Raw genomic sequence first — 53370 nt, 5'->3', positions numbered from 1 at the left:
CGACATTGGTATAGCCGAACTGCGAGGGGTCGAAGGTGGTGCAGCAGGGCGTCAGATAGCCCTGCACCGAGATGGCTGGACGGAACCACGGTGCGGTGCAGATGTCGCCCTTGGGGCGGGTGAAGTTCGGCAGGATGACCGGCAGGCCGGCGAAGGTATGTGCCGAGGCGCGCAGCAGGATGATGAACTCCGCGCGCTGTTCGCCGGTCATCAGGCCGTAGGGCTCGCCGTAGTCCTGGAATTCCTGCATGTGGACCGGCGGAGCGCCCAGTTCGCGCAGTTGCCGCAGCGTGTCGGGGATGTCGCGGTAATTCACCGCGCTGACCACCATCGAGATATGCAGCGGCAGTTTCTTCTGCAGGCAGGCGGCGATGTTGGATTTCAGCTTCTCGGTCTTGGTGCCGGCGCGCATGCGCTCGGCAATGCCGGGCTCGAAGCTGTCGACCGAAATCCAGAATTCGTCGAGGCCTGCCGCCACCGCCTCGGCATAATAGTCGGCCGAGCGCGTGATGCCGTTCGAGGTGACCTTCATGCGCTTGAACTTGCCGCTTTGGCGGGCCATGGCGACCAGTTCGACGAACTGCGGGTGCAAGGTCGGCTCGCCGATGCCGTGCAGGGTGACGAAGCCGGTGGGCGGCCAGCCGCCCAGGATACGCTGGAACAGCTGCAGATCCATATGCTGGTCGACCCAGCTGTCATTCGCGATGCCCATGGTGCGCGGACAGCCGGCGCACTTGAGATTGCACAGCGTGGTGATCTCGATGGTCAGCTTCTGGATCGCGCTTGGGGCAGCGAAGAGATTCATCATGCGGCTCCTGGACCGGCTATTCTGGCGCGGCCCGCTGGAAGTAGGCGGTCTGTATCGGCACTGGCGGAGCGGCCGGTATTCTACCGGGCGGCATCCGCAGAGGACCAGACTATACGATGCCTGAGGGGGCTTACCAAAAGCTTAATGGCGGCGTCCTGCGCCACGACAGCCGGCGGGAAATATTATTTATTATATCAATGGTTTAGAATAATCTGGCGAGTCTATTTCGCCTCCAGCGTCGCCTTCAGATAGCTGAGCAGCGGATACAGCCCGGCCATCAGGGCGATCAGGAAGCCATACGGCCCCTCGCGATAGCCCTTGCGGGTAACGTAGCATTTGTAGAAGCGGGTAAACAGGCGGCGTACATTGGCGCGGAAGCTGCCGATATCCTCGCCGGCGGCGGCCCGCGCCCGCAGATCGGCGCCGCGCGCGGTGGTATACCGGTCGAGCCGGCGGATCATGTCCGAGATGTCGCGGTCGACATAATGGATCATGCGGGATTTCAGGAAGCGCCGTTCGCCTTGCAGCTCCAGCGCCGGATGCACGCGCTGGCCGCCCCAGTGCTTGGCGCCTTTGGCGAACAGCCGCGGCGCCATCATCACGCCGAAGGCTCCGCCCCAGCCATAGCGCACGAGACGCGCGCCGACATAGTTGTCGAAGGGGATCAGGTAATGGGCGAAGGGCGCCGTGGCGATCTCGGCGCGGATCTCGGCCGCCATCTCCGGCGGCACGCGCTCGTCGGCATCGACCTCGACGATCCAGTCGCCGCTGCAGGCGGCGATGCCGGTGTTGCGGCGCTCGCCCTCCAGCGGCCAGCCACCCTCGACCAGTTTCGCGCCGAAGCCGGCGGCGATGGCGCGCGAATTGTCGGTGCAGCGATCGAGCACCACGACGATCTCGTCGGCGAAGTGCAGCCGCTCCAGGCAATCGGCGAGCTGGGCTTCCTCGTTGTGGGCCACGACGAGGGCGGAGAGTTTCGGCGGGGATGCAGGTGCCGTCATTAGTCAGTCGTCGCTGTCGTCATCCTGGGCATAGCGCCACAGATGCTCGGCCGCGGCCTGTGCCTTGTCGACGCTGAGGCTGAGCATATGGCTGTCCTGCCGGCGGTAATCGTAGCCCGGCTGCTGCACGATCTCATCGTAACTGAGATCAGTGCGCACGCTGGCAGTTTTTTCGCCCCAGGGGCCGTAGACCCGCTCGCGGCTCGGCCCGAACAGGCCGAGCGTCGGCGTGCCGGAGGCGGCGGCCAGATGCATCAGGCCGCTGTCGTTGCCGATGTAGAAGGCGCAGCGCCGCAGGGCGGCGGCCAGCACCGGCAGCTCCACCTTGCCGATCAGGTCGAGGGTGCGGTCGGCCGGCAGGCCGGCCAGGGTCGCGGTGGCCAGAGCCTCTTCGCCGGGGCCGCCGAATACCACGATGCGCGCATTGGGCAGGATGCCGCCGGGCGCGGTCAGCCGTGTCGCCAGTTCGGCGAAGCGGTCGCCCGGCCAGATCTTGCCGCCCCAGTTGGCGGTGGGGCCCAGTGCCAGGGTCGGCGTGCCGTCCTCGGGCCACAGCCGCGCCGCGGTCGCCGCATGTTCGGCGGTGGTCCAGACCACAGGATGCGCCGGCGCATTGAGCTTCAGCACATTCGACAGCGCGATCACCTTGTGCATATGCGGCGCCGAGCCGCTGTAGCCGCGCCGGCGATGCGCCATCAGGAACTGGCCGATGCCGGAGCCGCGCAGGTCGAGCACGAGACTCCAGCGCGTCGCCGCGACCTGCTTCCACAGGTCCCACCAGTGCCGCGCCCAGGGCTTCTTGCGCATGACGATGATGCGTTCGAGATTGGGGGCGGCCGTGAACACGCCGGCGGCGGCCGGGCCGCAGACCACGGTGAAGCGCGCCTTCGGACGCTGGCGGTGCAGCTCGTCGAGCAGGCCGGTCGACAGGATGGCGTCGCCGAGGCGATTGGCCGTGATAAACAGGATGCGCATGCCGGACGGGTTCGGAATGATGCCCGATCAAGGGCTTGGCCCGGGTTATAGGGGGCATGGCTGCCCTTGCCAAGCCGCCCGTCCTCCCATAGGTCAGGGGGCAGGGGAAAACCGGAGGTCCGCCCACATCATGCCCGATCTGTTCTGTACCGCCCTGCCGGCCGCCGGCGCAACCGGCCGGGCCCTGCTGCGGCTGTCGGGGCCGGAAGCGGTCGATTTCCTCGATGCCCTGGTCTCCAACAGCGTCGCCGGCCTGGCACCGGGCCGGGCGGCCTATGCCGCGCTGCTGACCCCACAGGGCAAGTTCCTGCACGATTTTTTCGTCACGGCCGCGGGTGACGGCGGCCTGCTGCTGGATGTGGCGGCCGAGCGCCGGGCCGACCTGAAGCGGCGTCTGACCCTCTATAAGCTGCGCGCCAAGGTCGAAATCGCCGACTCCGACTGGCAAGGCTTTGTCCTGTTCGGCAGCGAAGCGCGACCCGACCTGCCGAAGCTGCTGCAGGAGGCCGGCGCGCTGCTGTTCGCCGATCCGCGGCTGGCGGCGCTCGGCTGGCATCTGTGGCTGCCGCCGGGCATGGCGCCGGCGGCCAGGGAACTTGGCATGCCGGTGCCCTTCGATGCCTGGGAGCGCCACCGCCTGATCCTCGGCGTGCCTGACGGCATGCGCGACATCGAGCCCGAGAAGGGCATCCTGCTGGAAAACCATTTCGAGGCGCTGCACGGCGTCGATTTCACCAAGGGCTGCTACATCGGCCAGGAGCTGACGGCGCGCACCAAATACCGCGGTCTGATCAAGAAACAGCTCTGCAAGGTGAAAAGCACCAGCGGCGACTTCCTGCCGCTGCCCGGCACGATCGTCAGCCTCGATGGCCGCGAGGCCGGCGAGATGCGCTCCAGCCTCGGCGGGCTGGGGCTGGCGCTGCTGCGCCTCGATGCGCTGGCGGCGGCGGAACGGGACGGCAAGACCCTGGAGGCCGCGGGTGTTGCCATCACGGCGCGCCGCCCCGATTATGCCGCTGCGCTGCCGTAGGACGGCGACCGCGAATAACAGGGACGAGGCATGACGAAGAACAAGGCCCCCGATGGCCATGACGACGGCAAGCCGCGCTGCGGCTGGTGCGGCACCGATCCGCTCTATGTGCATTATCACGACACCGAATGGGGCGTGCCCGAACGCGACGACCGCGCGCTGTTCGAAAAGCTGATCCTCGACGGCTTCCAGGCCGGCCTGTCGTGGATCACCATCCTGCGCAAGCGCGACAATTTCCGCCGTGCCTTCGACGGCTTCCAGCCCGAGAAGATCGCCCGCTACACGCCGAAGAAGCTTGACGCGCTGATGCAGGATGCCGGCATCGTGCGCAACCGAGCCAAGATCGAGGGTACCGTGCTGAACGCGCGCGGCTGGCTCGAGATCATGGAGAAGGAAGACGGCTTCTCGAATTACCTGTGGAATTACCTCGACGGCAAGCCGAAGCAGAACGGCTGGGCCAGCCTGAAGCAGGTGCCGGCGGAAACCCCGGTCAGCCAGGCGATCTCCAAGGATCTGCGCAAGCGCGGCTTCACTTTCGTCGGCCCGACCATCGTCTATGCCTTCATGCAGGCGGTCGGCATGGTCAACGACCACCTGACCGACTGCCATCGTCACGACATTGTGAAGAAGCTGAAGCGCCGCTGATGTAGCGGCAGGAAGATGGCGCCGACCGGTATTTGGCGTCAGGGTCGCCGCCGGCCGGCGCCGCCGCTGGGGGGCAGCGGCTACTCGGGAAGAGCTTCGCCGGAGCCGCCGAGCTCGGCCGGAAAGTCCTTCATCTTGGGCAGGCCGTCCTTCATCCGCAGCACCGTCTCGGTGTAGTTCACGTGCACGCCGGGCGTGAATGGCAGGCTCGGAATCGTCGCCGCATAGACGTCGACCAGACCGAAGGTCGGATGGTCGGTCATGATATGGCCACCGCATTTTTTGCAGAACTGGCGGCCACTTGTCGGATTTTTCATGAACCGGCCGACATGCTCGGCGCCCTTGGTGACCTGCACGTTTTGCGGCTGCCACAGGGTGAAGGCATTCACCGGTCCGGCCGACCACGAGCGGCAGGAACTGCAGTGGCAATAGCCCATCGCTTCGGGAGCACCGCTCACCTCGACTTCGACGGAACCGCAGAAACAGCGGCCGGTATGCTTGTCGGTCATTTCATCCTCGTCTTGTGTGAATAGAGCCGGAATCGCTCCGGAGACGCGGACGATGCGGGGCGGCCCGCCGATTGTACTAGTGCAAAAAAGGTACTTGGCAGCGCTTTGCAACCCGCGATAAGCAAACCGCATGGAGCTGCGATACGGACTCTTCTGTCCGGTGGCGAAAGCCGCCGAGGTGATCATGGGGCGCTGGACGCCCCTGATCCTGTGCGAAATGATGATGGGCAGCGAACGCTTCGGCGACATCCAGAGCGGTGTGCCGCTGATGTCGCGCAGCCTGCTGTCGCGCCGGCTGAAGGAGATGGAGCTCAGCGGCCTGATCCAGCGGGTGCCGCAGCCGGGCGGTCGCGGTTACCTCTATCGCCTGACCGAGAGCGGCAATGCGCTGCGCCCCCTGATCGACCAGCTCGCCGCCTGGGGCAGCACCTGGCGTCTGCCCGGCCTCGACGAGCAGGACAACAATGTTGCCTACATGATGTGGATCCTGCGCCGCCGCTTCGCCGGCCGGCTGTCGTCCGCGTCGCGCGCCGTGCTGCATTTCGATTTCCGCAACGTGTCGCCGCGCGAGCACAAGCTGCGCAGCTGGTGGATGCTGCTGCGCGATGATGCCGCGGAACTGTGCAACACCGATATGGGCTTCGAGGCCGACCTCACCGTGCGCGCCGATCTGGCGGTTTTCACCCGGGTGATCTGCGGCATCGACAGCCTGCGGCAGGCGCGGCTGGCCGGCGACATCGGCTTTGCTGGCAATGCGGCCCTGCAGGCGGAAGTGATCGACTGGCTCGAGGTCAGCGAGCCGCCGCAGCTGCGCATCCCGGTCGTGCCGGTGGCGCCAAAGCCGGCTAGAACGATGATCCCGGCTGCCTGAGGAATTCGGTTTCCTCGGGCGTGCTGTCGCGGCCGAGCGCCGCATTGCGATGCGGGAAGCGACCGAACTGCGCGATGATCACCCGGTGCCGCTCGGCAAATTCGAATGTCTTCTGCCCGGGCAGGTCCTTTTCCAGGGCAGCGAACAGCAGCATGCCGAACTCCTGGTCGGCGAGATCCTCGCTGTGCTGGAACGGCATGTAGAAGAACTGCCGCTGCACCGGCGCCACCACGATATCGAAGCCGCGGTCGATGGCGCCACGTGCAACGCTGCGGGCCTGTGCGTCGCCGGCAAAGGCGCGCGCCGTGTCGCGGAAGATGTTGCGCGGGAACTGGTCGAGCAGGATCAGCAGCGCCAGAGTCCCATCGGCATCGTCGGCCCAGCCGGCAAAGCCACCCTGCAGCGCCGTCTCGACGGCGGCGCCGAACCGCGTCCGGATCTCGGCATCGAAGGCATCGTCCTTCCGCCACCAGCATTGGCGCGGGGTGAGCGGCTCGCCGCGGGCGGCAGAGCCCGGCCGGTCGAACCAGAAATCGAGAATGTCGGCGGCAGTGGTCGTCACGGCGGCAGGGCCTCCCTTGTGCTGGCTATCCGGTTGAGATGGGGATGACGGCCGGCTCCGTCCAGTGCCCCGTCCAGTAGCGGCAGGCCCGGATATGCTGTATTCGGGACGCGGGACGGAAACGAGGTGCACATCATGAACACAATCGACCTGAAGGGCCGCCATGGCGTGGTCACCGGCGGCGCGCAGGGCATCGGCCGGGCGGTCACCGAACGGCTGCTGCGCTCCGGTGCGGCGGTGGCGATCTGGGATCGTGACCTCGACCTGGCGCGCAGGGTGGCGGGCGAACTGTCCGGCGCGGGCCGCGCCATCGCGGTGGCCGCCGATGTTGCCGACTGGAACTCTGTGGCGGGAGCGGCCGAGGCGACGCTGAAGGAGTTCGGCGCCATCGAGCTGCTGGTGTGCAACGCCGGCATCGCCGGGCCGAATGCCCCGGTGGCCGATTATCCGCTGGCCGACTGGCAGCAGGTGATCGATATCGACCTGACCGGCGTGTTCCACTGTTGTCGCGCGGTGGTGCCGGCGATGCAGCATCAGGGCTATGGCCGCATCGTCAACGTCGCCTCGGTCGCCGGCAAGGAAGGCAACCCCAATGCGGCGGCCTACAGCGCTGCCAAGGCGGGGGTGATCGCGCTGACCAAGTCGCTCGGCAAGGAGCTGGCCGGGCAGGATATCGCCGTCAACTGCATCACCCCGGCGGCGGCGAAGACGGCGATCTTCGAACAGATGACGCAGACCCATATCGACTATATGCTGTCGAAAATCCCCCGCGGCCGGTTCGTCGGGGTGGACGAGATCGCCGCCATGGTGGCCTGGCTGCTGTCGGCGGAGAATTCCTTCACCACCGGCGCGGTCTTCGACCTCAGCGGCGGTCGCGCCACCTACTGAGCGACCACCCGACGCGTATCCCGATTGCACCTCTAGTCCTGTTCCGAACCAGCGCAGACCGATCACCATGCCGCAGAGCCGCGAGGCGAAATTCAGTATCGGCGATGTCGTCCGGCATCGCCTGTTCCCGTTCCGCGGCGTCGTCTACGACGTCGATCCGGTATTCAACAATACCGAGGAATGGTGGCAGTCGATTCCGCCCGACCTGCGGCCGTCAAAGGACCAGCCGTTCTATCACCTGCTGGCCGAGAACGCGCAGACCACCTATGTCGCCTATGTCTCGGAGCAGAACCTGCTGCCCGATGCGGCGGCCGGGCCGGTCAATCATCCCGATATCAAAAAGTATTTCGCCGGCTTCAGCGGCGGCCACTACGTCTGGCGCAGCAGCACCCGCATGTAAGCCTGCCGGCGGCCGTCTAGAGCAGGCGGCCGATCAGCGACACGATGGCGGGGATGTTGATCGCCACCAGCGTGATGCCGACCGCGCCGGCGATCAGCCGGCCGGGCAGCTTGTTGACCAGGAAGGCCGCCACCGGGGCGGCGACCAGCGCACCGGCCATGATGGCGAGTGCGGTGCTGCCGATGGTGGTCAGCGTGCCGGTGCCGAGCCAGAAGGCGAAGACGGCGGCCTGCACCGCGGCGATGATCGGTTCGGCGGCATTGGCCGAACCGATGGCGATGCGCGGCTCGCGACCCTGCATGATCAGGGTGGTGGTGACGATCGGCCCCCAGCCGCCGCCGAAGGAATCGAACAGGCCGCCGAACAGGCCCACCACCGCGGGCCGGCCGCGCGGTGCGCCGAAGCCCTCGCGCGTCTTCCAGCGCAGGGTGCGCAGGATCACGACGACACCCATGATGCCGAGATAGAGTGCCGCCAGCGGCCGGATCAGATTGATCGGCATCAGCGCGATGGTGCTGGCGCCGATCACGCCGCCAAAGATGGCCGGCAGGATCAGCCGGCGCGCCAGCGACCAGTCGACATTGCCGAACTTCCAGTGCGACAGGCCCGACGCGATGCCGGTCGGCATCTTGGTGACATGCACGGCAGCGCTGGCCACGGCGGGCGGCATGCCGGTCGCCACCAGAACGCTGGTGGAGATCACGCCATAGCCCATGCCGATGGCGCCATCGATCAGCTGGGCACCGAAGCCGACCAGAACGTAAAGCGCGAGGGACAGTTCCATGCGCGCGTCTCCTGACTGGGGTAACGAAAGCCGGTGACGGAAACTGCTCAGGCCGCGAAGTATCGCGTGGCGTAGTCTAGCAGAGTTTCGCCGGCGTCACTCACGGAAAGCCGTGTCGTGTCGATGGTGAGTTGTGCTGCGACCGGTGCCTCATAGGGCGCCGAAATGCCGGTAAACGCGGCAATTTCACCGGCCCTTGCGCGCTTATACAAGCCCTTGGGGTCACGGCTTTCGCAAGACGCAAGATCGGCCCGCACATGCACTTCGTGGAAACCGGCGCCGATGATCTGGCGCGCGGTATCGCGATGCGCCTGCAGCGGCGAGATCGCCGACACGATCACGATCATGCCGGTGTCCGCCATCAGCTTCGCCACTTCGGCCAGCCGGCGGATATTCTCGGCGCGGTCGGCTTCGCTGAAGCCGAGGTCGCGGTTCAGCCCGCGGCGCAGGTTGTCGCCGTCCAGCACGGTGATCTGCTTCCCTTGCGCGAACAGCGCGCGCTGGGTCGCCATCGCCAGGGTCGACTTGCCGGCGCCGGACAGGCCGGTCAGCCACAGCACGCCGCCGCGATGACCGTTCAGCCGCGCGCGGTCGGCGGCCGTCACCGAGGAATCGACGGCGACGATATCATGGGCGACGCGGTCGGCCGCCTCGATCACCAGGCCACCGACGATTTGCGGCCCGCGGATCAGCACGCCGCGTCCGGTGCGCGCCTGTGCGTCATAGGTATCGAGCGCCACCGGCCGGCGGGTCCGCAGGATGACGCGGGCGACGCCGTTGCGGTCGACCTGGGTTGCCGTGGCGACGTCCAGCGTCTCGACATCCAGCGATTCGGTGATCGCCTCGACCTCGGCCTCGCGTTCGGCGGTGCCGATCTTGAGCGTCAGCCGGTCGCCGGGTTTCAATACCTCGCGGTCAAGCCAGAACAGCCGCGCGGTGATGCGGTTGGCGTCGATCGGGCGCCGGTCGGGCGTGCTGGCCAGCGCGCCGCGTTCGACGAAGACTTCCTCGTCCAGCGTAAACGCCACGCTTTCGCCGGCAAAGGCCTCCGCGCGCGGCACATGGGCGCCGCCATCGCCGCGCCAGGCCTCCAGCGTCGCCACGGTGGCTTCGCGGCCCAGAGGGGCGAAGCGGATGCGGTCGCCGACCGCCAGCCGGCCGCTTTCGATGCGGCCGACCACGATGCGGCGGTCGTCGAAGCGATAGAGGTCCTGCACCGGCAGGCGCAAAGGCTGGTCGACGGCATGGGCGCGCGGCACGAAGGCATCCAGCGCGCCGATCAGGGTCGGGCCCTGGTACCACGGCGTTGCCGCGCTGTGCACGGCGATGTTGTCGCCGGCGCGCGCCGAGACCGGCACCAGCGCCGAGACCTCGATGCCGATATCGGCGAGATAGCCGCGAACGGCCTCGGCGACTTCGCTGAAGCGCGCCGCGTCATGGCCGATCAGGTCGATCTTGTTGATCGCCACCGCCACCTGGCGGATGCCGAGCAGATGCAGCAGATAGGCATGGCGCTTGGTCTGTTCGGCCAGGCCCTGGGCCGCGTCGACCACCAGGATGGCGGCATCGGCCTGGGCCGCGCCGGTCACCATGTTCTTCAGGAATTCCTTATGCCCCGGCGCGTCGATGATGACATAGCGGCGCTGTTCGGTGGTGAACCAGATCTGTGTGGTATCCACCGTGATGCCCTGGTCGCGCTCGACCTGCAGGGCGTCGAGCAGGAAGGACCATTCGAATTCAAGACCGCGTTTGGCCGAGACGGCTTTCAGCTGTTCCAGCTTGCCGTCGGGCAGGCTGTCCGTGTCATGCAGCAGGCGACCGACCAGGGTCGACTTGCCGTGGTCGACATGGCCGACGATGACGATGGGGAAGGCGCGGCCCTTCTGGCTGCCGGCGCGGGCCAACATGGTTTTCGCCTGCGCGGCCTTCGGGTGGATGGCGAGATCGACAACGCTCATGATGGCGGTCCTTACATGTAGCCGGCGACGCGCAGGCGCTCGAAAGCGTCTTCGGAATCGTGATCCATGGCGCGGCCGGCGCGTTCCGGCTCGCGGGTGATTTCCAGCTCGTCGATGATGGCTTCGATGCTGCCGGCATGGCTGTCGATCGGAAACGTAATGCCGATCTCGCCGAGCGAGCGGAAGCGCTTGCCCTCGCCATTGGCGAAATACAGCGGCACGACCGGGATGCCCTCGCGCTGGATGTAGCGCCAGATGTCGATCTCGGTCCAGTGCAGCAGCGGATGGACGCGCATGTGCACGCCGGGCGGCAGATCGGCGGCGAAATGGTCCCACAGCTCGGGCGGCTGGTCGCGGAAATCCCAGGCGCCGTCGCCGCCGCGCGGGCTGAACACGCGCTCCTTGGCGCGGGTCGCCTGCTCGTCGCGGCGGATGCCGGCGATCACGCCCTTCAGGTCGTATTTCGCGATGGCTTCCTTCAGACCCAGCGTCTTGCGCGCAGCGATGCGCGAGTTGTGCGGCAGGGTCGGGTCGGTCGCCTCGATCGGCGGGCAGGCATCCTTGATCAGGTCGAGGCCCCATTCCGGGCCGTAGCGGTCGCGGAAGGCATAGGTTTCGGGGAATTCCAGCCCGGTATCGAGATGCAGCACCGGGAACGGCACCCGGCCGAGGAAGGCCTTCTTGGCCAGCCAGATCATCACGTTGGAATCCTTGCCCAGCGACCACAGCATGGCCAGCGGGCGAATGCGACTGTAGGCCTCGCGGAGGATGTAGATGCTCTGGGCTTCGAGCGCGTCGAGATCATCGTGCTGCATGGCGCGTTTACTCGTCCTGTGTGCTGATCTGCCCGGGCAGGGGCAGCGGGGAAACATGGATGCCGCATTCGGTTTTGTCTTGGCCGCGCCAGCGCCCGGCGCGCGTATCCTCGCCTTCGGCCACCGGCTGGGTGCAGGGCGCGCAGCCGATTGACGGATAGCCCTGCGCCACCAGCGGATGGCGCGGCAGGTCGTGGGTGCGGAAATAATCCTCGATCTGTTGTGGCGACCAGTCGGCGAGCGGATTGAACTTCAGCCGTTCGCCATCGGCCTCGACCAGCGGGATGCTGCCGCGGGTGGCGGCCTGGAAACGCTTGCGGCCGTTGATCGAGGCGGCGAAACCCTTGAGGCCGCGTTCCAGCGGCTCGACCTTGCGCAGGTAGCAGCAGGCATTGGCATCGCGGAACCACAAGGTGCCGCCGTCATCCCGGGCGGCCAGCGCGGCGGGGTCGGGACGCAGCACGCGCAGATCGGTCAGGCCGAGCCGGGCGGCCAGTGCATCGCGATAGGCCAGGGTCTCGTCGAACAGCTTGCCGGTATCGAGGAACAGCACCGGGGTCGCCGGATCGATCCCGGCCACCATATGCAGCAGGACGGCCGCTTCGGCGCCGAAGGAGGACACCAGCGCGATGCGGCCGGGGAACAGGTCGCGGATCGCGGCTGCGAGAATCTGCTGCGGCGTGCGGTCACGCAGCTGCAGGTCGAGCAGGCCGGCATGGTCGCGGGCGGCGAGCGGCGCGGTAACGGGAACGGCAGGGGCGAGTGCGGTCATTCGGCGGCCTCCGGCTTACGCAGGCGGCGCAGCCGCAGCTCCAGCGCGGTGGCGGTGCCGTCGGTCGCCGGCTGGTAGGCGGCGCTGAAATCCTGCAGGGCCCCGGCGAAGATGCGGGCGGCGTCCGGCCGGTCGAATTCATAGGCATCGAAGCCACAGCGGTGCATCAGACGCAGCTGGTCGCGCAGCACCTGACCGGTGGCGCGCAGTTCGCCGCGATAGCCGAAGCGTTCGCGCAGCAGCCGGGCCTGGCTGTAGGCGCGGCCGTCGGAGAATTTCGGAAACTCCAGCACGATCAGGTCGAAGCGACCGGCCTCGGGGCCGAATGCCAGCACATCGAGGCTGTTCGGCAGGCGGATGCCGAGCGGTGCCTTGCGCGCCGCCAGGGTATTGCGCTCAGCCAGCCAGCGCGCATGGCTGACCAGCACCGGGCGGCCCTCGGGCAGCGGCGCCTCGTCCTCGATGGCAATCCAGTGATCGGCGGCAACCAGCCCGTTCTTAAGCAGCGGCATAGACGGCCTCCTTGAACGGCGCCAGGCCGGTGCGGCGATAGGTATCGAGGAAGCGCTCGCCGGCCTGGCGGATGCGCAGGTAGGTCTCGACCAGGGTGTCGATGGCATCGACCGCATCGGTGGCGTTCAGCGCCGGGCCGAGGATGTCGCCAAGCGCGGCATTCTCGTCGGCCGAACCGCCGAGCGTCAGCTGGTAGAATTCCTCGCCGTTCTTGTCGACGCCGAGGATGCCGATATGACCCACATGGTGATGCCCGCAGGCATTGATGCAGCCCGAGATCTTGATCTTCAGTTCGCCGATGTCATGGGCGCGTTCCCAGTTTCTGAAGCGCAGCGCGATCTGCTGGGCGACCGGGATCGAGCGGGCATTGGCCAGCGCGCAGTAATCCAGCCCCGGGCAGGCGATGATGTCGGAGACCAGGCCGACATTCGGCGTGGCGAGGTCATAGGCCTTCAGCGCCGCGTAGACCGCCGGCAGGTCGGCCTGGCGGACATGCGGCAGCACCAGGTTCTGCTCGTGGGTGACGCGCACTTCGCCGAAGCTGTAGCGGTCGGCGATATCGGCAACCGCCGCCATCTGCTCGGCCGAGGCGTCGCCCGGCGCGGCGCCTTCCTTTTTCAGCGACACGGTGACGATGCTGTAGCCGGGTTGCTTGTGCTTGGCCGTGTTGCGGCGCGCCCACAGGCCGAATTCAAAATCGGTGCGGAAGGCCTCGGCGTATTCCCGGGCGATGCCGCCCGGCAGCGCCTCGAAGGCCGGCGGGGCGAAATGCGCGGCGATCTGGTCGATCGCCGCCTGCGGCAGCTTCAGCGCGCCGTCGCGGCTGGTCAGCCACTCAGCCTCGACCTTCTCGCGCATCGTCTCGATTCCGATCTCATGCACCAGGATCTTGATGCGCGCCTTGTAGAGATTGTCGCGGCGGCCGAACTCGTTGTAGACGCGCAGGATGGCTTCCAGATAGCTCAGCAGGTCCTGCTTGGGCAGGAAGTCGCGGATCGTCTTGCCGATGAAGGGCGTACGGCCGAGGCCACCGCCGACAATCACCTCGAAGCCCACTTCGCCGGCGGCATTCTTGTGCATGCGCAGGCCGATGTCGTGCACGCGCACGGCGGCGCGGTCGTTCGGCGAGCCGGTCACCGCGATCTTGAACTTGCGTGGCAGGAAGCTGAATTCCGGATGGAAGGTCGACCACTGCCGGATGATCTCGCACCACAGGCGCGGATCCTCGATCTCGTCATGGGCGGCGCCGGCGAACTGGTCGGTGGTGGTGTTGCGGATGGTGTTGCCGCTGGTCTGGATCGCGTGCATCTGCACTTTCGCCAGGTCGGCCAGCGCATCGGCGGCCTCCTCCAGCTTGATCCAGTTGAACTGGATGTTCTGTCGGGTGGTGAAATGGCCCCGGCCGCGGTCGTATTTGCAGGCGATCTGGCTCAAACCGCGCAGCTGGCGCGACGACAGCACGCCATAGGGCACGGCGACGCGCAGCATGTAGGCATGCAGCTGCAGGTACAGGCCGTTCTGCAGGCGCAGCGGCTTGAACTCGTCCTCGCTCAGGGCGCCGGACAGGCGGCGGGTGACCTGGCCGCGGAACTGGGCGACGCGTTCGTCCACCAGGGTCTGGTCGATCTCGTCATACTTATACATGGGGCGGCCTCGTTCTTACTCAGGCGGCGGGTTTGGCTTCGGTCGTCGGGCCGTCGGCGCGGATGCGCTCGCGGAACTGCACCGGACGCGGCGGGGCGACAGCGGTATCGACCGGGATCAGATACGGCGCGATGACGATGTTCATTTTTGCCTGCGCCTCGGCGACGGCCAGCAGGGCGGCGCCGGCTTCGGCATTGGGCACGATGCTGGCGTCGTCGATGCGGCGGCTCCAGCCGGCGGACTGGGTGAGATACACCACGTCGCCGGTCTTGAGGTCGTTGGCGGTGACCAGCTGCGGCTGGCTGTTGAGCTTGGGGGCCTTGGCCATGATCCTGTTTCCCTTACGCGCGGCGCCGCTGCTGCGACTGCACGACAACATCGGCTTTCGCCCTGGCGGCCACCTTGCCGATCACCAGCAGCACCGGCCCGCCACCGTGCTGCGCGGCGAGCGCCGGCAGGTCGGCGAGGCGGCCGGCGCTGACGCGCTGGTCGGGCCGGGTGCCGTTCTCGATCAGGGCGACCGGCAGCGACGGCGCGATGCCATCGGCCAGCAGGCGGTCGCGAATCGCGGCGGCCTGGGTCAGGCCCATGTAGACGACGACGGTCTCGCCGGCTCGGGCGCGCTCGGCCCAGGGCAGGCTTTCCGCGCCGGCCTTGAGATGGCCGCTGACCAGGGTGACGCCATGGCTGAGGTCGCGGTGGGTGAGCGGAATGCCGGCGCTGGCCGCGCAGCCGAGCGCCGCGGTAATGCCGGGGATCACCTGCACGGCGATGCCGCGGGCTTCCAGATAGTCGACTTCCTCGCCGCCGCGGCCGAACACGAAGGGATCGCCGGCCTTCAGCCGCACCACGCGGCGGCCCAAGGTCGCCTGCGCCGCCATCAGGGCGTTGATCTCGGCCTGGGCCATGCTGTGGCGGCCCTTGCGCTTGCCGACCGGAATGCGTTCGGCATCGCGGCGGGCGAGATCGAGGATCGCCGGCGCCACCAGGTCGTCGACCAGGATGACATCGGCATCATTGAGTGCGCGCTGGGCGGCGATGGTCAGCAGTTCGGGGTTGCCGGGACCGGCACCGACGAGCTGCACCAGGCCCGCGAAAGGCGCGTCCTGCGGACTGTTCAGTTCAGCGAGCAGGGCACTGCGGGCACCGGCGCGGTCGCCGGCCAGCGCCTTCGCCGCCACGGCGCCGTCGAACACGCGGGTCCAGAAGCGCTTGCGGGCGGCCGCCTCGGGGATGACGCGGGACACCGTGTCGCGGGCCTCGCCGGCCAGCGTCGCCAGCTCGCCGAGGCGCGCCGGCAGCAGGCGTTCGATCTGGGCGCGGATGCGGCCCAAAAGCAGCGGCGCGGTGCCATTCGACGCAATGCCGATGGTGATGTCGCCGCGGTCGACGATGGCCGGCACGATGAAATCGGACAGTTCGGCGCGGTCGACCACATTGACCAGCACGCGCCGGGCGCGGGTGGCTTGCGCCACTGTCTCGTCAAGGGGACCGCCGGCCGCGCTGATCGCCAGATGCACGTCATCGAGCTGGGAGGGGGAGAAGGGAACAGCCAGATGGGTGACCTGTCCGGCATCAGCGAGGCCGGCGATTTCGGGGATGACGTCGGGGGCAACTACGGTGACGGCAGCGCCGGCCTTCAGCAGCAGGCGGATCTTGCGGGCGGCATTTTCGCCGCCGCCGACAACGAGGACGGCGCGGTCGCGCAGGATCAGGAAGCTCGGAAAGGTCTGCATGGCTGGCTCTCGCCGGTTGGGGCACACCGTTTGTGTGATGGGATTTATTTAACAGTAAGAATTTACAGTCAATCCATTTATACGTGAAAATGTGATTAAATAACTTATAATACTAACATAAAATGTTAAATAGACCGGCCAGTCATTACCTCCCCGGTAATCGCCGATCAGTTGTTTCGGTACGATTTTCCGGCAAACCTCGCCGTTCCGGAGGACAGCGCCATGGGTAGTTTCGCCACCGATCCGACCACTACCTTCCAGGACCGGGATTTCGGCCTGCTGATGCGTCAGTGGCGCCGCCGCCGCGGGCTCAGCCAGCTCGACCTCGCCGTCACCGGCGGGGTGTCGCAGCGCCATGTCAGCTTTCTCGAATCCGGCCGTGCCCGGCCGAGCCGGCAGATGGTGCTGCACCTGAGCGAACTGCTCGATCTGCCGTTGCGCGACCGCAACCGCCTGCTGACGGTGGCGGGCTTTGCCGCCGCCTATCGCGAAAGCCGGCTCGATGCGCCGCAGCTGGGGCCCGCGCGGATGGCGCTCGACCTGCTGCTGCGCCAGCAGGAGCCGTTCCCTGCCATGGTGGTCGACGGCACCTGGACCCTGCAGATGGGCAATGCGGCGGCGCATCGCATGATCGGCTTCCTGCTCGGGCCGGACCGCGCGGCCGGCGATGCCGCGCCCGTCAACCTGATCCGCCTGCCGCTGCACCCGAAACAGGGCCGGCCGTTCATCACCAACTGGGCCGAGGTGGCATCGGCGATGCTGCACCAGCTGCAGCGCGAGGCCCTCGACAATCCGGCCGCCGCCGCTCTGCTGGCCGAGGTGCGGCGCTACCCCGATGTCGACGCCCTGTGGCGCAGCCTCGACTGGGATGCGCAGCCCGGCCCGGTGCTGACCTTCCGGGTCGAGAAGGACGGGCTGGCGTTCAGTCTGGTGACCATGATCGCCACCTTCGGCACGCCGCAGGATGTCACCCTGCAGGATCTGCGCATCGAAAGCTTCTTTCCCGCCGATGCCGCCACCGAGGCGCTGCTGCGCCGGCTGGCGGCCGGCTGAGCGGACCGCGCAGGCGGAAAACATCTCAAATTTTGACCGTGATCAACGCTTTGCGCGGCCGGGACCCTAATCTGGTCACTGACAGTTTTCGTCAGAGGTCCGGTCAGGAGAAAACGACCATGAAGGTTTCCGATATCATGACGCCGCGGGTGGAGACGGTTTCCACCGAAGCGACGGTCGGCCAGGCGATCCGCCTGATGCTGCAGAAACACATCAGCGGCCTGCCGGTGGTCGATGCCGGGGGCGCGCTTGCCGGCATCGTCACCGAAGGCGATTTTCTGCGCCGCCAGGAACTCGGCACCGCGCCGCACGCCCACTGGCTGCAGGCAATCCTGTCGCCCGGCGGCACCGCGGAGGATTACACCCGCAGCCACACCCGCAAAGTCGCCGACGTGATGACCGCCGATGTGGTCAGCGTCACCGAGGACCAGCCGGTCGCGGTGGTGGTCAAGCTGATGGAAAAGCACCGCATCAAGCGTGTGCCGGTGGTGCGTGGCGGCAAGGTGATCGGTCTGGTTAGCCGCGCCGACCTGCTGCGCGCGTTTGCCGGCGCACTGGCGGAGGTGAAGCCGGTGCAAACCAGCGACAAGGCCATCCGCGACAGCATTATCGCCGAGATGAACAAGGAAAGCTGGGCGCCGACCGCTTCGGTGAATGTCATCGTGCGCGACGGCGCCGTGCATCTCTGGGGCAGCATCTTCCAGGAGAGCCAGCGCGCCGCCCTGAAGGCGATGGCGGCGGCCACCCCGGGCGTGAAGGACGTGCAGGACCACCTGATCTGGCTGGAACCGATGTCGGGCCTGGCGCTGGAGGCCCCCAAGGCGGAATAGCCGGCGGAAGTGATCCGCAGGCGGAGTTTTTATCGGTTGACGGGGCATCGGCATCGTTGTTGTATTCTGTATACAAACAGCGGAGCCGGCCCTCATGCAGCGTCTGGCGTTACATCCCGATCTCGCCCAGCAGGCCTATGACGCGATCCTCGATGCGATCTGCGGCGGCCAGCTGGCGCCGGGCAGCCGCATCATCCAGGAAGATCTCGCCGCCCGGCTCGCCGTCTCGCGCCAGCCGGTGATCCAGGCCCTGCTGCTGCTGCGCAAGCAGGGCTTCCTGCGCGAGAACGGCCGCCGCGGCCTGATCGTCGCGCCGCTCGAAGCCGCCGACGTGCGCCGTGTCTATGCCGTGCGCGGCGTGCTGGACGGTCTTGCCGCCCGCTGTGCCGCCGAAACCAATGCCGCGCGTGCCGCCACCGAAGGACCGGCGCTGATCGCTGCCGGCCGGCAGGCTGCCGCCGGATCGGACGTGGCAGCGATGATCGCCGCCGACATGGCCTTCCACCGTTTCCTCTATGACCTCGCCGGCAATCCGCTGATCGAGGAATCCGCCGGGCTGCACTGGCAGCATATCCGCCGCGCCATGGGCGGCGTGCTGCGTCGCGGCGACCGCCCGGCGCAGGTCTGGGACGAACATGCCGCCATCCTGGCCGCCGTCGCCAGTGGCGATGGGGCAGCGGCCGAGGCGCTGTCGCGCCTGCATGCCGAACACGCCGCCGCCGATCTCGCGGCCCATCTCGAGGCTGCCGCAGAGCAGCCCGCCGTCACCGATAAAAAGACCACCGGAGGAAACCGCCATGAAACTGACCGAGCAACAGATCGCCGAATTTCATGACCTCGGCTATCTGATCATCCCTGATTGCTTCTCGCCCGAGGAGGTCGCGCTGCTGCGCGACGAGGCCGAGGCCGTCTACCGGCTCGACCGCCAGGAGGTCTGGCGCGAGAAGTCCGGCGCCCCGCGCACGGCGTTTGCCGCCCATACCTACAACGAGGCCTTCCGTCGTCTCGGCCGCCATCCGCGGCTGATCCAGCCGGTCGAGCAGGTGTTCGGCGAACAGCTCTACATGCATCAGTACAAGGTGAACGCCAAGGCCGCCTTCGACGGCGAGGTCTGGCAGTGGCACCAGGATTACGGCACCTGGGCGCGCGATGACGGCATGCCCGAGCCGCGCGCGATGAACATCTCGGTCTTTCTCGACGAGGTGATGCCGATCAACGGCCCGCTGATGTTCATCCCGAAAAGCCATCGCCACGGCGTGCTCGATGCCGGCCACGACCTCGAGACCACCTCCTATCCGCTGTGGACACTGGACAAGGACAAGGTCTCGACGCTGGTCGACCAGGGTGGCATCGTCGCGCCGACCGGCAGGCCCGGCACCGTGCTGCTGTTCCATGGCAACCTGGTGCATGGTTCGGCCGGCAACATCACGCCCTACCCGCGCAAGATCGTGTACCTCACGCTCTGCGCCGTCTCGAATTACATCCGCAAGCCGACGCGTGCGGAGTGGATCGCGCATCAGGATTTCACCCCGATCACGCCACTGGATGACGGCTGCCTGCGCGAGCTGGCGGCGCAGCAGAAGGCGGCGGCGGAATGAATCTCTACGCCCTGCTGCAGAAACGCGCCGCCGCGGGCAAGCCGGTCCGCGTCGGCCTGATCGGTGCCGGCAAGTTCGGCACCATGTTCCTCGCTCAGGCCCGCCGGCTGAACGGCCTGCACCTGCTCGGCGTTGCCGACCTGTCGCCCGAGCGCGCGAAAGCTTCGCTCGGCCGCGCTGGCTGGGATGCCGCGCGCATCGTAGCACCCGACTTCGCCACTGCGCTGAAGACCGGCGCCACCCATATCACCGAAGACGCCATGGCGCTGATCGCCGCCGATGGCCTCGATGTGGTGGTGGATGCCACCGGCAGCCCGGCGGCCGGCATCCGCCATGTGCTGCAGGCCTGCAAACACGGCAAGCATATCGTCATGGTCAATGTCGAGGCCGATGCGCTGGCCGGGCCGCTGCTGGCGCGCAAGGCGGCCGAGGCCGGCATCGTCTATTCGCTGGCCTATGGTGACCAGCCGGCCCTGATCGCCGAGATGGTCGACTGGGCGCGCGCGGCCGGCTTCGACGTGATCGCCGCCGGCAAGGGCACCAAGTATCTGCCGGTTTATCATGGCGCGACGCCGCAGACGGTGTGGCAGCATTACGGCTTCAGCGAGGAGCAGGTGGCGCAGGGTGACTTCAACGCCCAGATGTTCAATTCCTTCCTCGATGGCACCAAGTCGGGCATCGAGATGGCAGCGGTGGCCAATGCCTGCGGGCTCACGCCGGCAGCCAACGGCCTGGAGTTTCCCGCCTGCGGTGTCGATGACCTGCCGATGGTAATGCGGCCGAAGAAGGACGGCGGGCATCTCGAGCACAAGGGCCAGGTCGAGGTGATCTCCTCGCTGGAACGCGATGGCCGGCCGGTGTTCCGCGACCTGCGCTGGGGCATCTATGTCGCCTTCGAGGCGCCGAACGAATATGTCCGGCGCTGCTTCGCCGAATATGGGCTCAAGACCGACGCCAGCGGCTGGTACAGCGCGATGTACAAGCCCTATCACCTGATCGGGTTGGAGCTTTCCGTCTCTGTGCTGTCGGCAGCCCTGCGCGGTGAGCCGACCGGCTGTCCCGGCGATTTCCGTGGTGACGTGGTGGCCACCGCCAAGCGCGACCTTGCCGCCGGCGAACGGCTCGACGGCGAGGGCGGCTATACCGTCTGGGGCAAGTTGATGCCGGCGGCGGCCTCGCTGAAACTCGGCGGCCTGCCGATCGGGCTCGCCCATGGCGTGACCCTGAAGAATGCCGTGAAAGCCGGCCAGCCGGTCAGCTGGGCCGACGTTGCCTTCGATGCCGGCAACGAGACGGTGCAGTTCCGCCGCGAGATGGAACGCAGCTTCGCCGGCGATCTCGCCAAAGCTGCAGAATAGCGGGCAGCGGAGGAGCTACTTCAGCCGGGCGGCGGCGCGCGCCGTCGCTGCCCGGCGCTTGTCCAGCATCGGTGCCATCGCGGGCAGCATGCGTTCGACCACCTCGGGGCCGGCGCCCTCGGGCGAGCCCGCGTTGAAGGGCGGCGCCGGATCGTATTCGATGCCGAGCTGGATCGCTTTCGCCGCCGCCTCGCCGGCCATCTGTGCGATCAGTGTCAGCGCGAAATCGATGCCCGCCGTCACCCCGCCGCCGCTCGCCCGGTTGCGGTCGATCACCCAGCGCTCGTGCACCGGAATCGCGCCGAAGGCGGCCAGCTGGTCATGCGAGGCCCAGTGCGTGGTGGCGCGATAGCCCTTCAGCAGGCCGGCCGCACCGAGCACGAGCGATCCGGTGCAAACGGAAGTGATCCATTGCGCGGTTTCGGCCTGGCGGCGCAGGAAATCCAGCGTCTCGTCGTCATCCATCAGGGCGATCTGCCCCGGCCCGCCCGGCACGCAGATCACGTCGAGTTGCGGGCAGTCGGCGAAGGTGGTCGACGGCAGGATCGCCATGCCGCGATCGGCATGCACGGGCGCCATGGTTTTCCAGATCAGGTGCACCTTGGCGCCGGGCAGGCGGGCGAAGACTTCGTAGGGTCCGGTCAGGTCGAGCTGGGTCAGCGCGGGGAACAGCAGCAGGCCGATCTGCATGGGGCAGGCTCCTTGGGTCAGGCGGTTTTCTGGTGGCCGAAGCGGCGGCGGTAATCGGCCGGCGCGACGCGGAAGGACTGGTGGAAGCGCCGCCGCAAGGTCTCGGCCGAGCCGAAACCGCAGCGCCGGGCGATCTGGCCAAGCGGCTGGTGCGTCTGTTCCAGTGCGGCACGTGCCGCTTCGAGGCGGATACGGGCGACATACTGCGCCGGCGTGGTGCCGAAGCTTTCGGCGAAATGGCGGGCGAAGCTGCGCGGACTCATGCCGACCGCTTCGGCCAGCCGCTCTACCGTCCAGTCATCGCGCAGGCGCTGGCGCACCAGACTGCCGAGCCGCGCCAGCCGGTCGTCGCTGGTGGCATCGGCGGTCATCAGGGCGGAGAACTGCGACTGGCCGCCGGCGCGCCGGGCATAGACCACCAGCGCCTTCGCCACTTCCAGCGCCAGCCGGCTGCCGTGGTCATCCTCGATCAGGGCGAGCGCGAGGTCGATGCCGGCGGTGACCCCGGCCGATGTCCAGATGTTGCCGTCGCGCACCCAGATGGCATCGGCCTCGAAGCGTATCGCAGGGAAGCGCTTGGCGAGCCAGCCGCAGCTGCGCCAGTGCCCGGTGGCGCGGCGGCCGTCCAGCAGCCCGGCGCCGGCGAGCGGGAAATTGCCGGTGCAGACCGAGCCAAGCCGGCGCACCCTGCCGGCCGCCTGGCGCAGCAGGCGATGGAGCGCGGCGTCGTCGATGGCGGCCCGCGCACCGGGGCCGCCGGCGACCAGCAGGGTGTCGGTCCTGGCCAGCAGTCTCGCGTCCAGCTTTTCGGTCATGACCGGAATGCCGTTCGACATGCGCAAGCACCCGCCCTGACGGCTCGCCAGATGCACGCGATAGGCGGCGCCCAGTTTGCCGTCCGGCGCATCGCGGCTCAGCAGGTCGGCGGCATGGAACGCCTCCAGCGGCCCGGCGGCATCGAGCAGCAGCCCGTCGGGGAAGGTCAGGATGACGATATGGCGCGGCGGCGGGGTTGGCATGCGGCGATCATGGCACGGGCCCGCCGTGGCAGGAATGCCAAAGATCGCACGGATTCTGCCAGATGGTCAGGCGATGTCGGCGCCCACCGCATCGGCCACATGGGCGAAACCGTCGCGCTCCAGCAGGCGGGCGAGGCCGGCGAGGATGTCCTGCACCACGAAAGGGCCTTCATAGATCAGTGCGGTTAGCAGCTGTACCAGCGAACAGCCCATGCGGATCTTGGCATAGGCATCTTCCGCGCTGAACACACCGCCGGCGCCGATGATGACATGGCGGCGCCGGTCCATGCGGTGGTACATCGCGCGGATGCTGGCGTCGGCGAGCGTGGCCGCCGGCCTGCCCGACACGGCGCCGGGCCAGTCGCGCCACACGGCCGGCGGCGTCACCAGGCCGTCGGGCTTCACCGGCGGCAGGTTGAACATGAACCCCCGGATGAAGGCATGCGGTTCGGCTGCCGCCAGTACACGCTCGATGGTGGCGATGCCGCCGAGCGGCGAGACTTTCAGGAACACCGGACGGGCGAGATCGCGTTCTGCCAGTGCCGCGAGGCAGTCTCGCAGGGTGCCGGCATCGGCGAAGAAGTCGCGGCCGTCCTCGGTGTTCGGGCAGCTCAGGTTCAGCATCAGGTAATCGGCCTGCGGCGCCATCAGTCGTGCGCCCTCGGTGTATTCGGCGATGATCTGGTCCGGCGTCTCCGGTGCGGCGCCGCGGCCGCGGTTGGTCTTGACGATGTTGATGCCGAGCGGAACGGCCAGGCGGGTCTGCTGCAGCCGCGCCGCGATCGCCGGGATGCCGTCATTGGGCAGGCCGTAATGCACCACGATGGCGCGGTCGTCGGGCAGGCGGAACAGCCGCGGCAGCGGGTTGCCGCGCGAGGCATCGATGGAGACCGAACCGATCTCGACGGCGCCGAAGCCGAGCGCCGCGAGCGTGGCGATGCCGGTGCCGCTCTTGTCGAAGCCGGCGGCCAGGCCGAGCGGATTGGGGAAATGCAATCCGGCAACATCAATGGCCAGCCGTGGGTCGTCGACCGCCAGCAGCCGGCGCAAGGTCCCGGCGAAAGGTGCCGCGATTGACGCGGCAGCCAGTGCCAGGTGATGGGCACGCTCGGCGTCCAGCCGGAACAGCAGCGGTCGCACAACGGACTGATACAGGCCCATGCAGGCGTTTCCTTTCCCTTGCGGAAGAGTATAGGCGCATCCTCCGTGCACACCAGAAGCCTGCCGCAGCGGAAGTCGGAAAGTGATCGAAAAGCCGGCGGCTGCGCTGGAATCGGCACGTCGTCGTGGTAGTCTCTGTGCACAGAAAACAGCAGGCCGGCAGTGCCGGCAGAACCGGTCTAGGGACGCCATGGATCTGAATTTCACCAAGGACGAGCTCGCCTTCCGCGACGAGGTACGCAGCTTCATCGCCGAGCATTTCGATGTCGAGATGCGCGCCGCCATGAAGCGCACGCGCACCGGCTATATCGCCAAGCACCTGCATATCCGCTGGCAGAAGAAGCTGAACGAGAAGGGCTGGCTGGCGCCGAATTGGCCGCAGGAATACGGCGGCCCGGGCTGGTCGGCCGCGCAGCGCTATATCTACGACCAGGAGATGATGTCGGCCGGCGCACCGATCGTGGTACCGTTCGGACCCCGCATGCTGGCGCCGGTGATCATGAAGTTCGGCACGCCGGAGCAGAAACAGAAATACCTGCCCGACATCCTCGCCAGCAAGACCTGGTGGTGCCAGGGCTATTCCGAGCCGGGTTCGGGCTCCGACCTCGCCTCGCTGCAGATGAAATGCGAGGACAAGGGCGACCATTACCTGTGCAACGGCAGCAAGATCTGGACCTCCGAGGCCCAGCATGCCGACATGATCTTCTGCCTGGTGCGCACCGAACAGGGCAAGAAGCCGCAGGAAGGCATCTCGTTTATCCTGATCGACATGACATCGCCGGGCGTCACCGTGGCGCCGATCGTCACCATCGACGAGCCGGGCGCGCATATGCAGGAGGTCAACCAGGTCTTCTTCGATGACGTGAAGGTGCCGAAGGAAAACCTGGTCGGCGAATGGAACCAGGGCTGGACCTGCGCCAAATACCTGCTGGAATTCGAGCGCGGCAATGCCTATTCGGGCAGCCTGAAGCGCAACCTGCAGCGCATCCGCCGCATGGCCGCCGCCGAGATGGCGGGCGGCGGCGAACCGCTGATCGCCGATCCGGCTTTTTCCGCCCAGCTGGCGCAGACCGAAATCGAGATCATGGCGCTGGAGATGACCGAGCTGCGCATCCTCGGCCGGCTGTCGGGCGGCCAGAATGTCGGCGCCGCCTCGTCGATCCTGAAGACCCGCGGCACCGAGCTGCAGCAGGCAGTGACCGAGCTGGCGGCGGAAGCGGTCGGCTATTACATGCTGCCGTTCACACCGCTGGTGGACGGCGGCAACGAACCGAGCATCGGTCCGGATTACGCCGATGGCGTCGCCCAGCGCTATCTCAACACCCGCAAGGTCTCGATCTATGCAGGTTCCAACGAGATCCAGCGCAACATCATGTCGAAGCTGATCCTCGGCCTCTAGCTCTCCCGCGCTCTGGCCGGGGGCAAATCCCGGCTTGCCATGCCGGCGGGCTGCGCCACACTGGTGTCAGGCCCGCCCGGCGATCATCCGGCGGCAAGAAAAAAGCGAGGACCGTCATGCCCAATGCCCTCTGCCGTCGCCTCGGCATTGCCCATCCCGTGCTGCTGGCGCCGATGGCCGGCGAGGCGTCGAAGCCGGCGCTGGCCACCGCGGTGTCCAATGCGGGTGGACTCGGCACGCTCGGCTGCGGCTACATGACGCCGCAGGTCGTGCGCGACACCATCCGCGCCATCCGCGCCGCCAGCGACAAGCCCTTCGGCATCAACCTGTTCCTGCCGCTGAACTGGACCGCCGACCCGGCCAAGATGGCGGCCTATCGCGGTATGCTGGCCGCCGCCCATGCTGATCTCGGTATCGCCGAACCGGACATTCCCAACAAATTCGAGGAAAGCTTCATCGAGCAGTTCGCCGTCGTGCTGGACGAAGTGCCGCCGGTGTTCAGCTGCACCTTCGGAATCCCGAAACCCGACGAGATCGCCGCACTGAAGGCGCGCAACATCCTGGTGGTCGGCACGGCGACCACGGTGGCCGAGGCGAAGGCGCTGGAGGCCGCCGGGGTCGATGCCATCGCCGCCCAGGGCGCCGAGGCCGGCGGCCATCGCGGCAGTTTCCTGGCGCCGGTCGAGCAGTCGATGATCGGCACCATGGCGCTGGTGCCGCAGATCGTCTCGGCCACCGGCCTGCCGGTGATCGCCGCCGGCGGCATCACCGATGGCCGCGGGGTGGCGGCCGCGCTCTGCCTCGGCGCGCAGGCGGCCGCCGTCGGCACCGGCTTCCTGCTGGCCGACGAGGCCGGGCTGAACCAGGCTTACCGGACGGCCCTGCAAGGCGAGGGCGTGCATGACACCACCCTGACGCGGGCGTTTTCCGGCCGTTCCGCGCGCGGCATCCGCAATGCCTTCCTGGAGAAACTTGCCGGCAGCGGCGACGACATCCCCGATTATCCGGTCGCCAATGCGATGAGCCGCGGCATGCGCGCGGCGGCAGCAAAGGCCGGCCGCGCGGAATACCTCTCGCTATGGGCCGGCCAGGCCGCCGGCCTCGCCCGCGCCGCGCCGGCCGCGGAGATTTTGCAGCGCATCATGGCGGAGGCCCGCGCAGCGCTCGTCCAGGATCTGTAGAAGCGGCGCTGTAATCCCTCACCGGGCCTTGCCATCGCCGGGCTCGCCGGTAGAGTCGGCGGGACATACCGACAGGCCTGACCGTCCGGTCAATTTCAGGGAGCGTGTAATGGCGAAAGAGCTGCAGCATTTCATCGGTGGCAAGAAGGTGGCGGGGACCTCCGGCCGCTTTCTCGACGTCTTCAATCCGACCACCGGCGAAGTGAGCGCCAGGGCACCGCTGGCCAGCAAGGCCGAGGTCGAGGCGGTGATCGCCGACAGCCAGCGCGCCTTCGCCGAATGGAGCGCCACCTCGCCGCTGGTGCGCGCCCGGGTGATGTTCAAGTTCAAGGAGCTGTGCGAACGCCACGCCGACGAGATCGCACTCCTGATCGCCAACGAGCATGGCAAGGTGGTCTCGGATGCCAAGGGGTCGCTGCAGCGCGGCCTCGAGGTGGTGGAATTCGCCTGCGGTATCCCGCATCTGCTGAAGGGCGAGTATTCCGACAGCGTGGCGCGCGGCATCGACGTCTATTCGATGCGCCAGCCGCTCGGCGTCGTCGCCGGCATCACCCCGTTCAACTTTCCGGCCATGGTGCCGATGTGGATGTTCGCCGTGGCCATCGCCGCGGGCAACACCTTCGTGCTGAAGCCCTCCGAGAAGGACCCGAGCTGCCCGCTGCGGCTGGCCGAGCTGATGCTGGAGGCCGGCGCGCCGGCCGGCGTGCTCAACTGCGTGATCGGCGACAAGGAAGCGGTCGATACCCTGCTGACCGATCCGCGCGTGCAGGCGATCAGCTTCGTCGGCTCGACCCCGATCGCCCAGTATGTCTATGCGACGGCCGCCGCGCACGGCAAGCGCGTGCAGGCGATGGGCGGTGCCAAGAACCACATGATCATCATGCCCGATGCCGACATGGACCAGGCGGTCGATGCGCTGATGGGTGCCGGCTACGGCTCGGCCGGCGAGCGCTGCATGGCGGTCTCGGTCGCCGTGCCGGTCGGCAAGGGCACCGCCGACAAGCTGGTCGAGGCACTGGCGCCGCGGGTGCGCGCGCTGAAGGTCGGGCCCAGCACCGACAAGGACAGCGAGATGGGGCCGCTGGTCACCAGGGAGCATCTCGCCAAGGTGAAGGGCTATGTCGATCACGGCATCGGCGAGGGTGCCAAGCTGGTGGTCGACGGCCGCGGGCTCAAGCTGCAGGGCTACGAGGACGGCTATTTCATGGGCGGTTGCCTGTTCGACAACGTCAAGCCATCGATGAAGATCTACAAGGAAGAGATCTTCGGCCCGGTGCTGAGCGTGGTGCGCGCCGACAGCTTCGAGGAAGCGGCCAAGCTGCCGACCGAGCATGAATTCGGCAATGGCGTCGCCATCTTCACCCGCGACGGCGATGCCGCCCGCGACTTCGCCGCCAGGGTGCAGGTCGGCATGGTCGGCATCAACGTGCCGATCCCGGTGCCGCTGGCTTTCCACACCTTCGGCGGCTGGAAGCGCTCGGCCTTCGGCGACACCAACCAGCATGGCCCCGAGGGCGTGAAGTTCTACACCAAGATCAAGACGGTCACCGCGCGCTGGCCGACCGGCATCCGTTCGGGGGCCGAATTCATCATGCCGACCATGAAGTAAGACGCCGACTGTTTGCTTCGCGCGGGCGGCAGGGTAACCTGCCGCCCGTTGCATTTGTGCGGACCCCCCGACCTCCCCCATGACCGTCCTCGATGCCTACCGACAGAAACTCGCCGCCGGCGACCTCGCCGCAGACCCGGCGCAGGCGCTGGCTGCCGAGAAGCTGGAACTGCTGAGCCGGCGGCTGGTGCAGTACCAGCCGGGCGGCGAGGATACCTGGTTGCAGAAGCTCAGTTTCGGCCGCAAGCGCGAGCCGGTGCCGCAGGGCCTGTATATCTACGGCGATGTCGGCCGCGGCAAGTCTATGCTGATGGACCTGTTCTTCGCCGCAGCGCCGGTGGAGAAGAAACGCCGGGTGCATTTCCATGCCTTCATGCAGGAGGTGCATGCCGACATCTTCCGCTATCGCCAGCTGCCCGACGACGATCCGGAAAAGAAGAAGGGCGGCGACGATCCGATCCGGCCGGCGGCGAAGAAGATCGCGGCTTCGGCCTGGCTGCTGTGCTTCGACGAACTGCAGGTCAGCGACGTCGCCGACGCGATGATCCTCGGCCGGCTGTTCGAGAAGCTGTTCACCCGCGGCGTGGTGGTGGTCGCCACCTCGAACCGGGCGCCCGACGACCTCTACCAGGGTGGCCTCAACCGGCCGCTGTTCGAGCCCTTCATCGCCCTGTTCAGGGACAAGCTCGACGTGCTGCATCTGGCCGCCAGCCGCGATTACCGGCTGCAGCGGCTCAGCCACGAAAAGGTCTGGTTCAGCCCGCCGGGACCGGCGGCGACCGCGGCGCTCGATCGTGCCTTTGCGCTCCTGACCGATGATGCACCCGGTGCGCCCACCGATCTGGAGTTGCTCGGCCGCAAGCTGCCGGTGCCGCGCCAGGCGCGCGGGGTGGCACGGTTCCCGTTTGCCGATCTGTGCGAATCGCCGCTCGGCCCGCCGGATTTCCTTAGCCTCGCGCGGGCCTTCCACACCGTGATGATCGACGACATCCCGCTGCTCGGGCCGGACAACCGCAACGAGGCCAAACGCTTCGTCACCCTGATCGATACGCTGTACGAGGCGAAGGTGAAGCTGCTGGCCTCGGCCGCGGCGTCGCCGGAACGCCTGTACCCGATCGGCGACGGCGCTTTCGAGTTCCAGCGCTGCGTGTCGCGGCTGAACGAGATGCAGAGCGAGGAATACCGCGCGCTGGCGCATAGTCCGGCGGCCTGAGGCGCTGGGCCGTCATTCCCGCGAAAGCGGGAATCCCATTTCTGCCTGGAAAACGGGACCCCGGCTCTCGCCTGAAACGGGCTCGGCCGGGGTGACCGGCATAGCCGGTCAGTTCGGCAGCAGCAGGTCGCGGGCGCGGTCGAGCCGTGCGCCGGTGAGCTGGGCACCGAGCAGGTTGGCGCCCTCGAAGCGGCCGTCGGTGAGATCGGCGCCGGTGAGGATTGCCTCGCGCAGGTCGGCATCGCGCAGGTCGGCGCCAACCAGGCTGGCGCCGTCGAGGTTGGCGGTGACCAGCAGGGCCTTTTTCAGTTTGGCGGCGCCAAGGTTGGTGCGCGCGGTGCGCGCGCTCTGGCCGTCATCGCGGATCGCCGACAGGTTGGCGCCCGACAGGTCGGCTTCGTCCAGGGTGGCACGGGCGAAGCTGGTGCCGCGCAGGTTGGCGCGGCTGAGATTGGCGCCGCGCAGGTCGGCGAAGTTGAGTCGTGCCAGCGCCAGGTTGGCGTTGGTCAGGATTGCACGAACCAGACAGGCGCGCTCGAGCAGGGCGCCCATCAGGTTGACGCCGCGCAGGTCACGGCCGGTGAAATCGAAATCGCTGAGGTCGGCGCGCACGCCGTCCTGGCCCTCGGTGCGGACCCAGATTTCGTGCTGGCGCAGGATATCATCGAGCTGTTCGGGGGCATGGCGCGAGGCGGCGGCAAAGATCGCCGCGGCCAGTTCCGGCAGGTTGCGCACGCCGGCATCGATGATGGCGCCACGCAGGTCGGCGCCGCTGAAATTGGCACCGGTGAAGCTGGCGCCCGACAGCGAGGCACCGGACAGGTTGGCGCCGGAGAAATCCGAGCCCTTGAGGTCAGCATTTTCCAGGCGGGCCGACATCAGCTGCGCCTTGCGCAGGTCGGCGCCGTTCAGGTTACTGTCGCCGAGGTTGGCATCGGCAAAGTCGGCATGCAGGGCAAAGGCGCGGCCGAGCTGGGCGCCGGAGAGATCGGCACGCTGGGCCGAGGCACCCGACAGGTCGATGGCGCGCTTGCTGCTGTCGCTGCCGAGCCGGCCGTCGGCGTCGTAGTTCGGGGTCAGCGCCTCGGCCCCGTTCGATTCGGCCAGATTGGCGTCGTTCAGCCCGGCGGCGCGCAGGCAGGCGCCGCGCAGATCGGCCCAGCGCAGGTCGGCGCTGTCCAGCGTGGCATTGCGGAAGTCGGCGCCGCCGCATTTCGACATCGACAGCCGGGCACCGTCGAGGCGGGCGCGATGCAGCCGGGCGCCGGTCAGGTCGGCGAGCGTGAGGTTGGCGCCGGTCAGATCGGCATCGGACAGGTCGGTATAGGCCAGCCCGGCGGGTTTGGCATCGGGCTTGCCGGCCAGATGGGCCTCGTGCTCGCGCAGGATGTCGCGCAGCTTCTCGGCGCCGATCTGTGTCAGTTGCGGGGGAGCCCCGCGGGTGAAATCGCCCATACGCTCAACGGCCCTGTCTGGTCCGGGGTCAACTGGATTCGCCTAACAGTTTTACGCGAACCTGCCCGTTCAATCCAGCCGGTTGCCTGTGCGCCGCGTCACGCGGGGGCGGCTCAACCCCGGCGTTCGACCATCAGCTGCTTGATTTCGCCGATCGCCTTGGCCGGGCTGAGGCCCTTCGGGCAGGTCTGGGCGCAATTCATGATGGTGTGACAGCGGTACAGCCGGAACGGGTCCTCGAGGTTGTCGAGGCGCTCGCCGGTCATCTCGTCGCGGCTGTCGGCGATCCAGCGGTAGGCCTGCAGCAGGATGGCCGGGCCGAGGAAGCGGTCGGAATTCCACCAGTAGCTGGGGCAGGCGGTCGAGCAGCAGGCGCAGAGGATGCACTCATAGAGGCCGTCGAGCTTCTTGCGCTCTTCCGGCGACTGCTTGCGCTCGCGCGCCGGAGCGGGACTCTGGGTTTGCATCCACGGCTTGATCGAGGCGTATTGCGCGTAGAAGTTGGTAAGATCCGGCACCAGGTCCTTCACCACCGGCATATGCGGCAGCGGGTAGATTTTCACGTCGCCGTCGATGTCGTCGCAGGCCTTGGTGCAGGCCAGTGTGTTGCCGCCGTCGATGTTCATGGCACAGGACCCGCAGACACCCTCGCGGCAGGAGCGCCGGAAGGTCAGCGACGGGTCGACCTCGTTCTTGATCTTGATCAGGGCGTCGAGGACCATCGGGCCGCAGTCGTTCATGTCGACTTCGTAAGTGTCGACCTGCGGGGTCTTGCCGTCATCCTGGTTCCAGCGATAGACGCGGAACTTGCGGACCCGGCGTTCCTCGCCCGCCTTGGCAGGCGGCAGCGACCAGGTCTTGCCCTCGGTGATCTTGGAATTCTTCGGCAGCGCGAACTCGGCCATGGGGAGCTATCCTTGTCTTCTCAGTAGACGCGCTTCTTGGGCTCGATATACGAGACGTCGTTGCTCATCGTATAGGTATGCACCGGGCGGAAATCGATGGTCACACCGCCCTTGGCATCGAGCCACGACAGGGTGTGCTTCATCCATTCATGGTCGTCGCGCTCGGAGAAATCCTCGCGGGCATGGGCGCCGCGGCTTTCCTTGCGGTTCTCGGCGCCATGCATGGTCACCACGGCCTGGCGGATCAGGTTGTCGAGCTCCAGCGTCTCGACCAGGTCCGAATTCCAGACCAGCGAGCGGTCGCTGACCGCGATGTCCGGCATCAGCTTGTAGACTTCGTTGATCAGGCCGACGCCTTCCTTCAGCACATCGCCGGTGCGGTACACTGCGCAGTTGTTCTGCATGGTACGCTGCATCTTGTCGCGGATCTTCGCCGTCGAGCTGCCGCCCTTGGCGTTGCGGAAATGATCGAGCCGGGCCAGCGCCTCGTCGCCCGCCTTCGGCAGGTCGCGGTGCTTGGCACCCTTCTCGACCACCTGGGCGGCACGGATCGCGGCCGCGCGGCCGAACACCACGAGGTCGATCAGCGAGTTGGAACCAAGGCGGTTGGCGCCATGCACCGACACGCAGGCGGCCTCGCCGACAGCCATCAGGCCGGGCACCACATGGTCGGGGTTGCCGTCCTTCAGGGTGACGACCTCGCCGTGATAGTTGGTCGGGATACCGCCCATATTGTAGTGCACGGTCGGCAGCACGGGGATCGGCTGCTTGGTGACGTCGACGCCGGCGAAGATCTTGGCGCTTTCCGAGATGCCGGGCAGGCGCTCGTGCAGGATCTTCGGGTCGAGATGATCGAGGTGCAAGAAGATGTGGTCCTTGTTCTTGCCCACACCGCGGCCCTCGCGGATTTCCATGGTCATGGCGCGGCTGACCACGTCGCGCGAGGCGAGGTCCTTGGCCGACGGCGCATAGCGCTCCATGAAGCGCTCGCCTTCCGAATTGACCAGATAGCCGCCTTCGCCGCGGGCACCCTCGGTGATCAGGCAGCCGGCGCCGTAAATGCCGGTCGGATGGAACTGCACGAATTCCATGTCCTGCAGCGGCAGGCCGGCGCGCAGCACCATGCCGCCACCATCGCCGGTGCAGGTATGGGCCGAGGTGCAGGAGAAATACGAGCGACCGTAGCCGCCGGTCGCCAGCACCACCATCTGGGCGCGGAAGCGGTGGATGCTGCCGTCGGCCAGATTCCAGGCCATCACGCCGCGGCAGGCGCCGTCGTCCGGGTCCATGATCAGGTCGAGGGCGAAGTATTCGATGAAGAACTCGGTGTCGAACTTCAGCGACTGCTGGTACAGCGTGTGCAGCATCGCATGGCCGGTGCGGTCGGCAGCGGCGCAGGTGCGCTGGGCCGGCTCGGCGCCGAAATTCTTGGTCATGCCGCCGAAGGCGCGCTGGTAGATCTTGCCTTCCGGGGTGCGGCTGAACGGCATGCCGAAATGCTCGAGCTCGAGCACGGCAGGCACCGCCTCGCGGCACATGTATTCGATGGCGTCCTGGTCGCCGAGCCAGTCCGACCCCTTGACGGTGTCGTACATGTGCCAGCGCCAGTTGTCCTCACCCATGTTGCCGAGCGAGGCCGAGATGCCGCCTTGCGCCGCCACGGTATGGCTGCGGGTCGGGAACACCTTCGAAATGCAGGCGGTCTTCAGGCCGGCCGCGGCCATGCCCATGGTGGCGCGCAGGCCGGCGCCGCCGGCGCCGACGACGACGACATCGTAGAAGTGGTCGTGGACCTGATAGCTGGCGGTCATGGCGTTAGGCTCCGAAGAACAGCTTGAGCACCGAGAGGGCGGCGATGCCGCCGACCAGGAAGACGGCGAAGGTGATGCCAAGCAGCGTCACGATCTTGGTGCTCTCGGTATGGACGTAATCCTCGATCACCACCTGCAGGCCGAGCCGCAGGTGCCAGAACAGCGCCAGCACGGTCAGCAGGGCCACGATGGCGAGCAGCGGATGATGGAAGGCGGCGACGACGGTGGCATGGTCGGCGGGCGCCAGCTTGAGGATCGTGACCAGCATGATCAGCACCAGCGGCACCAGGGCGATGGCGGTGACGCGCTGCACCCACCAGTGCTGCACGCCTTCCTTGGCCGAGCCGAGGCCGCGCACATTCTTCAGCGGGTCGCGCATGGGATCGTGTTTCTTGCTCATTGCAGCGTCCTCACTTCCAGGCGTAGGCCAGGATCCAGGCCAGCACGGTCAGCACCACCGAGCCGGCGATCACCAGCCATGAGGCGCGGTTGGCGGCCGGCAGCTCGAAGCCGCGGCCGGTATCCCAGAACAGGTGCCGGATGCCGCTGAGTAGGTGGTAGAGCAGGGCCCAGGTGAAGCCGAACAGCACCAGTCGGCCGAGCCAGGAGCCCATGATGGCCTGCACCATGGTGTAATAATCCGGGCCGGCGGCGGCGGCGAGCAGCCACCAGGCCAGCAGCAGGCTGCCGACGGCAAGGGCAATGCCGGTGGCCCGGTGCAGGATCGACGTGGCCATGGTCACCGGCCAGCGATAAATCTGGAGGTGCGGGGAGAGCGGTCGTTCGACGTTCGCCATATTTTTATGCGCCTTCGAGTGGGGACGGCGCGCCGCGGACCGATGGAATACCGGGCCGGATCGGCGCCCCGAAAGCGGTCCCGATACTAGTCCCGGAGGCCGCGTAGTCAACGATTGGACAGGCTGTTTTTAGCGATCTAAACCCCGTCACGGCAAGGGAATTTACCGAGGCCCGAACTCCGGGCCGGGTTCCGGGGCCGTAACCGGGGTCTGTCAGCCGCGGCGCTTCTCGCGGCGCGGCATCATCACCCAGTAGTCAAGGTCGAGCACCACGCTGTCGGGATACTTGCCGGCGGCATCCTTGTCGGGGAAGCCGGCGGCGGGGCAGTCCTTCAGCGCGACGGTGCGTATACGTAGCACGCCGGCATCGCTGCGATCCTCCAGCTCGGCCCTGTCCAGCACTTCCGACCAAGCATAGATCGTGTTGCCAGCCACGGTCGGATTGACATGGCGGCCGCCGTTGATGGCGACGACGAAGGCGGCATTGGCGAGGCCGTTGAAGCTGATGGCGCGGGCCATGCTGATGACATGGCCGCCATAGATCAGCCGGCGGCCGAGCTTCTCCTGGCCCGGGCTCATCTGATTCTGGCGGAACTGGTCGAAATGCACCCGCGCGGTATTTTGGTACAGCCGGGTCGCCAGCATGTGTTCGGCTTCCTCGATGGTGATGCCGTCGACATGGTCGATCTTCTCGCCGGGCGCATAATCCTCCCAGCCATGCGGGCTGCCGGCCAGCGCCCAGTCGTAATGGGCGAAATCGGCGCCCGGCGGCGTGCGCAGGCGTTCGGCGGCGACCACCGCGTTGAAAGTCGGCACCCGTTCGGCGGCGATGGCGGCGGCCTCATCGCGTTTGCGCACCATCACCCAGCGGATGTAGTCGAGCACCAGCTCGCCGCCATCCTTGTAGCCCTGGCTGTGCACATAGACGACGCCGGTCTTTTTGTTCGAATTCTCCTTCAGGCCGATCACGCGCGAGACCGTGTGCAGCGTGTCGCCGGGATAGACCGGCGCCATCCAGCGGCATTCGGCATAGCCGAGATTGGCCACGGCATTCAGCGAGATTTCCGGCACCGTCTTGCCGAACACGATGTGGAAGGCCAGCAGGTCGTCGACCGGCGCGTCGCGCAGGCCGATCTTGTGGGCGAAGCTGTCGGCCGACTGCACCGGAAAGCGCGAGCCATAGAGCGCCTGGTACAGCGCGACATCGCCGGCGGTAACGGTGCGCGGCGTGGCGTGGCGGATTTCCTGGTCGAGGCGGAAGTCCTCGAAGAAATTGCCCGGATCGGTCTTGGTGGCCATTTCCCGCCTCCTGGTTCGTCATGCCCGGACTTGATCCGGGCATCCCATTTACAAATGGGACCCGCGGGGCAAGCCCGAGGGTGACAATAAAAAGAAAGATGAAGTCACGCGGCCTGCAGTTTTTCGATCTGTGCCGCCAGAGCGGCCAGCTTTTTCGCCTGCTCGACATGCAGGTTCTCGATCAGCTTGCCGTCGACCAGCACCACCGCCTTGCCCTCGCCCATGGCGGCCTCGAAGGCACCAATGATCTTGTGCGCATAGGCGACCTGCTCGGGCGTCGGAGCATAGACCCGGTTGGCGGCATCGATGGTCCTGGGGTGGATCAGCGTCTTGCCGTCGAAGCCAAGCTCCAGCCCCTGGCGGCAGCCCGCCTCGAAGCCCGCGTCGTCGTCGAGGTCGAGATAGACGCCGTCGAGGATGGCAAGCCCGTAGGCGCGCGCCGCCAGCAGGCACAGCCCCAGTGCGGTGATCACCGGCAGGCGCATCGCCGTGTGCTGGGCGTTGAGGTCCTTCACGAGGTCCGAGGTCCCCATCACCAGCGCGCCGAGCCGCGGCGAAGCGGCGGCAATGGCCTCGGCATGCAGGATGCCCTTCGGCGTTTCCATCATGCACCAGATCGCCGTCGTGGCCGGCGCGCCGTATTCGCGCAGCAGGCTATCGACCACCTGCACCTGTTCGGCGCTTTCGACTTTCGGCAGCAGCACGGCATCGGGGCCGGCCTTGGCGGCGGCGATCACGTCGTCGCGGCCCCAGGGGGTATCCAGGCTGTTGGTGCGGATGATCAGTTCGCGGCCGCCGTAGCCACCGGCCTGCACCGCGGCGCAGACCTGGTCGCGGGCGGTCGCCTTCATGTCGGGGGCGACGGCATCCTCGAGGTCGAGGATCAGCGCATCGGCCGGCAGGGTCTTCGCCTTTTCCAGCGCCCGGGCGTTGGAGCCCGGCATGTAGAGGACGCTGCGGCGGGGACGGGCCTGGTTCGACACGGGGGTTGCGGCCATCGGGCGCTCCGGATGCTGCGATGCAATATTGTTGATCGGCGCCACTATAAACGGCGACCGGAGCGTGGCAAGGTTTCCCCCGCGTCACGGAATCGTTCGTCCAATGACGAAGCGGCCAACAGAACTGAATGACGGGTAGGGCTTCGGGCCATGCGCATACTTGCGATCCAGAGTCAGGTGATCCACGGCCATGTCGGCAACAATGCCGGCGTGTTTCCGATGCAGCGGCAGGGCGCCGATGTCTGGGCGATGCCGACTGCGGTGCTGGCCTTCAACCCCTCCTACGGCCCGCCGGCGATGCGGCCGTCGGAGCCGGCCGAAATCGATGCCTGGGTCGCCGCCCTGCAGACCCGGCCGGAATGGAAACAGATCGACGCCGTGCTGCTCGGCTGGCTCGGCAATGCGCGCACGGCGGAAGCCGCGGCCCGCGCCGCCAAGGCCGTCAAGGCAGCCAACCCCAATGCGATTTTCCTGTGCGACCCGGTGATGGGCGACCACGATACCGGGCTCTATGTCGAGGGCGCCCTGCCGCCCTTCATCCGCGACCACCTGATCTCGCAGGCCGATATCATCACGCCGAACGGCTTCGAGCTGGAATTCCTGCTCGGCCGCAAGGTCGAGACCCTGCCCGATGCGCTGAAGGCCTGCGACGAGCTGCGCGCCCGCGGGCCGAAAACCGTGATTGCCACCACGCTGAAGCGCAGCGATGGCGGCCAGGGCATGCTGGAGGCCCTGCTGGTCAACGACCAGGGCGCCTGGCTGTGCGGCGTGCCCGATCTTGGCGAGGGCCTGCCGAAGGGGGCCGGCGACCTGTTCGCCGCGCTGTTCCTGATCCGCACACTGAAGGGCCGCCTGCCCAAGAAGGCGCTGCTGTTCGCCATGGCCGGTACCTATGTAATGCTGCGCGATGCGCTGGAGCGCAAGCAGCCGGAAATGCGGCTGGTGGCGGCGCAGGAGGAATTCTGCAATCCGGCGCATCTGCCGGAGATCGAGCGCGTGCGCTAGGCGCGGGGCCGCCCGCGCCTTACAGCATCGCCTGCAGCACGTCGCCGCGTTCGTCGTAGAAGACGGTAAATCCCAGCAGCATGTCGACCCTGCGGCCGTCGCCGGCCAGCGGCAGCAGCATGCGTTCCAGCTCGATGGCATTGCGGTTGAAGCGGAAGCGCGGCGCGCCGCGGCGGTGGTTCGGGATGCCGGCGCAGGCGCCGACATAGGCCGTGTAGATGGCCGGGTTGCTGTTGAACGTCGGTTCGATCTCGTCGAGCCAGCGGCCGGTCTTGGCGTCGCCGAAGCCGAGGTCGACATGGCTGCCGACCAGGCGGAAGCGGAGGCGCGGTACCGTCGTGTCGGGCAGAGGCGGATGGATTTCCATCAGCCAGACATGCGGCAGCAGCGCCGGCATGCCGGCCGGGTCGATATGCTGGCGCCCGGGCAGCAGGTCCGGTTCCGGCGCGGCGGCCTGCCAGTAGGCAAGGCCCGCCTGCATGACCGGATGGGCAGTCTCGGGCAGGGCGAATCGGCTCATATACCGTCCATCATGACGGGAGTTCCTGACCAAGGGGTAAAAACGGCAGCGGGCGCCGGTTGCCCGGCGCCCGCCCAAAGATCGGCTTGTCTGCGATCCGCTGCTGGCGGACGATGTTATGCGGCCTGCTTGCGCAACAGCTGCTGCGACACCAGTTCCTCGGCGATCTGCACGGCGTTCAGCGCCGCGCCCTTGCGCAGGTTGTCGGAGACGACCCAGAGCACCAGGCCGTTCTCGACGGTGAAATCCTCGCGGATGCGCGACACGAAGGTGTTGTAGTCGCCGGCGCATTCCAGCGGCGTGATGTAGCCGCCGTCCTCGCGACGGTCGAGCACCTGCACGCCGGGCGCCACCGACAGGATCTCGCGGGCCTCGTCGGCCGAGATCGGGTTCTCGAACTCGATGTTGACCGCTTCCGAATGGCCGATGAACACCGGCACGCGGACGCAGGTGGCGGTCAGCTTGATCTTCGGGTCGAGGATCTTCTTGGTCTCCGCCATCATCTTCCATTCTTCCTTGGTGTAGCCGTCGTCGAGGAAGACATCGATATGGGGGATGACGTTGAAGGCGATCTGCTTGGTGAACTTGTGCTTCTCGATCGCGTCGTTGACGAAGATCGCCTTGGTCTGGCGCTCCAGCTCGGTGACGCCGTCATTGCCGGCACCCGAGACCGACTGGTAGGTCGAGACCACGACGCGGCGGATGGTGGCATGGTCATGCAGCGGCTTCAGCGCCACGACCAGTTGCGCGGTCGAGCAGTTCGGGTTGGCGATGATGCCCTTCTTGCGATAGCCGCTGATGGCATCGGCATTCACTTCCGGCACGATCAGCGGCACGTCGGGGTCCATGCGCCACTGGCTGGAATTGTCGATCACCACGGCGCCTTGGGCGGCGACGCGCGGCGCCCATTCCTTCGAGGTGGCGCCGCCGGCCGAAAACAGCGCGATATCCGTGCCGGTGAAATCGAAATCCTCAAGCGCGCGCACCTTGAGCTTGCGGTCGCCGAAATGGGCGTCCTTGCCGACACTGCGGCGCGAGGCCAGCGGCACCAGCTCCGAGACCGGGAAGTTGCGTTCGTGGAGGATGTTGAGCATTTCGCGGCCCACCACACCGGTGGCGCCGACGACGGCGACCTTATAGGCCATAGGGTACCTTCTTTCTCTCGTCCGGCAGGTCGACACCCGGCGGCTCTTGGGAAACACGGAACGATGTTGGTGTCCGGCAGGTCAGCACCCGGCGGACGTGGCGGAAATTAGGCCCCGAAACCCCGGTTATCAAGCGGGAAATTGCACTGCGACATCCGGTCCGGATCAACCCTGCAGGTCGTAATGGAAGACCTTGGAAATGATCTGCCAGCGGCCGTCGATCTTGATCAATGTCAGGAAATCATTGAAGAACTTCGGACCGATGGCGCATTCGACATGGGCGAAGGCGGTTACCGGCCCGGCAAACTGGATCGAGACGATGCGGTCGCGGCGGACCTCGTTGCGGCTGGCCGGCGATTCCCGGGCGGCGACGATGGGGAAATACGCGTCCATGCCCAGGTGCAGCAGCGTGCCATCCGTGGCACAGGCATAGCGCGCCTGCGGGTGGAAGATGCGGCCGAGCTTGCCGGTGTCGCAGTGATACAGGCCGTCGAAATAGTCGCCCAGCACGGCCGCCACTGCCGCATAGCCCGGGTCCGTTGCCGTCATCGTCCGTCTCCCTCGTCGATCTGCGGTCAAGCTAGGGCGGTGCCGCCGCGCTGGCCAGTCGCTCCGTTTTCCGCTTGCCGGCAGCGGCGTCTTTTCTGTATTGTACTTATCGGTACAATACGCCAGCCCAGGAGACCCCATGGCCCGCCCACCGCTGCCGCCGTTCAATGCCGAGACCGCCGCCCAGAAGGCCCGGCTGGCCGAAGATGCCTGGAACAGCCGCGACCCGGCGAAAGTCGCGCTCGCCTATACGCCGGACAGCCGCTGGCGCAACCGGGCCGAATTCATCGAAGGGCGGCCGGCCATCGAGGCCCTGCTGGAGCGCAAATGGCAGCGCGAAATGGACTACCGCCTGATCAAGGAGGTCTGGGCCTATACCGGCAACCACATCGCCGTGCGCTTCGCCTATGAATGGCATGACGACAGCGGCCAGTGGTATCGCAGCCATGGCAACGAGCAGTGGGAATTCGACGCCGAGGGCCTGATGCAGCGCCGCGAGGCCAGCATCAACGATGTCCGCATCACCGAGGCCGACCGCAAGTTCCACTGGCCGCGCACGGATGAGAACAAGGGCCGTCGCCCGGACGACCATCCGGGGCTCAGCGAGCTGGGGCTGTAGAAACCTGATATTGTCACCCTCGGGCTTGACCCGAGGGTCCCATTTCAATGGGATGCGCGGATCAAGTCCGCGCATGACAGCATAAGGAAACGCATGCCTGCCGCCCTGATCACCCGTGAGGAAGCCATCGCCCGGCTCGGCGACGTGTTCCGCCAGCATGGCTTTGAGGGCACGAGCTTAAGCGTGATCACCGCGGCCACCGGGCTCGGCAAGGGCAGCCTGTACAACTACTTCCCGGGCGGCAAGGACGAGATGGCGGCTGCCGTGCTCGCCCATGTCGACGACTGGTTCGAACGCGAGATCTATGCGCCGCTGCGCGCGGCCGGGGCGGGCGAGGTGCCGGCCGCGATCACTGCCATGTTCGACAACACCGCGCAGTATTTCCGTGGCGGCGGCCGGGTCTGCCTGGTCGGCGCCTTCGCGCTGGACGACACCCGCGACCGATTCGCCGCCGTGGTGCAGGATTATTTCCGCCGCTGGATCGATGCGCTGGCCGTCGCCCTGGAAAAGGCCGGCGTGCAGCAGCCGGTGGGCCTGGCAGAGATGACGGTCGCCGGCATCCAGGGCGCGCTCGTGCTGGCCCGGGCGCTCGACGAGCCGGCGGCCTTCACGCGTCAGCTCGGCATCTTGCGCGCCAATCTGCGCGCCGTGCTCGCTTCGGCGCTTGCCTGACGTTGGGGCAGCAGCCGTATCCTGTCTCCCAGATCAATCGGGAGGCAACATCATGACCGGCGGCATCATCCTGCACCATTACGGCACCTCGCCGTTTTCCGAGAAGGTGCGCGCGGCCTTCGGCATCAAGGATCTGGCCTGGCATTCGGTGACCATCCCGCCGGCGATGCCCAAGCCCGACCTGCTGCCGCTGACCGGCGGCTACCGCAAGACGCCGGTGATGCAGATCGGCGCCGACATCTTCTGCGACACCCAGGTGATCCTGCGCGAACTGGAACGCCGCCAGCCGGCGCCGACGTTCTTCCCCGGCCTGGCCAGGGGCCTCGCCGAGGGCACCGCCTTCTGGGCCGACCACCAGCTGTTCGGTGCGGCTGTTGCCGTCGCCTTCGGCCTGATGGGCGAGCATATGCCGGATTCCTTCCTTGAGGACCGCTCGAAATTCTCCGGCCGGCCGCTCGACCGCAGCAAGTTCAAGCCGCAGGCTGCCGTGATGACCGGGCCGCTGCGCGCGCATCTGGGCTGGATCGAGGAGGCGCTCGGCGATGGCCGCAGCTTCCTCTATGGCGATGCGCCGAGCCTGGCCGATCTCGCCGTCTATCACTGCGTCTGGTTCGTGCGCGACCGGGCGAAATCCGATGCGCTGGCCGATTACACGGCGCTGAATGCCTGGGCCGACCGCATGAAGGGCTTCGGCCATGGCGAAAAAATCGAGATGACCTCTGCTGCGGCGCTGGAGATCGCGAAGACGAACGAGCCGGCACCGGCCATCGGCGGGGTCGTTGCCAACGCGCTGGGGCTCAAGGCCGGCAGCCTGGTCAGCGTGACGCCGGACGATACCGGCCGCGATGCCACCATCGGCGAACTGGTGGCGCTGGATGCCCAGCAGGTCACCATCCGCCGCGAGAGTGCGGAGACCGGCAGCCTGCATGTGCATTTCCCGCGCGCCGGCTTCATCCTGGTGCCGGCGAAGCTGTGACCGCCATGGCCAGGACCATCGACTTTTACTACGACGTCTCCAGTCCCTGGACCTATCTGGCGTTTACCAACATCCAGCCGCTGGCGAAGGAAGCAGGTGCAACGATCCACTGGAAGCCCTTCCTGGTTGGCGGCGTGTTCAACACGATCAATCCGACCATGTACCGCATGCGCGAGAATCCGGTGCCGGCCCGCGATGCCTGGATCATGAAGGACATGCAGGACTGGGCGCGGCTCGCTGGGCTGAAGATCGTCTTCCCGCCGGCGGTTTTTCCGGTCAATCCGGTGAAGGCGCTGCGCGGCCTGCTGTGGGCCAAGACTCAGGAAAGCGGGGCGCAGGGCGAAGGCAAAGAGGTCGCGCTGGCGACCGCCTTCTTCGAACTCTACTGGGGCGAGGACCGCGACATCAGCCGTGACGAGGTGGTGGCCGAAGCCGCCGGTCGGGCCGGCCTCGATCCGGCTGCGCTGGCCGGGGCGATCAACGATCCGGCGGTCAAGGCGCAGCTCAAGGCCAATACCGACGAGTTGATCGCCCGTGGCGGCTTCGGCTCGCCGACCATCTTCGTCGGCGACGACATGTTCTTCGGCAACGACCGCCTGCCGCTGGTGCGCGAGGCGCTCAGGCGGCAGGCCTAGCCGCGCCGGCTGAGCAGCCCCGGCCCGGCATGCCAGATGGCATGCAGGCCGAAGCCGAGGAAGATTGCGCCGCTGATCCGTGTCACCCACAGCTCATGCCGGCGATAGAGCCGGCGCACCGGCGCCGCGCCGATCACCCAGACCAGGATGATGTCGCCGACGATGAAGCCGGCGCAGGCGGCGCCGAGCAGCGGCGGCAGGCTCGACCAGCCAAGCTCTGCCGACTGGCTGGCCAGCAGCGCGGTGAACATGGCGATGGCCACGGCATAGCTTTTCGGGTTGGTCAGGCCGAAGGCGAGGCCGCGGCGCAACGGCTGCGTCACCTCCGTGCTGAGTGCGCCATCCTCGCGCCGGCGCACGGTCACGGCGCGCCAGCCGAGCAGCAGAAGATACAGGCCGCAGGCCAGGCCGAGCAGGTCAAAGACGAAGGTGCCGAGGCTGGCCGAGCCGATGATGGCAACCAGTGCCAGTGCGCCCCAGACAATGTCGCCGGCGAAATGGCCGGCGAGGAATTTCACCCCGGCGCGGCGGCCTTGGCCGGCGCCGATGCCGAGCAGGGCGAGGAAGGCGGGGCCGGGGGTCAGGGTATAAGCAGCGCCGGCAAGGGCGGCGGCCAGATAGAGGGTGAGCGGCATGGCGTCCATCGCATTGCGGGCAGGAACCGCCTAAGCTTACGCCGATGCTGGCAGTGATTGCGATACCCGATTTCGATGATGCGGCGGCCGGCTGGATCGCCGCGCTGCGCGCGGCCCATGACCCGCTGCAGGACCGGGTGGCGGCCCATGTGACGCTGGCCTTTCCACAGGATGTCGCCGACCGCGGCGGCTTTCTCGCCCGCGCCGCCGATGTCGCTGCCGCCACGGCGCCGTTCGACGTTGCCTTCGACCGTCTCGGCCGTATGGAGGATCCGCATACTCCAAAATACCGTTTCCTCAATGTGCTGTGGGCCGACGGGCCGGCGGCGGCGAAACTGACCGTGCTGCATGCGGCGCTGAACGACGCGCCGGCGGCGGATTACGCGGCGCATCTGACCGTGGCGCGGTTTGGCGTGGTCTATTCGGCCAAGGCGCTGGAACGGCAGATCGGGCCACTCACACAGCCGGCCACGGGGCGTATCGCTGCGCTCCAGGTGCTGCAGCTCGAAAACGGCAGGATCACGCCGGAGGCGCTGTTTCCCTTCGGCGGCGCCTGAAGGCTCAACGGGTGCGCACCAGCACGCAGATGATCTCGTGCAGGTTCAGCTCGAAATGCGCGACGAAGCCGGGAAATTCGATGTAGTCCACCGCCCGCGCCATGGTGTCGAACAGCGCGCGGGCATCCCAGGCATGATAGTGGATTGAATAGTTCTTTGCCTTCAGCTCGGCAGCGTGTTTCTCTGCTTCGCCGGGGGGCAGCTGTGCCACCAGAGAGGCCCACTCGAGATAGTGCTGGTCACGCGCCAGCTCCGGGCCGTCACGGTCGTCCTGCACCAGATGCGCGAAGGGCGTCACCGGCCGGTGACGGTCGAAGGTGAAGTCGCGGTTCGGCACCGCATAGAACAGCCGGCCGTTGGGCCGGATCTTGCGGGCATGGGTGCGCAAAGTGCCGAGCAGATTCTGGCAATGCTCGAGGAAATGGTTGGCGACGATGAAATCCAGCGAGCCGTCCGGGATGCTGTCCAGTGTCTCGCCGCTGTCGATGATGTCGGGCTTGACCAGCGCCCGCTGGGCCATCTCCGGATATTCCTTGCGCAGGTCTTCCAGCGAATGGCGGTCGAGGTATTTCACCCGCGCATAGGGCTGCACGTTGAGCGGTGTGCCGAGCGCGCCGATCTCGATGCCGTCGCCCTGGATATGGCGGGCGGCGATCTGGGCGCGCAGGATGCGTTTATCGGGCTGCGGCTGCTGTGCCATCGGAAATCCTTTTCGCGCCCGCCGGTCCCTGGCAGGTCAGGGCGTCTCCAGCGGATGCGCCTGGAAAGCCGCCAAAGCTTCGCAGCGTTCGCACAGGTCGTAAAGCTTCGGCCAGGCGTCGGCCGGCACCAGTTCGGGCAGCATGACGCGCAGGAAGCTGACGGTGACCCCGGCGCTGATATCGGCCAGGGTGAGAAAATCACCGAGCATCCAGGGGTTCTGTTTATGCGCTTCCAGCGCTTTCAGGCCGCCGGTCGCCTGGATCAGCAGATGCTGGCGCCAGGGTTCATGGACTTTCTCGGCCGGCCGGCGGCGCACCTCGTAGATGGCGGCGACCGCCTTGTCGAGCACGCCGGTGGCAATCGCCATCAGCTGCAGGCAGTCGCGACGCGACCGGCCGTGCGGCGGCACCAGGCTTTTCGCCGGGCCGACCAGTTCCATCAGGTAGTCGAGGATGACGCCGGATTCGATCAGCCGCTCGCCGTCGTCGAGTTCCAGCACCGGCACCCGGCCGACCGGATTGATTTCCAGCCCGCGGTCGGGATCGGCGGTGACCGACAGGTATTCCCGCTCGTGCGGCACATCCAGCAGGGTCATGGCAATGGCAATGCGCCGCGAATAAGGCGACAGGTTGCGGCCGATCAACTTCATGAACTATCTCCCCAGACAGTAACGCCGCCGAAGCTTGCCGATTTTGCTGCAATGCACAAGAGCCCTGCTGCAACGCCTCACAGGAAGATTGGTGTCCGGCCATGAAAAAACGCCGGCCCTTGCGGACCGGCGTTTCGGTTTTGCGATTAACGCACGCGTCAGGCGGCGAACCCTCAGGCGGCGAGCTTGTCGAGCTCCATCAGCAGGGCATCGCCCATGCCGCTGGTGCCGACCTTGGTGCCGCCGGCGCCGAGGTCGGGGGTGCGGATGCCCTTGCTGAGCACATTCTCGGCTGCCTGGTCGATCAGGTCGGCATCGGCGCCGAGGTCATAGGCATAGCGCAGCGCCATCGAGAAGCTCTGGATGGTGGCGAGCGGATTGGCCACGCCCTTGCCGGCGATGTCGGGCGCCGAGCCATGCACCGGCTCGAACAGCGCCATGCGGCGGCCGGTGGCCGGATCGGCGGCGCCGATCGAGGCGGACGGCAGCATGCCGAGCGAACCGGTCAGCATGGCGGCGGCATCCGACAGGATGTCGCCGAACAGGTTGTCGGTGACCATCACGTCGAACTGCTTCGGGTTGCGCACCAGCTGCATGGCGCCGTTGTCGGCATACATATGCTCGAGCTGCACGTCCTTGTATTTCTCCTGGTGCAGCCTGGTGACTTCCTCGCGCCACAGCACGCCGGATTCCATCACGTTGGCCTTCTCCAGCGAGGTGACCTTGTTGCCGCGCTTCTGCGCCAGTTCGAAGGCCACGGCCGCCACACGGCGGATTTCACTCGTCGTGTAGACCTGGGTGTTGATGCCGCGGCGCTCGCCGTTCGGCAGGGTCTCGATGCCGCGCGGCTGGCCGAAATAGACGCCGCCGGTCAGTTCACGCACGATCATGATGTCGAGGCCGCGGACGACGTCGGGCTTCAGCGTGCTGGCCTCGACCAGCGCGTCGAAGCATTTCGCCGGACGCAGGTTGGCGAACAGGTCCATTTCCTTGCGCAGGCGCAGCAGGCCGCGCTCGGGCTTCTTGTCGAAGGACAGATTGTCCCACTTCGGGCCACCGACGGCGCCCAGCAGCACGACGCCGCAATCCAGTGCGTCCTGCATGGTCTTGTCGGCGAGCGGGGTGCCGTGCTTGTCGTAAGCCGCACCGCCGACCAGGTCTTCCTTGACGTCGAAGGAGACATGCCGGCGCTTGTCCATCCACTCGATGACGCGACGAACCTCGCCCATCACCTCGGGGCCGATCCCGTCGCCGGGCAGCATCAGCATGGTACGATTGGAAGCCATTTTCGGTTTTTCCTTCTACAGGGCGTCATCCCCGGACTTGATCCGGGGATCTTTTTCCGTTCTGCACGAGATGCCCGGCCAGGAATGGGCTTCTCGGGCCCGGGCATGACGATAATAATATGAAGTGAATGACTACGCGGTACGGCCGGCCCCGGCATACAGCCAGGGCTGGCTGCCATGCTGTTTGCTTTCGAAGCTGTCGATCTTCGACTTCTTCTCCAGCGTCAGCCCGATGTTGTCGAGGCCGTTGAGCAGGCGGTGCTTCTTCAGCGCGTCGATCTCGAAGGTGATGGTGCCGCCATCGGGGCCCTTGATCTCTTGGCGTTCGAGATCGACGGTGACGCGGGCATTGGCGCCGCGTTTGGCATCATCCATCAGCTTGTCGACGTCTTCCTGCGGCAGGGTGATCGGCAGGATGCCGTTCTGGAAGCAGTTGTTATAGAAGATGTCGGCGAAGCTGGTGGCGATCACGCAGCGGATGCCGTAGTCGAGCAGCGCCCAGGGGGCATGCTCGCGCGACGAGCCGCAGCCGAAATTGTCGCCGGCGACCAGGATCTGCGCGCCCTTGTACTGCGGCTGGTTCATGAAGAATTCCGGCACCGGGGTGCCGTCCGGGGTCTGGCGCAGCTCGAAGAACAGGCCTTTCGCCAGGCCGGTGCGCTCGACCGTCTTGAGGAACTGCTTGGGGATGATCATGTCGGTATCGACATTGATCATCGGCAGCGGGGCGGCGACGGCGGTGAGTGTGGTGAACTTGTCCATCTCGATCGTTTCCTTCGCTCAGGCGATCTTGCGCACGTCGGCGAGCTTGCCGGCGACGGCAGCCGCGACGGCCATCGCCGGGCTCATCAGGTGGGTGCGGCCGCGGGCGCCCTGGCGGCCCTCGAAGTTGCGGTTCGACGTGCTGGCGCAGCGCTCTTCCGGCTTCAGCTTGTCGGCATTCATCGCCAGGCACATCGAGCAACCGGGCTCGCGCCATTCGAAACCGGCCTCGAGGAAGACCTTGTCGAGCCCCTCGGCCTCGGCCTGATGCTTCACCAAGCCTGAGCCCGGCACTACCATGGCCTGCACGCCGGCGGCGACCTTGCGGCCCTTGGCGACGGCGGCGGCCGCGCGCAGGTCCTCGATGCGGCCGTTGGTGCAGGAGCCGATGAAGACGCGCTGGATCGGCACACTGTCGAGCTTCTCGCCCGGCTTCAGGCCCATGTAGTTGAGGGCGCGTTCCAGCGCGGCACGTTTCTGCTCGTCCTTGATATCGGCCGGGTTCGGCACGCTGCCGGTGATCGGCGCGACATCCTGCGGGCTGGTGCCCCAGGTGATATGCGGCGCGATGTCGGATGCCTTCAGTTCGACGACGGTGTCATACCTGGCGCCCGCATCGCTCGGCAGGGTTTTCCACCAGGCGATCGCCTGTTCCCAGGCGGCGCCCTTCGGCGCATGCGGCTTGCCCTTCACATATTCGTATGTCTTCTCGTCCGGCGCGATCAGGCCGGCGCGGGCGCCCGCCTCGATCGACATGTTGCAGACGGTCATGCGGCCTTCCATCGACAGGCCGCGGATGGCGCTGCCGGTGTATTCCATCACATAGCCGGTGCCGCCAGCGGTGCCGATCTTGCCGATCACCGCGAGGATGATGTCCTTGGCGGTGACGCCGGGCCCAAGATCACCGTCGATGTTGATCTGCATGTTCTTGGCCTTGCGCTGCGGCAGGGTCTGGGTCGCCAGCACATGCTCGACCTCGGAGGTGCCGATGCCGAACGCCAGGCTGCCGAAGGCGCCGTGGGTCGAGGTATGGCTGTCGCCGCAGACGATGGTCATGCCCGGCTGGGTGAAACCCTGCTCGGGGCCGACGATATGCACGATGCCCTGGTTGATGTCGTTCATCGGGAAATAGTTGACGCCGTATTCCCGGGCGTTCCGGTCCAGCGTCTCGACCTGGATGCGGGCCTCGTCGTCCTCGAAGACGAACTGGGCGCGGTCCGGCGTGGTCGGCACGTTGTGGTCGGGCACCGCCACGGTACGGTCGGGGCGGCGCACCTGGCGGCCGGCGGCCTTCAGGCCGGCGAAAGCCTGCGGCGAGGTCACTTCGTGGACGAGATGCAGGTCGATGTACAGCAGGCCGTTGCCCTGGTCATCGATATCAACCAGATGGCTGTCCCAGATCTTGTCGTAAAGCGTGCGCGGCGCGGTCATGGCGGCTGGTCCGTTCTGTATTCTTTGTGAGACGGGGCGTTCCCGGCCAGGAGACCTGGCCGGGGCCGGATTCAACAGGACCCGCCGCCCCCCGTCCAGAGGGGAATGCGGCGCTGCGCTGGATTTAAATTCGCCCCCGGCTTAAAAGATTTTCCATGCCCCACCTGCCCAGCCGCCGCCTGCTGCCCCTCAACGCCCTGAAAGCCTTCGAGGCCGCCGGCCGCCACCTGAATTTCACCGCCGCCGCCGAGGAACTGTCGGTCACCCTCTCGGCGATCAGCCACCAGATCCGCCAGCTCGAGGAGCTGCTGGGCGTGCCGCTGTTCCACCGCACCCGCAAGGGGCTGGTGCTGTCGACCGAGGGGCAACTGATCCTGCCGGACGTGCAGGAGGGCTTTGACCATCTGGCCAGCGCGCTCAGCAAGCTGGAAGCCCGGCGCGGCGAGGGCATCCTGACGGTCTCCATGCTGTCGACCTTCGCCATGCGCTGGTTCATTCCCCGCCTGCCGCGGTTCCAGGAGCAGTATCCCGATATCGAAGTGCGCATCACCACCTCGATCCGTCCGGCCGATCTGGAACGCGAGGGCATCGACTGCGCCATCCGCCACGGTGACGGCCATTGGCCGGGGGTGAGCGCGACCCGGCTGTTCTCGGAATCGCTGGTGCCGGTGGCGCATCCGAAATTCGCCAGGGGCAAGGAGGCCCTGCGCAAACCGGCCGACCTCAAGGGCCACAAGCTGCTGCATTCGCAGAACCGGCGCGAGGACTGGCGCATCTGGCTGAGCGCCGCCGGTATCAAGGACAAGGCGATCGATCCGAACAGCGGCCCGGTCTTCGAGACGCGGAGCTATGCGATTCAGGCCGCGGTGCAGGGCATGGGTATCGCGGTGATGGACCCGGAGCTGGCGGCGGAAGAGATCACCGCCGGCCGGCTGGTCAAGCTGTTCGATGGCACGGCTTTGCCGCTGACCAATGCCTACTGGTTCGTCTGCCTCGAACACATGGCCGATGCGCCGCGCATCAAGGCGATGCGCGACTGGCTGATCAGCGACGTGGCGGCCAAGACGGACTCCGCCGGCTAGGCGGCTGCTTCCAGCTGGCGGGCCATCCGGGCCAGCAGGTTGCGCACGATCACCCGGTGGAACGGCAGGATCACGGCGAGATAGACGCGGCCCAGCCGGTTATGGGTGCGCACCGCCGTGGTCAGGGTGATGCGGCTGCGGCCGTCGCCCTCGGGGGTGACGCGAACGAGGGCGCGGAAATCCAGATGCGCGTCGTCCAGGCCGGACAGTTCCATGCCGGGCGCGGCCCGTAGCACCGGAAAGCCGCGCTGGATGCGCGGCGCCTTGTAGCCGAGCCGTCCCATCACGGCATTGCGGGTGGCCATCAGGGTGTTGACCCAGCCGGGCGGCGTGCCGAAGGCGAGCTTCATGGCCGCACCGGGATCGATGTCCTGCCGTGTCACCACGACACTGAAGGCATCGGCGAAATCGCAGCCGGGCAGCGCGGCAGTGCAGTCCGGATCTGGCGGGGCGGGGGCGACGTGCGGCATGGCCGGCAGCATCGCCCCCAGAGACGGGTTGGTCCAGCCCTAGCTTATCGGCCGCGGTTGTCGACGCTGAACGGGCCGGCGCCGAAAGCGGCGACGTAGAGCAGGCCGCCGGCGATCGCCATGTTCTTGAAGAAGTTCGTCTTCTGCGCCATCACCATGGCCTCCGGCGAAGCCCAGTAATTGTGGAAGATGATGCCGGCCGCGACCGTGAAGAGGGCGAGGATCAGTGCGGCATAGCGGGTCTTGAAGCCGACCAGGAAGGCTAGGCCGACCACGACCTCGACAAAGATGGTGCCGGCGGCGGCGACCTGCGGCAGCGGCAGATTCTTCGACGCGATATAGCTGACGACGCCGCTGAAGCCGAAGATCTTGCCGATGCCGAATGGCACGAACAGCGAGGCGATCAGGATGCGGCCGACCAGCGGGCCGAATTTTTCGACAATGGACATAGGTGGGAATTCCCTGTTGGTTTCTTGATTGACGATGATGGTCTGCCTGCCGCCGCCAGCATCAGCATGTGGCGGCGGGCGATGGAAAAGACAATCTTACGCCGCCTTGTCCATGGCGGCGAAGGCCTCGGCCTCGCGGGCCATGGCGCGCTGCACGGCCGGACGCTGCTGCATGCGCTCGAAGTGCTTGCCGTAGTTCGGGCAGGCCGACATGTCGAGGCCAAGCTTGGTGGCCCAGTTGTAGAACACGAAGATATAGGCATCGGCCGCCGACCAGGTGCCGAACACCCAGTCCTTGCCGGCCAGTGCCTTCTCGACCAGGGCGAAGTTGGCGGCCGTCGCCTTGGCGGCCAGCGCCTTGATGTTGTCGGCACTGTCGGGCATGTCGCAGAAATTCTGCGGGCCGAAGAAGCGGCCCATCACCGGATGGATGCCCGAGGCGCACCAGGCGATGAAGGCCAGCGCCTCGGCCTCGGCCAGCGCGTCGCCGGCCGGCAGCAGCTTGGCATTGGGGAAGCTGCGGTTCAGATAGGTGATGATCGCGGTGTTTTCGGTCAGCACCTTGCCGTCGATCACCAGCATCGGCACCTTGCCCTTCGGGTTCAGCGCCAGGTATTCCGGCGTGCGGGTCTGGCCCTTGCGGGTGTAGGTCGGCTTCGGCGTGAAGGTGGCGCCGGCCTCTTCGAGGCAGATATGGGTCGCCAGCGAGCAGGCGCCGGGCGAGAAATAGAAATCGAGCTTGGCCATCAGGAATTCCTCTCTGTTCTTTACGGTTTTCGGCGCTTGCGCCGACCCCGCGCAGAGACATAGGACACCGTGGTATCAATTTGCAAGCAGGTACCTTTAACCCCTATACTGTCCAAATGGATACCAATGCTGCCGGCATGGCGGAGCCGATCGACTTCCGCCACCACCTGACGGCCGATGGCGGGCGGATCTGCGCCCGCATGATCTGCCGCACGCTCGACCTGATCGCCAACAAATGGGCGGTACCGATCATCCTGACGCTGGCCGCTGCCCGCCAGCAGCGGCCGGACCGGCCGATGCGCTTCAGCGAGCTGTCGCGGGCCCTGCCGCTGATCACCCAGAAAGAACTGACCAAGCAGCTGCGCAGCCTGGAGGCCGCCGGCCTGGTCGGCCGCCATGTGCATGCCGCGGTGCCGCCCAGGGTGGAATACTGGCTGACCGATCTGGGCGTCTCGCTGCGCCCGGTGCTCGACGCACTCGGTCGCTGGTCGGCCGAGAACGGCCCGGCGATGGCCGCCAACCTGCAGCAGAAGCAGGACGCCGTCGCAGCGGCGGAATAATCCGCGTCGCGACGTCCGGGGTTACGGATTCTCCAGGCTGAAGGTCGCCGTGTGGTCGTCATAGGCGAACACCTCGGCATAACGCCCCCAGCTGATCACCGCACGCAGGGTCTGCTCGGCGGCGTCGGGCGTCATGTGATCCTCCAGTTCGTCGAGGAAGCGGCTTTTCGGCGCCTGATGGCTGGCCCGCTCATCGAGCACGCGGCGCACATGGGCGGCCAGCGGCTCGTAGGTCAGCAGCTGCTGGGCGAACAGCCGTTTGCGCGCGTCGGTTTCGGCGGTGGCGAATTTCGCGCCGGCCTCGGTCAGCCGGATATCGCCGCCCTCGATCTCGGCGAAGCGCAGCATCTGCAGGGTCTCGGCCACCGGGAACAGGTCGTCGACCTCCATATGCAGGTCGGAGGCGATCTCCGGCAGGTCGGCGCGGCCGCCATAGGCACCGCCGGCCAGCGTCTCGATCAACCCCGACAGCAGGTTGGTCGAGACCCGCGGCAGGATGCTGCCGATGCCGATGCCGGGGAACCGCTCGTGTCGGCCGCCACTGCCGCGCGTCTCGCCGCCCGGCCGTGCCGTCATCTCGACGTAGATGCGCTCGACGAGGTCGCGGAAGCCGGGATCGTGGCGGTCGCGCGGCTGCGGCAGGTCGATCCCGATCTCGCCGACGATGCGGCCCGGATTGGTCGAGAAGATCAGCACCCGGTCGCACATCGAGACCGCTTCCTCGATATTGTGGGTGACCATCAGCACGCCCTTGATCGGCAGCTGGCCTTCCGACCACAGATCGAGGAAATCGGTGCGCAGGGTCTCGGCGGTCAGCACGTCGAGCGCCGAAAAGGATTCGTCCAGCATCAGGATATTCGGATGCACCACCAGCGCACGGGCGAAACCGACGCGCTGGCGCATGCCGCCCGACAGCTCGCGCGGATAGGCCGATTCGAAGCCGTCGAGGCCGATCAGGTCGATCGCCTGCAGCGAGCGGCGGCGAATTTCGTCGCGTGGCAGGCCGAGCGCCTCAAGGCCGATCTGCACGTTCTGCAGCACGGTCAGCCAGGGAAACAGCGCAAAGCTCTGGAACACCATGGCGATGCCGGCCGCCGGGCCGCTGACCGGCCGGCCCATATAGCTGACCGCGCCTGCAGCCGGCGTCGCGAGGCCGGCAATCAGCCGTAGCAACGTGGATTTTCCCGAGCCCGAGCGGCCGAGCAGGCCGACGATCTCGCCCTCGCGCAAGGAGAGGTTGATGCCATCCAGCACCAGCAGCTCGCCGCCATCGGGGCGCGGAAAGGTCTTGCGGAGCTCGCGGACGTCTAGCAGGGGCGCCTGATCCATCTTTCCCCTCCCTCAGGTGAGCCGGAACTTGCGTTCGGCAAAGCGATACAGCGGCCGCCAGAACACGCGGTTGATGACGACGACGAAGCCCGCCATCACGGCGATGCCGAGCACGATGCGATGATAGTCGCCGGCTTCGGTCGCCTGGGCGATATAGGCGCCCAGGCCATGGGCCTGCAAACGTTCGCTGCCCCAGCTTGCCACCTCGGCGACGATGCTGGCATTCCACGACCCGCCCGAGGCAGCGATGGCGCCGGTGACGTAGAAAGGGAAGATGCCGGGCAGGGCGACGCGGCGCCACCA

Annotated in this window: 59 protein-coding genes (2 of these 59 cut by a window edge); 22 read left to right on the top strand and 37 right to left on the bottom strand. The window is 67.0% G+C overall.

The window, feature by feature from the left end:
- The 3 genes from ACFOOQ_RS06160 to ACFOOQ_RS06150 form a co-directional block, all read right to left on the bottom strand.
- Window positions 1–805, bottom strand: partial view of a radical SAM/SPASM domain-containing protein gene (locus ACFOOQ_RS06160; protein WP_379723075.1) — the 5' portion only. The gene continues 185 nt to the left of window position 1, outside the view; the window shows 805 of its 990 coding nt (coding positions 1–805); the start codon lies at window positions 803–805; the stop codon falls past the left edge of the window.
- A 224-nt stretch (window positions 806–1029) separates the two neighbouring features.
- Window positions 1030–1809: a glycosyltransferase family 2 protein gene (locus ACFOOQ_RS06155; RefSeq protein ID WP_379723072.1), complete on the bottom strand. Its 780-nt coding sequence runs from the start codon at window positions 1807–1809 to the stop codon at window positions 1030–1032.
- A 3-nt stretch (window positions 1810–1812) separates the two neighbouring features.
- The gene (locus ACFOOQ_RS06150; protein ID WP_379723069.1) at window positions 1813–2784 is read right to left on the bottom strand and encodes a glycosyltransferase family 9 protein; all 972 of its coding nucleotides are present in this window, start codon (window positions 2782–2784) and stop codon (window positions 1813–1815) included.
- Between the two features lie 130 nt (window positions 2785–2914).
- Here ACFOOQ_RS06150 and ygfZ point away from each other — a divergent pair, with 130 nt between their 5' ends.
- Entirely contained in the window at window positions 2915–3814 is a 900-nt protein-coding gene (gene ygfZ, locus ACFOOQ_RS06145; protein ID WP_379723066.1) for a CAF17-like 4Fe-4S cluster assembly/insertion protein YgfZ, read from the top strand.
- A gap of 30 nt (window positions 3815–3844) precedes the next feature.
- Entirely contained in the window at window positions 3845–4459 is a 615-nt protein-coding gene (locus ACFOOQ_RS06140; RefSeq protein WP_379723063.1) for a DNA-3-methyladenine glycosylase I, read from the top strand.
- Between the two features lie 80 nt (window positions 4460–4539).
- Here ACFOOQ_RS06140 and ACFOOQ_RS06135 read toward each other — a convergent pair whose 3' ends face one another.
- Window positions 4540–4968, bottom strand: a complete 429-nt coding sequence (locus tag ACFOOQ_RS06135) for a GFA family protein (protein WP_379723060.1) — start codon at window positions 4966–4968, stop codon at window positions 4540–4542.
- A 130-nt stretch (window positions 4969–5098) separates the two neighbouring features.
- Between ACFOOQ_RS06135 and ACFOOQ_RS06130 the strand changes: the two genes are divergently transcribed.
- A complete protein-coding gene (locus tag ACFOOQ_RS06130; RefSeq protein WP_379723057.1) occupies window positions 5099–5839 on the top strand; it encodes a winged helix-turn-helix transcriptional regulator in 741 nt (246 codons plus the stop codon).
- Here the strand turns inward: ACFOOQ_RS06130 and ACFOOQ_RS06125 are convergent.
- Window positions 5814–6401 (bottom strand): DUF924 family protein, encoded by a 588-nt coding sequence (locus ACFOOQ_RS06125; RefSeq protein ID WP_379723054.1) that lies wholly within the window; start codon window positions 6399–6401, stop codon window positions 5814–5816. The genes ACFOOQ_RS06130 and ACFOOQ_RS06125 overlap by 26 nt on opposite strands.
- Window positions 6402–6536: 135 nt before the next feature.
- Here ACFOOQ_RS06125 and ACFOOQ_RS06120 point away from each other — a divergent pair, with 135 nt between their 5' ends.
- Both ACFOOQ_RS06120 and hspQ read left to right on the top strand, forming a co-directional pair.
- Window positions 6537–7289 carry an SDR family NAD(P)-dependent oxidoreductase gene (locus ACFOOQ_RS06120; protein ID WP_379723051.1) on the top strand — a complete coding sequence of 251 codons (753 nt, stop codon included), beginning with the start codon at window positions 6537–6539 and terminating at the stop codon, window positions 7287–7289.
- 67 nt (window positions 7290–7356) lie between these two features.
- The gene (gene hspQ / locus ACFOOQ_RS06115) at window positions 7357–7689 is read left to right on the top strand and encodes a heat shock protein HspQ (RefSeq protein WP_379723048.1); all 333 of its coding nucleotides are present in this window, start codon (window positions 7357–7359) and stop codon (window positions 7687–7689) included.
- A 16-nt stretch (window positions 7690–7705) separates the two neighbouring features.
- Here hspQ and ACFOOQ_RS06110 read toward each other — a convergent pair whose 3' ends face one another.
- The 8 genes from ACFOOQ_RS06110 to cysG are packed head-to-tail and all read right to left on the bottom strand — an operon-like array spanning window position 7706 to window position 15911.
- The gene (locus ACFOOQ_RS06110) at window positions 7706–8473 is read right to left on the bottom strand and encodes a sulfite exporter TauE/SafE family protein (protein ID WP_379723045.1); all 768 of its coding nucleotides are present in this window, start codon (window positions 8471–8473) and stop codon (window positions 7706–7708) included.
- A 47-nt stretch (window positions 8474–8520) separates the two neighbouring features.
- Window positions 8521–10431 (bottom strand): adenylyl-sulfate kinase, encoded by a 1911-nt coding sequence (gene cysC / locus ACFOOQ_RS06105; RefSeq protein ID WP_449265797.1) that lies wholly within the window; start codon window positions 10429–10431, stop codon window positions 8521–8523.
- An 11-nt stretch (window positions 10432–10442) separates the two neighbouring features.
- A complete protein-coding gene (gene cysD / locus ACFOOQ_RS06100; RefSeq protein WP_379723042.1) occupies window positions 10443–11246 on the bottom strand; it encodes a sulfate adenylyltransferase subunit CysD in 804 nt (267 codons plus the stop codon).
- A gap of 7 nt (window positions 11247–11253) precedes the next feature.
- Window positions 11254–12018 (bottom strand): phosphoadenylyl-sulfate reductase, encoded by a 765-nt coding sequence (locus ACFOOQ_RS06095; RefSeq protein WP_379723039.1) that lies wholly within the window; start codon window positions 12016–12018, stop codon window positions 11254–11256.
- Window positions 12015–12530, bottom strand: coding sequence for a DUF934 domain-containing protein (locus ACFOOQ_RS06090; protein ID WP_379723036.1), 516 nt, complete (start codon window positions 12528–12530; stop codon window positions 12015–12017). The genes ACFOOQ_RS06095 and ACFOOQ_RS06090 overlap by 4 nt, the downstream gene beginning before the upstream one ends.
- Window positions 12517–14175, bottom strand: a complete 1659-nt coding sequence (locus ACFOOQ_RS06085; protein ID WP_379723033.1) for a nitrite/sulfite reductase — start codon at window positions 14173–14175, stop codon at window positions 12517–12519. The genes ACFOOQ_RS06090 and ACFOOQ_RS06085 overlap by 14 nt, the downstream gene beginning before the upstream one ends.
- A 19-nt stretch (window positions 14176–14194) precedes the next feature.
- Window positions 14195–14503 carry a DUF2849 domain-containing protein gene (locus ACFOOQ_RS06080; RefSeq protein ID WP_379723029.1) on the bottom strand — a complete coding sequence of 103 codons (309 nt, stop codon included), beginning with the start codon at window positions 14501–14503 and terminating at the stop codon, window positions 14195–14197.
- Between the two features lie 13 nt (window positions 14504–14516).
- Window positions 14517–15911 carry a siroheme synthase CysG gene (gene cysG / locus ACFOOQ_RS06075; protein ID WP_379723026.1) on the bottom strand — a complete coding sequence of 465 codons (1395 nt, stop codon included), beginning with the start codon at window positions 15909–15911 and terminating at the stop codon, window positions 14517–14519.
- 222 nt (window positions 15912–16133) lie between these two features.
- On the opposite strand from cysG, the gene ACFOOQ_RS06070 reads away from it, so the two are divergent.
- The 5 genes from ACFOOQ_RS06070 to ACFOOQ_RS06050 all read left to right on the top strand — a co-directional run bounded on the left by ACFOOQ_RS06070 (window position 16134) and on the right by ACFOOQ_RS06050 (window position 20750).
- Window positions 16134–16964 carry a helix-turn-helix domain-containing protein gene (locus ACFOOQ_RS06070; protein ID WP_379723024.1) on the top strand — a complete coding sequence of 277 codons (831 nt, stop codon included), beginning with the start codon at window positions 16134–16136 and terminating at the stop codon, window positions 16962–16964.
- Window positions 16965–17083: 119 nt separating this feature from the next.
- Window positions 17084–17794, top strand: coding sequence for a CBS domain-containing protein (locus ACFOOQ_RS06065; protein ID WP_379723021.1), 711 nt, complete (start codon window positions 17084–17086; stop codon window positions 17792–17794).
- A gap of 94 nt (window positions 17795–17888) precedes the next feature.
- Entirely contained in the window at window positions 17889–18629 is a 741-nt protein-coding gene (locus ACFOOQ_RS06060; protein WP_379723018.1) for a GntR family transcriptional regulator, read from the top strand.
- Complete coding sequence (locus tag ACFOOQ_RS06055; RefSeq protein ID WP_379723015.1) at window positions 18592–19392, top strand: phytanoyl-CoA dioxygenase family protein; 801 nt, start codon at window positions 18592–18594, stop codon at window positions 19390–19392. The genes ACFOOQ_RS06060 and ACFOOQ_RS06055 overlap by 38 nt, the downstream gene beginning before the upstream one ends.
- Window positions 19389–20750, top strand: coding sequence for an NAD(P)H-dependent oxidoreductase (locus ACFOOQ_RS06050; protein WP_379723012.1), 1362 nt, complete (start codon window positions 19389–19391; stop codon window positions 20748–20750). Before ACFOOQ_RS06055 ends, ACFOOQ_RS06050 begins: the two co-directional genes overlap by 4 nt.
- Before the next feature lie 15 nt (window positions 20751–20765).
- Here the strand turns inward: ACFOOQ_RS06050 and ACFOOQ_RS06045 are convergent, their stop codons facing one another.
- The 3 genes from ACFOOQ_RS06045 to ACFOOQ_RS06035 all read right to left on the bottom strand — a co-directional run bounded on the left by ACFOOQ_RS06045 (window position 20766) and on the right by ACFOOQ_RS06035 (window position 23620).
- A complete protein-coding gene (locus ACFOOQ_RS06045) occupies window positions 20766–21440 on the bottom strand; it encodes a DJ-1/PfpI family protein (RefSeq protein ID WP_379723009.1) in 675 nt (224 codons plus the stop codon).
- A gap of 17 nt (window positions 21441–21457) precedes the next feature.
- On the bottom strand, window positions 21458–22459 hold the full coding sequence (locus ACFOOQ_RS06040; RefSeq protein WP_379723006.1) for a GlxA family transcriptional regulator: 1002 nt from the start codon (window positions 22457–22459) through the stop codon (window positions 21458–21460).
- A gap of 66 nt (window positions 22460–22525) precedes the next feature.
- Window positions 22526–23620 carry a quinone-dependent dihydroorotate dehydrogenase gene (locus ACFOOQ_RS06035; RefSeq protein ID WP_379723003.1) on the bottom strand — a complete coding sequence of 365 codons (1095 nt, stop codon included), beginning with the start codon at window positions 23618–23620 and terminating at the stop codon, window positions 22526–22528.
- Window positions 23621–23810: 190 nt separating this feature from the next.
- On the opposite strand from ACFOOQ_RS06035, the gene ACFOOQ_RS06030 reads away from it, so the two are divergent.
- The 4 genes from ACFOOQ_RS06030 to zapE all read left to right on the top strand — a co-directional run bounded on the left by ACFOOQ_RS06030 (window position 23811) and on the right by zapE (window position 29022).
- Window positions 23811–25019: an acyl-CoA dehydrogenase family protein gene (locus tag ACFOOQ_RS06030; protein WP_379723000.1), complete on the top strand. Its 1209-nt coding sequence runs from the start codon at window positions 23811–23813 to the stop codon at window positions 25017–25019.
- A gap of 116 nt (window positions 25020–25135) precedes the next feature.
- Window positions 25136–26200 (top strand): NAD(P)H-dependent flavin oxidoreductase, encoded by a 1065-nt coding sequence (locus ACFOOQ_RS06025; protein ID WP_379722997.1) that lies wholly within the window; start codon window positions 25136–25138, stop codon window positions 26198–26200.
- A gap of 109 nt (window positions 26201–26309) precedes the next feature.
- Window positions 26310–27809, top strand: coding sequence for a CoA-acylating methylmalonate-semialdehyde dehydrogenase (locus tag ACFOOQ_RS06020; RefSeq protein WP_379722994.1), 1500 nt, complete (start codon window positions 26310–26312; stop codon window positions 27807–27809).
- Between the two features lie 79 nt (window positions 27810–27888).
- A complete protein-coding gene (zapE, locus tag ACFOOQ_RS06015) occupies window positions 27889–29022 on the top strand; it encodes a cell division protein ZapE (protein ID WP_379722991.1) in 1134 nt (377 codons plus the stop codon).
- A 108-nt stretch (window positions 29023–29130) separates the two neighbouring features.
- Here zapE and ACFOOQ_RS06010 read toward each other — a convergent pair whose 3' ends face one another.
- From ACFOOQ_RS06010 to ACFOOQ_RS05980, 7 genes are all read right to left on the bottom strand, one after another.
- Window positions 29131–30477, bottom strand: coding sequence for a pentapeptide repeat-containing protein (locus ACFOOQ_RS06010; RefSeq protein WP_379722988.1), 1347 nt, complete (start codon window positions 30475–30477; stop codon window positions 29131–29133).
- A gap of 113 nt (window positions 30478–30590) precedes the next feature.
- On the bottom strand, window positions 30591–31382 hold the full coding sequence (locus ACFOOQ_RS06005) for a succinate dehydrogenase iron-sulfur subunit (protein ID WP_379722985.1): 792 nt from the start codon (window positions 31380–31382) through the stop codon (window positions 30591–30593).
- A 20-nt stretch (window positions 31383–31402) separates the two neighbouring features.
- The gene (gene sdhA, locus ACFOOQ_RS06000) at window positions 31403–33193 is read right to left on the bottom strand and encodes a succinate dehydrogenase flavoprotein subunit (RefSeq protein ID WP_379722982.1); all 1791 of its coding nucleotides are present in this window, start codon (window positions 33191–33193) and stop codon (window positions 31403–31405) included.
- Between the two features lie 4 nt (window positions 33194–33197).
- A complete protein-coding gene (gene sdhD, locus ACFOOQ_RS05995) occupies window positions 33198–33593 on the bottom strand; it encodes a succinate dehydrogenase, hydrophobic membrane anchor protein (RefSeq protein WP_379722979.1) in 396 nt (131 codons plus the stop codon).
- Window positions 33594–33603: 10 nt separating this feature from the next.
- On the bottom strand, window positions 33604–33990 hold the full coding sequence (gene sdhC / locus ACFOOQ_RS05990) for a succinate dehydrogenase, cytochrome b556 subunit (RefSeq protein WP_379722976.1): 387 nt from the start codon (window positions 33988–33990) through the stop codon (window positions 33604–33606).
- A 213-nt stretch (window positions 33991–34203) separates the two neighbouring features.
- On the bottom strand, window positions 34204–35289 hold the full coding sequence (locus tag ACFOOQ_RS05985; RefSeq protein ID WP_379722973.1) for a MaoC family dehydratase: 1086 nt from the start codon (window positions 35287–35289) through the stop codon (window positions 34204–34206).
- A gap of 104 nt (window positions 35290–35393) precedes the next feature.
- Window positions 35394–36287, bottom strand: coding sequence for an HpcH/HpaI aldolase/citrate lyase family protein (locus ACFOOQ_RS05980; protein ID WP_379722970.1), 894 nt, complete (start codon window positions 36285–36287; stop codon window positions 35394–35396).
- A gap of 150 nt (window positions 36288–36437) precedes the next feature.
- Here ACFOOQ_RS05980 and pdxY point away from each other — a divergent pair, with 150 nt between their 5' ends.
- Window positions 36438–37292, top strand: coding sequence for a pyridoxal kinase (gene pdxY, locus ACFOOQ_RS05975; RefSeq protein ID WP_379722967.1), 855 nt, complete (start codon window positions 36438–36440; stop codon window positions 37290–37292).
- 19 nt (window positions 37293–37311) lie between these two features.
- On the opposite strand, the gene ACFOOQ_RS05970 is transcribed toward pdxY, so the two are convergent.
- The 3 genes from ACFOOQ_RS05970 to ACFOOQ_RS05960 all read right to left on the bottom strand — a co-directional run bounded on the left by ACFOOQ_RS05970 (window position 37312) and on the right by ACFOOQ_RS05960 (window position 39506).
- Entirely contained in the window at window positions 37312–37812 is a 501-nt protein-coding gene (locus ACFOOQ_RS05970) for a PAS domain-containing protein (protein WP_379722963.1), read from the bottom strand.
- 116 nt (window positions 37813–37928) lie between these two features.
- Window positions 37929–38957: an aspartate-semialdehyde dehydrogenase gene (locus tag ACFOOQ_RS05965; protein ID WP_379722960.1), complete on the bottom strand. Its 1029-nt coding sequence runs from the start codon at window positions 38955–38957 to the stop codon at window positions 37929–37931.
- Window positions 38958–39122: 165 nt separating this feature from the next.
- A complete protein-coding gene (locus tag ACFOOQ_RS05960) occupies window positions 39123–39506 on the bottom strand; it encodes a nuclear transport factor 2 family protein (protein WP_379722957.1) in 384 nt (127 codons plus the stop codon).
- 139 nt (window positions 39507–39645) lie between these two features.
- Here ACFOOQ_RS05960 and ACFOOQ_RS05955 point away from each other — a divergent pair, with 139 nt between their 5' ends.
- The 4 genes from ACFOOQ_RS05955 to ACFOOQ_RS05940 all read left to right on the top strand — a co-directional run bounded on the left by ACFOOQ_RS05955 (window position 39646) and on the right by ACFOOQ_RS05940 (window position 42408).
- On the top strand, window positions 39646–40125 hold the full coding sequence (locus ACFOOQ_RS05955; RefSeq protein WP_379722954.1) for a nuclear transport factor 2 family protein: 480 nt from the start codon (window positions 39646–39648) through the stop codon (window positions 40123–40125).
- A gap of 93 nt (window positions 40126–40218) precedes the next feature.
- Window positions 40219–40797, top strand: a complete 579-nt coding sequence (locus ACFOOQ_RS05950) for a TetR/AcrR family transcriptional regulator (RefSeq protein WP_379722951.1) — start codon at window positions 40219–40221, stop codon at window positions 40795–40797.
- Window positions 40798–40849: 52 nt separating this feature from the next.
- Window positions 40850–41773, top strand: a complete 924-nt coding sequence (locus ACFOOQ_RS05945) for a glutathione S-transferase family protein (protein ID WP_379722948.1) — start codon at window positions 40850–40852, stop codon at window positions 41771–41773.
- 5 nt (window positions 41774–41778) lie between these two features.
- Entirely contained in the window at window positions 41779–42408 is a 630-nt protein-coding gene (locus ACFOOQ_RS05940) for a 2-hydroxychromene-2-carboxylate isomerase (protein WP_379722945.1), read from the top strand.
- On the opposite strand, the gene ACFOOQ_RS05935 is transcribed toward ACFOOQ_RS05940, so the two are convergent.
- The gene (locus ACFOOQ_RS05935) at window positions 42405–43043 is read right to left on the bottom strand and encodes a LysE family translocator (protein WP_379722942.1); all 639 of its coding nucleotides are present in this window, start codon (window positions 43041–43043) and stop codon (window positions 42405–42407) included. The two genes, ACFOOQ_RS05940 and ACFOOQ_RS05935, sit on opposite strands and share 4 nt — an antisense overlap.
- A gap of 44 nt (window positions 43044–43087) precedes the next feature.
- Here ACFOOQ_RS05935 and ACFOOQ_RS05930 point away from each other — a divergent pair, with 44 nt between their 5' ends.
- Window positions 43088–43600, top strand: coding sequence for a 2'-5' RNA ligase family protein (locus tag ACFOOQ_RS05930; protein WP_379722939.1), 513 nt, complete (start codon window positions 43088–43090; stop codon window positions 43598–43600).
- 4 nt (window positions 43601–43604) lie between these two features.
- Here the strand turns inward: ACFOOQ_RS05930 and ACFOOQ_RS05925 are convergent, their stop codons facing one another.
- The 5 genes from ACFOOQ_RS05925 to leuC all read right to left on the bottom strand — a co-directional run bounded on the left by ACFOOQ_RS05925 (window position 43605) and on the right by leuC (window position 48430).
- The gene (locus tag ACFOOQ_RS05925) at window positions 43605–44300 is read right to left on the bottom strand and encodes a methyltransferase domain-containing protein (protein WP_379722936.1); all 696 of its coding nucleotides are present in this window, start codon (window positions 44298–44300) and stop codon (window positions 43605–43607) included.
- Between the two features lie 36 nt (window positions 44301–44336).
- Window positions 44337–44951 carry a glutathione S-transferase family protein gene (locus tag ACFOOQ_RS05920; RefSeq protein WP_379722933.1) on the bottom strand — a complete coding sequence of 205 codons (615 nt, stop codon included), beginning with the start codon at window positions 44949–44951 and terminating at the stop codon, window positions 44337–44339.
- Between the two features lie 173 nt (window positions 44952–45124).
- Window positions 45125–46237: a 3-isopropylmalate dehydrogenase gene (gene leuB, locus ACFOOQ_RS05915; RefSeq protein ID WP_379722930.1), complete on the bottom strand. Its 1113-nt coding sequence runs from the start codon at window positions 46235–46237 to the stop codon at window positions 45125–45127.
- 132 nt (window positions 46238–46369) lie between these two features.
- On the bottom strand, window positions 46370–46999 hold the full coding sequence (gene leuD, locus ACFOOQ_RS05910; protein ID WP_379722927.1) for a 3-isopropylmalate dehydratase small subunit: 630 nt from the start codon (window positions 46997–46999) through the stop codon (window positions 46370–46372).
- An 18-nt stretch (window positions 47000–47017) separates the two neighbouring features.
- Entirely contained in the window at window positions 47018–48430 is a 1413-nt protein-coding gene (gene leuC / locus ACFOOQ_RS05905) for a 3-isopropylmalate dehydratase large subunit (protein ID WP_379722924.1), read from the bottom strand.
- A 155-nt stretch (window positions 48431–48585) separates the two neighbouring features.
- Between leuC and gcvA the strand changes: the two genes are divergently transcribed.
- A complete protein-coding gene (gcvA, locus tag ACFOOQ_RS05900) occupies window positions 48586–49512 on the top strand; it encodes a transcriptional regulator GcvA (RefSeq protein WP_379722922.1) in 927 nt (308 codons plus the stop codon).
- Here gcvA and ACFOOQ_RS05895 read toward each other — a convergent pair.
- The 3 genes from ACFOOQ_RS05895 to ACFOOQ_RS05885 form a co-directional block, all read right to left on the bottom strand.
- Window positions 49509–49982 carry a DUF2867 domain-containing protein gene (locus ACFOOQ_RS05895; protein ID WP_379722919.1) on the bottom strand — a complete coding sequence of 158 codons (474 nt, stop codon included), beginning with the start codon at window positions 49980–49982 and terminating at the stop codon, window positions 49509–49511. The genes gcvA and ACFOOQ_RS05895 overlap by 4 nt on opposite strands.
- Before the next feature lie 44 nt (window positions 49983–50026).
- Complete coding sequence (locus ACFOOQ_RS05890; protein WP_379722916.1) at window positions 50027–50431, bottom strand: DoxX family protein; 405 nt, start codon at window positions 50429–50431, stop codon at window positions 50027–50029.
- Between the two features lie 96 nt (window positions 50432–50527).
- Complete coding sequence (locus tag ACFOOQ_RS05885) at window positions 50528–51178, bottom strand: glutathione S-transferase family protein (RefSeq protein WP_379722913.1); 651 nt, start codon at window positions 51176–51178, stop codon at window positions 50528–50530.
- Window positions 51179–51294: 116 nt separating this feature from the next.
- Here ACFOOQ_RS05885 and ACFOOQ_RS05880 point away from each other — a divergent pair, with 116 nt between their 5' ends.
- The gene (locus ACFOOQ_RS05880) at window positions 51295–51738 is read left to right on the top strand and encodes a winged helix-turn-helix transcriptional regulator (protein ID WP_379722910.1); all 444 of its coding nucleotides are present in this window, start codon (window positions 51295–51297) and stop codon (window positions 51736–51738) included.
- Between the two features lie 21 nt (window positions 51739–51759).
- Here the strand turns inward: ACFOOQ_RS05880 and ACFOOQ_RS05875 are convergent, their stop codons facing one another.
- Window positions 51760–53067 carry an ABC transporter ATP-binding protein gene (locus ACFOOQ_RS05875; RefSeq protein WP_379722907.1) on the bottom strand — a complete coding sequence of 436 codons (1308 nt, stop codon included), beginning with the start codon at window positions 53065–53067 and terminating at the stop codon, window positions 51760–51762.
- 12 nt (window positions 53068–53079) lie between these two features.
- On the bottom strand, window positions 53080–53370 hold the final stretch of the coding sequence (locus ACFOOQ_RS05870) for an ABC transporter permease (protein WP_379722904.1). 1443 nt of this gene lie beyond the right edge of the window; only the last 291 of its 1734 coding nucleotides appear in the window; the start codon falls outside the window, past its right edge; it ends in the stop codon at window positions 53080–53082.

Source organism: Ferrovibrio xuzhouensis (genome assembly GCF_042648965.1).
Classification (GTDB): Bacteria; Pseudomonadota; Alphaproteobacteria; order Ferrovibrionales; family Ferrovibrionaceae; genus Ferrovibrio; species Ferrovibrio xuzhouensis.
Note: the sequence above shows the minus strand (reverse complement) of the source record. Positions and strands in the feature narration are given on the sequence as shown.

Excerpts from the sequence above, each read along its gene's own strand:
- ACFOOQ_RS06155 (WP_379723072.1), bottom strand. The coding sequence starts at position 1,809 with ATGACGGCACCTGCATCCCCGCCGAAACTCTCCGCCCTCGTCGTGGCC.
- ACFOOQ_RS06150 (WP_379723069.1), bottom strand. The coding sequence starts at position 2,784 with ATGCGCATCCTGTTTATCACGGCCAATCGCCTCGGCGACGCCATCCTG.
- ygfZ (WP_379723066.1), top strand. The coding sequence starts at position 2,915 with ATGCCCGATCTGTTCTGTACCGCCCTGCCGGCCGCCGGCGCAACCGGC.
- ACFOOQ_RS06140 (WP_379723063.1), top strand. The coding sequence starts at position 3,845 with ATGACGAAGAACAAGGCCCCCGATGGCCATGACGACGGCAAGCCGCGC.
- ACFOOQ_RS06135 (WP_379723060.1), bottom strand. The coding sequence starts at position 4,968 with ATGACCGACAAGCATACCGGCCGCTGTTTCTGCGGTTCCGTCGAAGTC.
- ACFOOQ_RS06130 (WP_379723057.1), top strand. The coding sequence starts at position 5,099 with ATGGAGCTGCGATACGGACTCTTCTGTCCGGTGGCGAAAGCCGCCGAG.
- ACFOOQ_RS06120 (WP_379723051.1), top strand. The coding sequence starts at position 6,537 with ATGAACACAATCGACCTGAAGGGCCGCCATGGCGTGGTCACCGGCGGC.
- hspQ (WP_379723048.1), top strand. The coding sequence starts at position 7,357 with ATGCCGCAGAGCCGCGAGGCGAAATTCAGTATCGGCGATGTCGTCCGG.
- ACFOOQ_RS06110 (WP_379723045.1), bottom strand. The coding sequence starts at position 8,473 with ATGGAACTGTCCCTCGCGCTTTACGTTCTGGTCGGCTTCGGTGCCCAG.
- cysC (WP_449265797.1), bottom strand. The coding sequence starts at position 10,431 with ATGAGCGTTGTCGATCTCGCCATCCACCCGAAGGCCGCGCAGGCGAAA.
- cysD (WP_379723042.1), bottom strand. The coding sequence starts at position 11,246 with ATGCAGCACGATGATCTCGACGCGCTCGAAGCCCAGAGCATCTACATC.
- ACFOOQ_RS06095 (WP_379723039.1), bottom strand. The coding sequence starts at position 12,018 with ATGACCGCACTCGCCCCTGCCGTTCCCGTTACCGCGCCGCTCGCCGCC.
- ACFOOQ_RS06090 (WP_379723036.1), bottom strand. The coding sequence starts at position 12,530 with ATGCCGCTGCTTAAGAACGGGCTGGTTGCCGCCGATCACTGGATTGCC.
- ACFOOQ_RS06085 (WP_379723033.1), bottom strand. The coding sequence starts at position 14,175 with ATGTATAAGTATGACGAGATCGACCAGACCCTGGTGGACGAACGCGTC.
- ACFOOQ_RS06080 (WP_379723029.1), bottom strand. The coding sequence starts at position 14,503 with ATGGCCAAGGCCCCCAAGCTCAACAGCCAGCCGCAGCTGGTCACCGCC.
- cysG (WP_379723026.1), bottom strand. The coding sequence starts at position 15,911 with ATGCAGACCTTTCCGAGCTTCCTGATCCTGCGCGACCGCGCCGTCCTC.
- ACFOOQ_RS06070 (WP_379723024.1), top strand. The coding sequence starts at position 16,134 with ATGGGTAGTTTCGCCACCGATCCGACCACTACCTTCCAGGACCGGGAT.
- ACFOOQ_RS06065 (WP_379723021.1), top strand. The coding sequence starts at position 17,084 with ATGAAGGTTTCCGATATCATGACGCCGCGGGTGGAGACGGTTTCCACC.
- ACFOOQ_RS06060 (WP_379723018.1), top strand. The coding sequence starts at position 17,889 with ATGCAGCGTCTGGCGTTACATCCCGATCTCGCCCAGCAGGCCTATGAC.
- ACFOOQ_RS06055 (WP_379723015.1), top strand. The coding sequence starts at position 18,592 with ATGAAACTGACCGAGCAACAGATCGCCGAATTTCATGACCTCGGCTAT.
- ACFOOQ_RS06050 (WP_379723012.1), top strand. The coding sequence starts at position 19,389 with ATGAATCTCTACGCCCTGCTGCAGAAACGCGCCGCCGCGGGCAAGCCG.
- ACFOOQ_RS06045 (WP_379723009.1), bottom strand. The coding sequence starts at position 21,440 with ATGCAGATCGGCCTGCTGCTGTTCCCCGCGCTGACCCAGCTCGACCTG.
- ACFOOQ_RS06040 (WP_379723006.1), bottom strand. The coding sequence starts at position 22,459 with ATGCCAACCCCGCCGCCGCGCCATATCGTCATCCTGACCTTCCCCGAC.
- ACFOOQ_RS06035 (WP_379723003.1), bottom strand. The coding sequence starts at position 23,620 with ATGGGCCTGTATCAGTCCGTTGTGCGACCGCTGCTGTTCCGGCTGGAC.
- ACFOOQ_RS06030 (WP_379723000.1), top strand. The coding sequence starts at position 23,811 with ATGGATCTGAATTTCACCAAGGACGAGCTCGCCTTCCGCGACGAGGTA.
- ACFOOQ_RS06025 (WP_379722997.1), top strand. The coding sequence starts at position 25,136 with ATGCCCAATGCCCTCTGCCGTCGCCTCGGCATTGCCCATCCCGTGCTG.
- ACFOOQ_RS06020 (WP_379722994.1), top strand. The coding sequence starts at position 26,310 with ATGGCGAAAGAGCTGCAGCATTTCATCGGTGGCAAGAAGGTGGCGGGG.
- zapE (WP_379722991.1), top strand. The coding sequence starts at position 27,889 with ATGACCGTCCTCGATGCCTACCGACAGAAACTCGCCGCCGGCGACCTC.
- ACFOOQ_RS06010 (WP_379722988.1), bottom strand. The coding sequence starts at position 30,477 with ATGGGCGATTTCACCCGCGGGGCTCCCCCGCAACTGACACAGATCGGC.
- ACFOOQ_RS06005 (WP_379722985.1), bottom strand. The coding sequence starts at position 31,382 with ATGGCCGAGTTCGCGCTGCCGAAGAATTCCAAGATCACCGAGGGCAAG.
- sdhA (WP_379722982.1), bottom strand. The coding sequence starts at position 33,193 with ATGACCGCCAGCTATCAGGTCCACGACCACTTCTACGATGTCGTCGTC.
- sdhD (WP_379722979.1), bottom strand. The coding sequence starts at position 33,593 with ATGAGCAAGAAACACGATCCCATGCGCGACCCGCTGAAGAATGTGCGC.
- sdhC (WP_379722976.1), bottom strand. The coding sequence starts at position 33,990 with ATGGCGAACGTCGAACGACCGCTCTCCCCGCACCTCCAGATTTATCGC.
- ACFOOQ_RS05985 (WP_379722973.1), bottom strand. The coding sequence starts at position 35,289 with ATGGCCACCAAGACCGATCCGGGCAATTTCTTCGAGGACTTCCGCCTC.
- ACFOOQ_RS05980 (WP_379722970.1), bottom strand. The coding sequence starts at position 36,287 with ATGGCCGCAACCCCCGTGTCGAACCAGGCCCGTCCCCGCCGCAGCGTC.
- pdxY (WP_379722967.1), top strand. The coding sequence starts at position 36,438 with ATGCGCATACTTGCGATCCAGAGTCAGGTGATCCACGGCCATGTCGGC.
- ACFOOQ_RS05970 (WP_379722963.1), bottom strand. The coding sequence starts at position 37,812 with ATGAGCCGATTCGCCCTGCCCGAGACTGCCCATCCGGTCATGCAGGCG.
- ACFOOQ_RS05965 (WP_379722960.1), bottom strand. The coding sequence starts at position 38,957 with ATGGCCTATAAGGTCGCCGTCGTCGGCGCCACCGGTGTGGTGGGCCGC.
- ACFOOQ_RS05960 (WP_379722957.1), bottom strand. The coding sequence starts at position 39,506 with ATGACGGCAACGGACCCGGGCTATGCGGCAGTGGCGGCCGTGCTGGGC.
- ACFOOQ_RS05955 (WP_379722954.1), top strand. The coding sequence starts at position 39,646 with ATGGCCCGCCCACCGCTGCCGCCGTTCAATGCCGAGACCGCCGCCCAG.
- ACFOOQ_RS05950 (WP_379722951.1), top strand. The coding sequence starts at position 40,219 with ATGCCTGCCGCCCTGATCACCCGTGAGGAAGCCATCGCCCGGCTCGGC.
- ACFOOQ_RS05945 (WP_379722948.1), top strand. The coding sequence starts at position 40,850 with ATGACCGGCGGCATCATCCTGCACCATTACGGCACCTCGCCGTTTTCC.
- ACFOOQ_RS05940 (WP_379722945.1), top strand. The coding sequence starts at position 41,779 with ATGGCCAGGACCATCGACTTTTACTACGACGTCTCCAGTCCCTGGACC.
- ACFOOQ_RS05935 (WP_379722942.1), bottom strand. The coding sequence starts at position 43,043 with ATGCCGCTCACCCTCTATCTGGCCGCCGCCCTTGCCGGCGCTGCTTAT.
- ACFOOQ_RS05930 (WP_379722939.1), top strand. The coding sequence starts at position 43,088 with ATGCTGGCAGTGATTGCGATACCCGATTTCGATGATGCGGCGGCCGGC.
- ACFOOQ_RS05925 (WP_379722936.1), bottom strand. The coding sequence starts at position 44,300 with ATGGCACAGCAGCCGCAGCCCGATAAACGCATCCTGCGCGCCCAGATC.
- ACFOOQ_RS05920 (WP_379722933.1), bottom strand. The coding sequence starts at position 44,951 with ATGAAGTTGATCGGCCGCAACCTGTCGCCTTATTCGCGGCGCATTGCC.
- leuB (WP_379722930.1), bottom strand. The coding sequence starts at position 46,237 with ATGGCTTCCAATCGTACCATGCTGATGCTGCCCGGCGACGGGATCGGC.
- leuD (WP_379722927.1), bottom strand. The coding sequence starts at position 46,999 with ATGGACAAGTTCACCACACTCACCGCCGTCGCCGCCCCGCTGCCGATG.
- leuC (WP_379722924.1), bottom strand. The coding sequence starts at position 48,430 with ATGACCGCGCCGCGCACGCTTTACGACAAGATCTGGGACAGCCATCTG.
- gcvA (WP_379722922.1), top strand. The coding sequence starts at position 48,586 with ATGCCCCACCTGCCCAGCCGCCGCCTGCTGCCCCTCAACGCCCTGAAA.
- ACFOOQ_RS05895 (WP_379722919.1), bottom strand. The coding sequence starts at position 49,982 with ATGCCGCACGTCGCCCCCGCCCCGCCAGATCCGGACTGCACTGCCGCG.
- ACFOOQ_RS05890 (WP_379722916.1), bottom strand. The coding sequence starts at position 50,431 with ATGTCCATTGTCGAAAAATTCGGCCCGCTGGTCGGCCGCATCCTGATC.
- ACFOOQ_RS05885 (WP_379722913.1), bottom strand. The coding sequence starts at position 51,178 with ATGGCCAAGCTCGATTTCTATTTCTCGCCCGGCGCCTGCTCGCTGGCG.
- ACFOOQ_RS05880 (WP_379722910.1), top strand. The coding sequence starts at position 51,295 with ATGGATACCAATGCTGCCGGCATGGCGGAGCCGATCGACTTCCGCCAC.
- ACFOOQ_RS05875 (WP_379722907.1), bottom strand. The coding sequence starts at position 53,067 with ATGGATCAGGCGCCCCTGCTAGACGTCCGCGAGCTCCGCAAGACCTTT.